We start from the raw sequence: 44,025 nt of genomic DNA, 5'->3' as shown, positions 1-44,025 counted from the left end.
GGACAGTTTGTTTTATCTGAATGAAGATAAGTTTCCAGTGTTAATTGGCGGTGAACATTCGGTCAGTATTGGTGCAATTAAAGCGAGTTTTGACACGTTTGAAAATCTGACTGTATTACAACTTGATGCGCATGCCGATTTGCGTGACAAATATATGGGATCAAAATACAGTCATGCCTGCGTGATGGCTCGCGTGAAGGAAATGGGTCCCTTTATTCAAGTTGGTATTCGCAGCATGAGTCACCAAGAAACGAAAATGATCAATCGCTCGCGTCTCTATTATGCTAATGAAATTGCGGATAAATTAGCATGGATGGATCGTGTTTTAGCACAATTAACAGAGAATGTTTATATTACAATTGATTTAGATGTATTCGATCCGGCAATCATGCCATCAACTGGAACACCTGAACCAGGCGGATTAAATTGGTATACAGTCATGCGATTACTCGAAAAAGTTGCCCATCATAAACGTCTTGTTGGTTTTGACGTTGTTGAATTATGTCCAAATGCACATAACAAAGCGCCAGATTTTTTAGCTGCAAAGTTAATCTATCAACTTTTGTCAAATAATTTTTGTCACGCACAGTTTAGATCGCGTTCACCCGTCAATATGGCACAAGCCGCTTGTCAAATCTAATTAACCTTATTTTAACTGGAAACAACATCAATGACGCACAAAGTTTTATTAAATGAACCCATCGAACATATTGACATCACTACATTTGATTCAACGCCAATTATTAATGCAATGCACAAAATGTCATTTTCATCACGCGATACCGCAACCGCTGCAACAATTTTGCAGCAAATGATTAAAGATAATGATTGCACGAATATCCTCACTTTAGCGGGTAGTACAAGTGCCGCTGGCTGTATGCAAATCTACGTTGACATGGTGAAATGCGGCATGATTGATGTCATTGTGGCAACCGGTGCTGCAATTGTTGATATGGACTTTTTTGAGGCATTGGGATTTAAACATTATCAGGGGACGCCGCATGTTGATGATAAATTACTACGCGATCAGTATATTGACCGTATTTATGATGTGTACATTGATGAAGAAGAGTTACAACACTGCGATCTGACAATTAAACAGATTGCCGATAATTTACCACCCCGCGCCTATTCCTCGCGGGAATTGATTCGTGAAATGGGAAAATACCTCGTCACTCATTCAATTAAAAAGCGTTCACTCATTCAAACTGCTTATGAACATGATGTGCCTATTTTCTGCCCGGCTTTTGTGGATAGCAGTGCCGGCTTTGGTTTAGTGAAACATCAGGTTGATAATCCAACGCAACATATTACTTTAGATGCAATTAAAGATTTCTTTGAACTAACCCAAATAAAAATTGCCGCCAAAAAGACTGGGTTATTTATGATTGGTGGCGGTGTGCCGAAAAATTTTGCGCAAGATACAGTTATTTGTGCCGAAATGCTTGGGTACATTGTGCCGATGCACCAATACGCAGTACAAATCACGGTTGCAGATGTCCGTGATGGCGCTTGTTCTAGTTCTACATTAAAAGAAGCGGCTTCGTGGGGTAAGGTGGATACCATTTATGAGCAAATGGTGTATGCCGAAGCAACTACCGTATTACCGCTTATTGTCAGTCATGCGTATCATCAACTTGACTGGATTAATCGTACCCGCCAAACTTGGAATAGTTATTTAGAATCAGCGCAATTGAAAGCGGCGACATGATAATCATTTCTACGATCAAAACACAAACGGTAAAATGGTTAAGATTTATGGAAAGCACCCCGCTTATATTATTGTTTCTTGGCGGAGTCATCCTAACTATTGGGGATATTGTTATGAAAAAATGGGTATTAGCCAATGATCTAGGCGCCTTCTGGCTGGGATTATTTATTTACCTAACCGCCATGATATTCCTTGCCCATTCATTTAAATATAAAAATATGGCAGTGGCATCAACAATCTTGGTGATTTTTAATGTTGTGACGTTAGCTGCCGTGAGTTATTTGGTATTTGGTGAGAAATTAGTTTGGACGCAAACCTTTGGGATTGCAATTGGGATTGCGGCGGTCGCAATGCTGGAATTGAGCGAAGCCTAGTTTGATGACAGTTTTGCCAAGTCAGACAATTGACTGAGTTATTAAAACGCCCGCGTCTCCTGTTAATCACTAGACGCGGAGGTTAGATTAACCCGTCTATTTTACAACGCACTCACATTTAATCAAGCGCCAACGCCAGTCCACTGGTACGCTGCACCCGCTGCGTTAATGCACTCGCCAATACCGCTTCATCCTGTAATAATAACGTGAATTGCTGACGAGCGCGAGTGATTGCCGTGTATAATAATTCGCAGGTTAAAATAGGATTACTCGCCGGCGGTAATACGAGTGCCACGCGATTAAATTCTGACCCCTGCGCTTTATGAACCGTCGTTGCAAACACAGTTTCCACCGCTTGCAATCGGCTGGGTAATAGCCACCGAATTCGCTGACTGCCGTCATTCGCTGGAAAGGCCACGCGCAATACTTGGCGGTGCGATGCTGTTGTGTCAACAATTGGCAGCGCTAATGTCACGCCAACATCACCATTCATTAAACCGAGGCGATAATCATTGCGCGTGATTAACACTGGCCGTCCAATAAACCAATGATGATCTAATACTTCCGGTGGTAGGTGTGACAAATCAGGTAATAATTTTGCCCGCTGTAAAATGTGAATAACTGTCCGATTTAACCCTTCCACACCCCAATTACCCTGCCGCACCACTGATAATAATTGAAACTGCCCTAACGCATTCAATATCTGCTGCGCCCACTGATCCAATACTGGCGTATGTGGCATTTGAGAATGCAATGAAAGTGCCGGTGGGGTGCGCACCAATTCCAAATAATCACGATAGCCATCAATAATTAACTGCCGCAATGCTGGATCGGTCGTATCCTGTAGTTGAATACGCACAAGTTGGTTAGAATCAATTAAATTGGCCGCCGCTGTTGACGGTTTCGATGATTGATTCACAGCAGTTTTATCAAATAACTGCTGAATATGTTTAAACCGTTCAGTAAATGACTCTGGATTAAACTGATTGACCAACGCTGCAAATAAACCAATCCCGCCCCGTTGATTAAACCGATAACTGGTGCGCAACATCACCACGGCTTGATCTAATGCAGTGCCGGACTGATCTAAATAGGGTTTTTCAATTACAGCGCCCGTAACCTGTTCTAACCAGGCGACTGTTGTCGGCGTATAGTGGGCAGCGTCGGCGCGGCGACATAATTCACCTAACACCGCTCCGGCCTCCACTGAAGCTAATTGATCTTTATCACCCAGCAGAATTAACCGCGTTGTCGAATGCAGGGCATTTAATAGCGCGGCGAATAATTCAACATCTACCATTGAGGCTTCATCTATTACAACCAAATCGGCCGGCAGTAAATGATTAGCGTGGTAATGAAACTGGTGTTTTTCGGCACGAGCGCCTAATAACCGATGAATGGTGGTGACGCTGGTGGGAATGGCGGCACGAATGGATTCATCTACCGGTAATGATTGAATATGTCCGGCAATCGCGGCATTGAGTCGCGCCGCCGCTTTGCCAGTGGGGGCGGCTAAACGAATATGCAGTGGCGGTTGCTGTTGCTTAATAGCGATGCCTTGTAATAACGCTAATAAACGTAATACGGTGGTGGTTTTACCCGTGCCAGGGCCGCCGGTAATAATTGCAAATTGGCGCCGCGCAGCGAGCGCGCAGGCAATGCGTTGCCATTGATCGCCGCCCTGTATTGGCGTAAATAAACTGTCGAGTAACTCGCGCAATTGCGGTGTCGGCAAATCAATAAGCGTTTGCAAGCGCGCATTGATCCCGTGAATAATGCACTGCTCGCTGTGCCAGACGCGGCGTAAATATAAACGCGGGTGGTCAAGGGTGCCGGCTAATACGAAGGGCGTGGCATTCATGCGCACGTCATCCCGCTCAGGTGCCGCGTTCATATAATTAGCGACGGCGGAACTGCGGGTTAATTGTTCAATTAAATCTGGCAGTGTTAATGCCCGCCATTGGGCAAATAATTCCGGTGGTGGCGTATTGACGACGGCGCCATCTTCCACTGGATTATTAAATAACTGTTCGGGATGCGCCAATGCGGCGGTTAATGCCAAACACAAATGCCCGTGACGATGCGCTTCACTGGTCATTAATAACGCAAGTAATACCGCTGGCGCGGTTTCATGGCCGTTGGCGTGAATAAATCGAATTAACGCGACATCCACAGCGCGGACGGCGCCGTTGGTTGCCCAGTGCTGGATATGATTGAACAGTGCGGCGGTGGTGTGAGCAGTCACGCGATTGAACCTGTTTGATAAATGGGCTGTTTGATCGGTGGGCGATTTGATTAATTGGTAATTGACAGCGGCCGATCATCACTTTAGCATAAGCGCGTGTATTATCATCACCCGCTGTCGTTTTTTTTATTAACATCACTGACGCTTGCATAATGACTACCGCAATTGATCCTGCTGCTAACCGTGAATTACACGCGCTCTTGGCATTATTACAAATCCCCGGGTTGGGGCCGCTGCGTATTGACCGTTTAATTACGCACACCGGCAGTGCCGTCGCGGCGCTTGATGCCGATCAAACCGCGTGTCAGGCGTGCGGGCTGTCGGCCGCGATTGGTACGGCGTTACAGCAGCCCGATTGGCACGGCGTCGAGCGCATTGTGCAGTGGGCGACGCGGCCGCAGGCGTGGATTATGACGCGCTATGATGCCCGCTACCCGCCGTTGTTGCGCGAAATTCACGCCCCGCCGCCGGTGCTGTTTGGCGTTGGTGATCCTGACGCGCTGCGCGAGCCGCAATTGGCGATGGTTGGGACGCGCAACCCGACGCCGAGCGCGGTGGAAACAACCTACGCTTTTGCGCGGCATCTCGCCGGTTTGGGCATAGTGATCGCCAGCGGGTTGGCGCAAGGCATTGATACTGCGGCACATCAGGGTGCGCTGCGCGGTGGCAAAACGATTGCAGTCCTCGGCACGGGGCCGGATCGGATTTATCCTAAGTCAAATCATGCACTTGCGCATCAAATTGTTGAACATGGCGGGGCGCTGGTGAGCGAATTTTTACCCGGCACCGGCCCGCAGCGCGAGCATTTTCCGCGCCGTAACCGCTTGATTAGTGGGCTAAGTCTCGGCACTTTTGTCACCGAAGCGGGCGTCCAAAGTGGTGCGTTGATTACCGCCCGTTACGCCGTCGAGCAGGGGCGCGAGGTGTTTGCGCTGCCCGGTTCGATACACAATCCGCTGGCTCGCGGCTGTCACGCGCTGATTCGTGACGGCGCGAAACTCATTGATTGCATTGAACAATTGCTCGACGAACTGTTGCCGCAACTCAATCGCGCCCTGCTGCCAATTGATCTAACGCCGCCGTCGGATGCGCTGGATACTGTAACCGCCACCACCGCGCCGTCACTCATTGAGCTGCCCGCCGCCGAGCGTCAACTGCTTGATTTATTAGACAATTCTCCGACCGCGCCCGATGAATTGATTCAACGTAGCGGCTGGGCAGCGGACGCGGTGATTTCAACCCTGCTATTGCTGGAATTACGCGGACATGTATTATCGCATCCCGGTGGACGTTACAGCCGACGTTGAGATAAAACGCGGCACCGCGCAATATGTTATTAACGCGACGGCTGTTTTGCTGCAATAATACCGTATTAACACTCCCAAGTTCCGAATCATTAGGCGCTCTTATCCGCTATGAATCTGGTCATTGTTGAATCACCCGCCAAAGCCAAAACGATTGAAAAATATCTCGGTGCTGAATTCGCCGTCATTGCCTCCTATGGTCATGTCCGCGATTTAATTCCCAAAGAGGGCGCCGTCATTCCCGACGATCACTTCGCCATGAAATATCAGGTGATTGAACGGAATGAAAAACATGTTCAAGCCATTGCAAAAAAATTGAAAAGCGCGTCGGCGTTGTATCTCGCCACCGACCCCGACCGCGAAGGCGAGGCGATTTCGTGGCATTTATTAGAATTATTAAAACAGCGCCACCAATTAGGCGACCGCCCGGTGCATCGCGTTGTGTTTAATGAAATCACCCGCCGCGCCGTGCAAGAAGCCATTGCGCATCCGCGTGATTTATCCATTGATTTGGTTAATGCGCAACAAGCACGGCGGGCGCTGGATTATCTCGTTGGGTTCAATTTATCACCGCTATTGTGGAAAAAAATCCGACGCGGGTTATCAGCCGGACGAGTGCAGAGTCCGGCATTGCGGTTAATTTGCGAACGCGAAGCCGAGATTAGCGCCTTTATTCAACGTGAGTATTGGTCAATTGAAGCAGACGCGGCTAAATTGCCCGCCGCCGCGCATAAAACTGCACCCGATCAATCCAATTCGCGCCCCTTCACAGCTAAGTTAATTGAATTAGCCGGCGTGAAAATGGAACAATTCAGTTTGACGAATGAAACGGACGCCACCGCCGCGCAGCAATTATTAATCACGGCGGCACAGGGTGAATTAACCGTTGACGCAATTGAACGTAAACAACGGAAAAGAAATCCCGCCCCGCCCTTTACCACTTCGACTTTACAACAAGAAGCGGCGCGTAAATTAGGATTCACGGCGCAGCGCACCATGCGAATTGCGCAGCAATTATACGAGGGTGTCGATGTTGGTCAGGGCGCGGTGGGTTTAATTACTTATATGCGCACCGATTCGGTTAATTTGGCGCAAGAGGCAATAGAAGACATCCGCGTTTATATTCAAGAACGCTATGGTGCTGCGCAATTACCACCTGAGCCGCGTGTCTATAAAACCAAAGCGAAAAATGCGCAGGAGGCACATGAAGCCATTCGCCCAACGGCAATTAGCCGCTCGCCTGATTTATTACGCAGTTATTTGAACGATGAGCAGATGCGGCTATACGATTTGATTTGGAAACGGACGTTGGCGTGTCAAATGCAGCCGGCCGTGTTTAATCAAGTCGGTATTAACTTTACGGCCGGCGCGGGTCATGTATTGCGGGCTACTGGGTCAACCATTGCCGAAGCGGGATTTATGCGGGTGTATTTAGAAGGGCGGGATGATGCCAATAATACGGATGATGATGAAGAGCGCTTGTTGCCCGAATTCATTATTGGCGAGCGCGTCGCGTTATTAGCCATTCGCCCCGAGCAACATTTCACCGAACCACCGCCGCGCTATACCGAAGCATCATTAGTCAAAGCATTAGAAGAATTCGGCATTGGGCGCCCGTCCACCTATGCCGCAATTATTTCCACCCTGCAAGATCGTGAATATGTGTTATTAGACAATAAACGCTTTACGCCAACCGATGTTGGGCAAGTGGTGAATCGGTTTTTAACAGAACATTTCACCGCTTATGTGGATTATGATTTCACAGCGCGATTAGAAGATGAATTAGATGCGGTGGCGCGTGGTGAAACAGATTGGATTCCGGTATTAGAGCAGTTTTGGCAGCCGTTTAAACAATTAGTTGATTATACGGCGACGAATGTTCAACGCAGTGATGTCACGCAGGAAGTGATTGATGAAGCCTGTCCGCAATGCGGGGCTCCATTAGCAAAACGGCTTGGGCGGAATGGTTTATTTATTGGTTGCACCCATTATCCTGAATGCAATTACACTCGCGATTTACGCGATGAGAATAGCCGAGAGGCGCCGGAAGTGATTCCAGATCGGCAATGTCCAACCTGTGGTGCGCCATTAGAAATGAAACGCGGCCGCTATGGCAAGTTCATTGGATGTAGCGCCTATCCGAATTGCAAATATATTGAACCATTAAAAAAACCGCAAGAAACTGGCGTGACCTGTCCACAATGCCAAACTGGCACATTGCAAAAGAAACAATCGCGGCGGGGTAAATTGTTTTATTCCTGTTCAACCTATCCAGAATGTGATTATGCCGTGTGGGATGAACCCATTGCCGAACCCTGCCCGCAATGTCATTGGCCAATTCTCACGCTCAAGGTCACGAAAAGCAAAGGTATTCGCAAGATTTGTCCACAAAAAGATTGCCATTACAGCGCCACCGTTGATGATCCGGCTATTGAAACGGAGTAATTAAACCATGATGCTTATTTTACGCGGCACGACGGTTACTGACCGACAGCGTGAATTACAATCACTGTCACTCGTTGGCATTTATCATTACATTGTCGAATTAAATGCGGCGGCGGAGTTGACAGCGGAACACTCGGCGTTATTACAGCAGATTTTAATCGCCGAGCAATTAACGCCCACCGCTGGTGAATTAACTGCGCCCGCGTTATTGATCGTGCCGCGCCCCGGGACGCAATCGCCCTGGTCATCCAAAGCAATTGAAATCCTGCACTGCTGCGGATTAACTGCAATTCAACGCATTGAACGCGGCATCATTTATCACACGGACCCGCCGGCGGCACTCGATCAATTAAATCCCGCGTTATTGCATGATCGAATGACAGAAGTGGTATTACCCAACTTGGCCGCGGCATTGCAGTTATTTGACCACGCCGCGCCGCGGCCATTAACGGCGATTGCATTAAATGACGACGCGGTGGCGGCATTAAATCAAGCTAATCAAACGCTGGGATTAGCGTTATCTGCCGACGAAATCAATTATTTGGCTGAGAGTTTTATTGCACTCGGGCGCGATCCAACTGATGTCGAGTTAATGATGTTTGCGCAGGCCAATTCGGAACATTGCCGCCATAAGATTTTTAATGCCGAGTGGGTGATTGATGGCGTCGCGCAATCGCAGACGTTATTTAAGATGATTCGCGCCAGTACGGCCGCGTCACCCGCCGGGATTTTATCGGCGTATTCGGATAATGCGGCGGTCATTCAAGGCTGGAATGGTCATTATTGGCACGTCGCACCGCAAACGGCTATTTATCAACGCCACCCTGAACCCATTCACTTTTTAATTAAAGTGGAAACGCATAATCATCCCACCGCGATTGCCCCGGATCCGGGTGCTGCAACCGGTGTAGGTGGTGAAATCCGCGATGAAGGTGCGACAGGCATTGGTGCCAAACCGCGCATTGGTTTATGCGGATTTGCCGTATCTAATTTGCGCATTCCTAATTTTGAAGAACCCTGGGAAATCAATTACGGCCGCCCCGAACGCATTGTCTCGGCATTTAATATCATGCGCGATGGCCCAATTGGTGCCGCCGCGTTTAATAATGAATTCGGCCGTCCAAACTTATTGGGGTATTTCCGCACCTTTGAGCAGTTAATTCCCGCCGTTGATCCACTCAGTAATGAATTAACGCAAGCTGGCGAATTGCGCGGCTATCATAAACCCATTATGTTGGCCGGCGGTTTAGGTGCCATTCGCCCCGGACATGTGATTAAACAATCATTCCCGCCCGGTACGCCGCTGGTGGTATTAGGCGGGCCGGCGATGTTAATTGGATTGGGCGGCGGCGCGGCGTCCAGTATGACCAGCGGCAGCTCGGCGGCTGAATTAGATTTCGCCTCGGTGCAACGCGCTAATCCGCAAATGCAGCGGCGCTGTCAAGAAGTGATTGATCGCTGCTGCGCATTGGGTGAACACAACCCGATTTTATTTATTCACGACGTTGGCGCCGGTGGTTTATCGAATGCACTGCCTGAATTAGTCCACGATGGCGGGCGCGGCGGGTTATTTAATGTGCGCGCCATTCCCAGTGCCGATAGTGAATTATCACCATTAGAAATCTGGTGCAATGAAGCGCAGGAACGCTACGTTTTGGCCATTGCCGCCGAGCAATTAAATCAATTCGCCGCGATCTGCGCCCGCGAGCGCTGTCCATTCGCCGTCGTCGGCACCGCGACGGATGAACCGCAATTGGTGTTAACCGATGAATTGCAGCAGACCACGCCAATTGATTTGCCGCTGTCGGTTTTATTCGGTCATCCGCCGCGCATGACGCGCACCGTCACCCGTATTGCCGCGCCAGCGCAATCATTCAATACCGCGCAATTGCAATTAGAGGACGCGGTTAATCGCCTATTACATTTACCGACCATTGCCGCGAAAACCTTTTTAATTACCATTGGTGATCGCAGCGTGACGGGATTAGTTGCCCGCGATCAATTCGTCGGGCCGTGGCAAGTGCCGGTGGCCGATTGCGCGGCGGTCACGACGGATTTTGACAGCGTGACCGGCGCGGCGATGGCGATGGGCGAGCGGCCGCCGGTGGCGTTGCTCAACGCGCCAGCAGCGGGGCGGCTGGCGGTGGCGGAAGCCGTGACCAATCTCGCCGCTGCGCCGATTGCGCACCTGAGCGACATTCGGCTGTCAGCCAATTGGATGGCGGCGGCGGGGCAGCCGGGCGAGGATGCGCGGTTATTTGATACGGTGCAGGCGGTGGCGTTGGAACTGTGTCCGGCGCTGGGTATCGCCATTCCCGTCGGCAAGGATTCGCTAAGTATGCGCACGGTGTGGGCGCAGGCGACGGCAGACGGTGAACAAACCCCGCGCAGCATGACCGCGCCGCTGTCGCTGGTGATTTCCGCCGTCGCGCCGGTGACGGACGTGCGCGGTATTGTCACGCCGCAACTGCGCACCGATCAGGGCGCGACGGTGCTGCTGCTGATTGATCTGGGTCGCGGGCAGACGCGGCTGGGCGGCTCGTGTTTGGCGCAGGTGTACAACCAACTCGGCAGTGAACCGCCGGATTTGGATGATCCGAAATTGTTGCAACAATTTTTCGCCGCAATTCAACAGCTTAACGCGGAGCAGTTGCTGCTGGCGTATCACGACCGCGCTGACGGCGGGTTATTTGTGACGTTGTGCGAAATGGCATTTGCCGGGCGGACGGGATTGGCGGTGACGCTGGACGCGCTGCCGAGTGCCGATCACCTCGCGGCGTTATTTGCGGAGGAATTGGGCGCGGTGATTCAAGTCCGCCACGTTGACGTGCCGCTGGTGCGCGAGGTGTTGGCGCAGCATCAATTGGATCAGTACACGCACGCGGTGGCGACGTTGGCAATTGATGACCTGATTCGGATCACGGCGAACGGGCAGTTGCTGCTGTCGGTGACGCGGGTGTATTTGCAGCAGCAGTGGACGCTGACCAGTTGGCAAATGCAGCGGCTGCGCGATGATCCCGATTGCGCGGATGAGGAATACGCCCGTATTGCCGATCACGACGCGGGGTTGTCAGCGCAGTTGACCTTTGACCCGCGCAGCAATCCGGTCGCGCCGTTGATTGCCACCGGGGCGCGGCCGCGGGTGGCGATTTTGCGCGAGCAGGGCGTGAATGGTCAGGCGGAAATGGCCGCGGCCTTTGAACGGGCGGGATTTGAATGTCACGACGTGCCGATGGCGGATATTTTGAGCGGTGACAAGCGGTTAGATCAGTTCAGTGTACTGGCGGCGTGCGGTGGATTTTCCTACGGTGACGTGTTGGGGGCGGGGGCGGGTTGGGCGAGCAGTATTCTGTTCAACCCGCGAGCGCGTGACCAGTTTGCGGCATTTTTCCAGCGCACCGATACGCTGGCGCTGGGGGTGTGCAATGGCTGTCAAATGCTGGCGCGGTTGCGGGAGTTGATTCCCGGCACGGCGCATTGGCCGCAATTTGTGCGCAATCGCAGTCAGCAGTTTGAGGCGCGGTTGGTGATGGTGGAGGTGCAGCCGTCGCCGTCGCCCTGGTTCGCCGGCATGGCTGGATCGCGGCTGCCGATCTGCGTGGCACATGGCGAGGGGCGGGCGGAGTTTGGCAGCGCGGCGCAGTTGGCGGCGAGCCAGGCGCTGGTGACGTTGCGGTTGATTGAACATGACGGGGCGGTGGCGATCAATTACCCGGCTAATCCGAATGGTTCACCCGACGGCATCACGGGTTTAGCCAGCAGCGACGGGCGGTTTAACATTTTGATGCCGCACCCGGAGCGGCTGTTTCGCACCGTGCAGTATTCGTGGCATCCGCCCGAGTGGGGCGAGGACGGGCCGTGGCTGCGGCTGTTTCGCAATGCGCGGGCGTGGGTGGGGTGATGACGGGCGCTTGACGGCGGGGGGTTCGCACTTTAGAATGCGGCGCTTGATTCCCCGATAGCTCAGTCGGTAGAGCAATTGACTGTTAATCAATGGGTCGTTGGTTCGAGTCCAACTCGGGGAGCCAAATAATCCAGTTAAATCAACGGCTTAGGTTTTTGACGACCTAAGCCGTTTTTTTGTGCGCGTGAAAAACCGCCGTTTGATGATAGAAATCGCTTGAAGAATTTGGTTTAACTAATGATTAAATCTTGTTTAATCAGTTTTTCAAACGGTATTCAAATGATCTGCTTTAATTAGGGGCGATACATCTGCTTGCGTTGTTTGCACTTGATGAGCGGGATGTTTCATAAGAACAACACCATTGCAACTAGCTAACTGGAGTTTTCGATGTTTTGCTCATGTTATCGCCATCATTTGATGATAATTGTCATTGGCAGTTTAATGACCGGTTGTGTCGCAACTGACCAATACGGCAATGTCCGCCCAGATCACGCACAATTTGCCGGGGCAATTGCAGGTGTTGCTGCCGGGGCGCTTGCTGCATCACCCAACTCCAATGCGGATCGTCAACCGCCCGAACCATACGCGAGTAGTCAACGGTATTCATCCGCGCCGCGTTCAAATCATTCTCAGCGCTCGGGGAATAATCAACAACAGTCTGCTGATAATAATCCAATGAATGCGCTAATGACGGCGGCAATGGGGCAGGCAATGGCGCAGTCAACTAATAAAAAACAATCGAAATCAAAAAACAAACGCATTACGTTGCCGAATGGTCAACACCAACCCACTGGTGGTCAACCGCAACCGCATCAGATTGCCGTTAATGGTCAAAAACCGAATAGACCGACGCCACCGCAAGCGGGTCAACCGCCGCACCGCATCCGCCCGACGGAATGACTGTTTGCCGCGTCGGTCGGGTGGCACGATCATGCCCAGCAGCCCAGCGGTGGCGTGTCAGAGGCAACGCCGCCGTGTATGATGATGCGGTCTTTAACCCAACCGATCAGAGGATTGTGCCGATGCTGTCCACCGCTTCATTTCCACGTTTATTACTCGCTGCCGCCGTCACCACCGCCCTCACCGGCTGCGTGACAATGGATGAATACGGCAACCCGCAACCCATGAGCCAAACCGCGCAGGGGGCGGGCTTGGGTGCGCTGGCGGGCGCGGCCACCGGCGCGGCGCTGGGATCGCTGAGTGCCAATGCCGGCCGCGGCGCCTTAATTGGTGCAATTGGCGGCGCATTAGTCGGGGCGGCGGTCGGCAATTACATGGAACAACAGCGTTTAGATTTTGAACGTGCGCTGGCGAATGAAATCCAACGTGGTGATATTCGGATTGAAAAATTGCCCAACGATCAATTATTAGTCAGCATGACCAGTAATACCGCGTTTGATTTTGATTCGACCCGCATTAAACCCGGGTTTTATAGCACGATGGATAAGATCGCTAACATCGTTAATCAATACGGCAAAACACAATTAACCATTGGCGGTCATACCGATAGCGTCGGCAGCGATCAATACAATTTGGATTTATCCCGCCGCCGTGCGGCCGCCGTGCAATCGTATCTATTAGGCGATCAAGTATTACCCGCCCGCTTGAGTGCTTATGGTTATGGTGAAACTCAGCCAATTGCGTCTAATAACAATGAAGACGGGCGGCAATTAAATCGGCGCGTTGATATTACCATCGTTCCAATTGTCGAAGGTTAACAACCCACTCATTCGTTTGTCCGATAGTTTTTATTCGCATTGATGCGCACTCCCGCGCCGCCGCGTGGGAGTTATCGGACGGGTAATCAATCATTTCAAAGGTCAACCATGCACCTGTTATTATTAGCCATCGCAATGTTTGCGCTGACTTCAATCAGTCATGCCGCCAGTTTTGATTGTGACCAAGCGGCTACATTGGTGGAAAACGCGATCTGTTCTGATGACGACTTATCATCACTTGATGAGCAATTGATGCGCACCTATCAGCAGGCACTGGCGGTGGTCAGTGACCCGAGCGCATTAAAAACTCGGCAACGTACCTGGTTAAAAACTGTGCGCAATCGCTGTCCAGATGCGGCGTGTTTATTCGGCGCGTACCAAAACAGAATTGCCAAATTAGCGAGCGTGGTTCATTCAAATAGCGGCAATGAAACAGCGTCCAGTCGCCGCGCCACTAGCGCAATTGTATTAGGGCGCTGTCACATGGGCGGCTGCTGGTGGTGGCAGGTTGATAAAACCCAACTCATTCGCTCAAATCATAACAACCGCTTAATGCGCGTGGATGTCAAAACCACCGATGCAACTTATTCAGATGCGCACGTTGAACAGCACGGTTATCCCGATGTTCCACCGGCAAATGCGCATTGGCAACGAGCGGAAGACACCTACATCTTTTGCTCTCGTTCATTACCCGCTTATCTTTCTTACGATCAAGAGCGCGGCCAGTTCATTGCCAATGTGCCATTCGATCAGGACGGCCAATCATCTGGCGCAACTGAAGGCGTGGCTAATCTGTATTCGCACATTTGTCATCACGATCAATCCACTGCATTTAATATCCGCCCCGGTTCGGCTAATGTAGAAATCGTGCTTGACAGTACCGAAGCTATTTTTAATTACGTCAACCAGTAGCGTCCCCTTTTTTATTGAATCATCACCGCATCATGCCTGACCGATTTATGCTGCGGTGATTGATTGTTATCGCTCTTATATTAAACCCGCATGTTCACCACGCCCGACCCAGCGCCCCGCCTGCGCGAGATTCCCTATAATTACACTTCATTCTCCGACCGCGAAATTATCATTCGCCTACTCGGTGATTCCTGTTGGCAGTTAATTGAACAATTGCGCGGCACTCGACGCACCGGCCGCTCCGCCCGCATGTTATTTGAAGTGCTGGGTGATTTATGGGTGGTATTGCGCAATCCGTATGTGCAAGATGATTTATTGAATGATCGCCGCCGCCGTCGCGCATTATTACAGGCATTGCAGCATCGCCTCGATCAATTTGAACAGCGCTTAAATGCGAATGAACAAGCGGCGCAGTTATTAGCCGCCGCCCGCGCCGCCGTCGCCCGTTTTAATCATGAATTAACCGCGCAACAGCAATTACGCCGTCAATTACGCCGCGTATTAAAATCCATTACCCGCGCTGACAACGTGGATTTCAGCGGTCTCGCCCGCGTCGCCCACGCCACCGACGCCACCGACTGGCGGGTGGAATTGCCGTTCGTGGTGATTTCTCCCGACAACGAGCGCGAAATTGCCGACATCGTGCGGGTATGTCTCGACTGCGGCTTGAGTTTAATTCCCCGCGGCGGCGGCACCGGTTACACCGGCTCGGCCGTGCCGCTGCACCCGCGCACCGCCGTCATCAACACGGAAAAATTGGATGAATTGGCGGCGGTGGACTGGGCGACGTTGCCGGCCGTGGCGTCACCCGTGCCAACCATTCGCTGCGGCGCGGGCGTGGTGACGCGGCGCGTGGCGGATGTGGCGGCCGCGCAACAGTTGGTGTTTGCGGTTGACCCGACCTCGCAGGACGCCAGTTGTATCGGCGGCAATATCGCCATGAACGCGGGCGGTAAAAAGGCGGTGTTGTGGGGGACGACGCTGGATAATTTGGCGTCATGGCGGATGGTGACGCCCGCGGCCGAGTGGTTGGAGGTCGAGCGGCTCGATCACAATTTGGGCAAAATTCACACGCAGCCGCTGGTGCGTTTTGCAATTCGCCGCTTCAAATCCGACGGGATCACGCCCGCTGCGCCGCCGGAATTGCTCGAAATGCCGGGGGCGATTTTCCGCAAAGCCGGGCTGGGTAAGGATGTCACCGACAAGTTTTTGGCCGGGCTGCCGGGCGTGCAAAAAGAGGGCTGCGACGGCATCATCACTTCGGCGCGGTTTATTTTGCACCGCCTGCCGCCGCACGGCCGCACCATTTGTTTGGAATTTTTCGGCGCTGATCTGGAAATTGCCGCGCCAGCGATTGTCGAATTGCGCGATCTGGTCGCCCAAGTTGCCGAGGTCGCGCTGGCGGGATTGGAACATTTAGATGAGCGCTACGTTCGGGCGGTCGGTTACACCACCAAAGCGGCGCGGCGGGAATTGCCGAAAATGGTGTTGCTGGCGGACGTGGTCAGCGATGACGAGCGCCGCGTTGATGAGATGGCGGCGGCGATTGTTGGCATTGCGCGAGCGCGGGGCGGGGATGGGTTCATTGCCGCGAGTGCCGAAATGCGGGCGCAGTTTTGGGCGGATCGAGCGCGTACTGCCGCCATTTCGCGTCATACCAACGCATTCAAAATCAATGAAGATGTCGTCATTCCATTGGAGCGGTTGGCGGAATACATGCGCGGGATTGAACGCATTAACATCGAGCAATCTATTCGCAATAAGGATGCAATTTTCTCGGCGTTGTTAATTGCATTGGAGCAAGAAATTGCATTGCCGCCGGCCGAGCGGGAGAATGAAGCATTACAGATTTCATTAAATGAAAAATTGACCGCGGCGCGGGGGTTGATTATTCAGGCGCAGACCCGCTGGCAATGGGTGTTGAATCACTTGGATGCGGCGGCGGGGGCGTTTTTTGATAAATCCCCCCAACCCCCCTTTGCCAAAGGGGGGCTATCCTCTTCACCCCCCTTTGCAAAAGGTGACTCTTCACCCCCCTTTGCAAAAGGGGGGGAGGGGGGATTTTCTTCCGCCGAAGAGGGGGGATTTTCTTCTAACCCCACCCTCCTCGACCTGCTCCTCCGCCGCGAGCTGCGCCAATCCTACCGCCGCGAGGTCGGCGAACCGCTGGAGGCACTGTTTGCGGGTCAAGCCTTCGCCGCCGTGCGCGAGCAATTCCGCGCCATCCACCGCCGCATCCGTGACGAACGGCTGTTTGTCGCGCTCCACGCCCACGCCGGCGACGGCAATGTTCATACCAATATTCCGGTGCATTCGTCCAATTACGCCATGTTGCACGAAGCCGAGCGCATCGTCGGGCGAATCATGGCGCTGGCGACCGCGTTGGGCGGCGTGATTTCGGGTGAACACGGTATCGGCATGACCAAGTTGCAATTCGTGCCGCCGGAACAGTTGACCGATTTTCTCCAGTACAAACAACGAGTTGACCCGCTCGGGCGCTTCAATCCGGGGAAATTAATCCCCGGCAACGGTTTGGAAAACGCCTACACGCCGTCGCTGCGACTGGTGGAACAGGAAGCGTTGATTTTGGAGGAAACCGAACTCGGCGCGCTGAATGCCGACATCCGCCACTGTTTGCGCTGCGGCAAATGCAAAGCCAAGTGCATGACGCATGTGCCGCGAGCGAATCTCAACTACGCGCCGCGCAACAAAATTCTCGCCACCGGGCTGATTATCGAGGCGCTGCTGTACGAAGATCAGACGCGGCGCGGGTTGTCGCGGCAGCATTTCGTGGCAATGAACGACCTCGCCGACCACTGCACCATCTGCCACCACTGCCAACCGCCGTGTCCGGTCAACATTGATTTTGGCGACGTGACCATCCGCCTGCGCCGCATTTTGCACGAGCGCCACCAACGCTGGCGGCACCCGGGCGGCTGGGCGGCGTTACAATGGCTCAATATCACCGATCCGCGCCTCGTGCGCGGGCTGCGAACGGTGCTGGTGCGCGGCGGATTTGCGGCAATGAACTTTGGTCATGCGCTGGCGCGGCGATTGCCGCTGTTTAATCAATTGATGACGCGGCAGAATCAATTGCCCGGCGCCACCAGTGCGCCACCGCAATTCACTAATCAATTGCTGCCGTTAATTAGCCGCCCCGTGCCGGTGAATATTCCGCGTCACACGTTGCGCTCACAATTAGCTATTGAACAGCGCAGTCATATTGCGATTGTGCGCGATCCATCAATTAAAAACAGTGATGATGCCGAGGCGGTGTTTTATTTTCCCGGCTGCGGCGCGGAGCGGTTATTTACTGACATTGGATTAGCCACGCTGGCGCTGTTATTAAAACAAAACGTGCAGGTTATTTTGCCGCCGGGGTATTTATGTTGCGGTTATCCACAACGAGCGGCGGGATTGGAAACGCAAGCGCGGCAAATGACAATGGATAATCGTGTGTTATTTCACCGCGTCGCCAATACGTTGAATTATTTAGATATTCGCACCGTGTTGGTGTCGTGCGGCACTTGCCTAGATCAATTATTAGAATACGATTTTGCGCGCATTTTTCCCGGCAGTCGGCTATTGGATATTCACGAATTCTTATTCGAGCGCGGCGTCACATTGCAGCCGTCAGCGCCGGTTCATCATTCACCCGCCGAGGTCGCTTATTTATATCACGATCCCTGTCATTCGCCGATTAAACAGTATTCGCCACTCAAGGTCGCCAGCGGGTTATTAAATCAACCCGTGCAATTATCCGAGCGGTGCTGCGGTGAAGCGGGAACATTAGGCAGTTCGCGGCCGGATATTGCCAATCAGGTGCGCTGGCGGAAGCAATTGGAATTGACGCGGGGAATTGAAAAGTTAATTGGGGAGAAGAAAATCCCCCCTACCCCCCTTTTGCAAAGGGGGGGAAGAGGGGAATTAGAATCGGCGCTTTTGCAAAGGGGGGAATTAGAGACGGCGCTTTTGCAAAGTGAGAGGGAATTGAATCTTGATGAATTGCATGGCGGGAACAAATTAAAAACCAATGGATTAGACAGTAAAAAAACCGTGCGGTTATTAACCACCTGCCCGGCGTGTCAACAGGGATTGGCAAAATATGCCGATGAAACCGGTTTAATCCCAACTTATATCGTGGTGGAATTGGCCAATCAATTATTGGGCGCCAATTGGCAAACCGAATTGGTAGCGCAATTGCGGAATGGTGGGATTGAACGGGTGTTATTGTAAAGGTGATCGTTCTCATGCGGCCGCGTGGAAACGATCAATTATTTATTCACGTTAATTTTAATGTTTATCAACTTGGAGGGAAGTATGCGCAAGGGTTTAATTGCTGGTTCAATGGTGATTTGTATTGCACCGTTTAGCACCGCAAATGCTGACGGGTATTTAGAAATACCACAGGTTAATTCTTTTCAAAGCGGCGTTGGTTTAGTGTCTGGATGGCATTGCAATGCTGGGCGGGTTGACATTCAAATTGATGGTGGGCGTTTTATTTCAACCGCTTATGGCACCGAACGGGCGGATACGCAGAGCGTGTGTGGTGACGCCAATAACGGGTTTTCATTTCTGATTAACTATAGCGGTTTGAGTAATGGCGTGCATACCATTAAAGCCTATGCCGATGGCGATGACGTTCCATTCGGTTCATCCAGCTTTTATACTCAAAATCTTGGGCAGGAATTTGTCCGAGGATTAACCGCATCATTTCCATTAGAAAACTTCCCCGCCGCCGGTCAAACTTCTATTATTACTTGGCAGGAAGCGAATCAAAACTTTATTGTCACGGACGTTGCAGCGACCGCGTCAATTATTCCACAACGCTTTTCAAGGGAATGGTTAAGTGGTCAAACACTTTACAACGTTTGGTATGGTGTCACGAATGACACTGAAGAGGCGCGGGGGCGAGTAGGGAAAACTGTTTTTAATCAAGATGGCATCGCAACCATGACAGGTGTTTATAATCTTGATAATACTCAATCATCTATTGGTTATCAAGTTGACGCGAATGGATTACTGACATTTAATGATTTCGCCGGCTATTATTATATTTGCGAAACTCACCCGCGCTACTTCATAGCTTGTTATGAAAATGAAGAAAACGGCTTTTCCGGCAAAAATGTATTTTTCTTTAATGAAATGGATGCTTTGGATGCGGCAAATTTAGCGGAGCTGTTATACGAATAATACGCTGGATACAAGGGTGGCGGTTGATTAGTATCGCCAACAACGCCGCTGTTTTAATTAAAGAATAGCGGCGATTTCTAATCGCCGCATCATGTCATTACGCTGTTTCTGCCGCCCAATCATTCAACCACTGCCGCGCTGTGGCAATCACAGCTTGACGAGCATTCATTGTTGAAAACGCCTGATCTGCATCGGGAAAATCCACTCGCGTCACCCCCGGACGGTGAATAGCCGCCTGCCATTGCGGTGATCCGGCAACCAATTCATCAAATTCTTTACTCACCAAACTTTGCCCGCTCATCAATAATAAAATGCGCCCATGAAATCGGTTAGCCGAATGACACATGCGCACGGGATACGGCAGGGTTTCATTATTAACATTATGAGTTTGAGACGCCGCCGTGCGGGGCTTTGCTTGGCGCGATTGCCAAATTGTCGTTAATACCGAGACCAATGTTTTCCATACATTGACCCGCAGTTTTAATACCCGCAGCCAAAAACTCTTATCCACGAGGCGTTGCAAATAATAATGCTTCACCACGACTTTTGCATAAGCGGTTTCATCGTGAACGAATGGATTGCCTAATACCATCCCCGTCACTTGCGGTAATGACGGCGCGTGTAATAATGCGGCGGACGCGGCATCACACCCACCCCATAAAATGATTTCTTTAATTGCCGGCACCTGTGCAATCAAGGCATCAATTGCCGCTTGCAAATCGGGGGTAATGGATTCAAATCCTTGATAATAACCGGCGCTATCACCGAGGCCGCGATAATCAAAACTCATCACCGTCGTGCCGTCCGCTGCAATGATGCGGGCTAATTCAACTAAATTACGACAACAACCCGCACGGTATTGCGGCCCGCCCGCCACAACTATTAAAATTGCGCGTTGAGTCGGGCGCTCTGGCACATAAATCATGCCGATTAAATCACTGCCTTGACAAGAAAACACAACGGGTTGTTGGGTGATGTTCATTGTTATGCAAGAACTGCCGTTGGATAATTAACAATTAAACTGCTGGGTGGTGAGCGCTAATAATTGCGGCACTTCGTCGCGTTTATGTAATTGCCAAATCGGCGGGCCGGTGAATGCAATCGGCGTGACCGTACACCGTTGATCGCGCAATTGTGCAATGACTTTGAGACTAGCGGGCGCTACTGGTCTATCGGTGTCGCTAACGTGTTCCAACCAGGTCATTGGCAATGACGTTAATTGCGTACACTCGCGCAGATTGGTGCAATCTAATGCCTGTGCTAATGCCCCGCCTAATAAATAACCCGCAACCTCTAATGTCGCACCGGCGGCTAATTGGGTGCGCATTTGATCGGTGGTCTCGCTTGGTAAATCGCGATGCATTAAAAACGCCACGCGCAAGCGCAGATATTGGGTTAAAAATAACTTGCCATCTAATACCGGTTGCCACCATAACAATTGCTCAAACTGCTGCGGATGTTGATTAACAACACTGGCAGTCAAGAGCGCACCCAAGCGCAGTCCCCATAATGAAATCGGCGTTTGCGTTTGCTCAGTTAACCAGTGCGCCGCTAATAAGACATCGGCTTGCCAAATCTCCCAAGTGGCATTGGATAATTCGCCCGCGCTTTCACCCGTCCCGAATGGATCCATTAATAAACACGCATACCCGAGTGCCGCTAATTGCCGCGCTTGTTGGGCAACAGTGGCACGGCAGCGGTTCATTTCTTCAGCCAATGGCGGACAATAAACAAAAGCACCGCGAGGTTGATTGGCGGGGAAATATAAACAGAAGATGTCGCCCGCCGTGCCGGTGAGAAAAAATGGTTTAGGAGTCATTATTCACGCCATTTTAGTTTCAATAAATTGGGCAAAGCTGCCGAGTGTGCGGAAGATGTCTTCGGTGATTTCTTCATCACTGACTTCACAGCCCAATTGTTCTTCTAAACCGGCAATGAGTCCGACCACCGTCAGTGAATTAAACTCGGGCAGGGCGCCGGCAATTGCCGAGTCGGGTGTTAAACGATCAGCGCGGCTGCCCAATTGCAATGCGGATCGTAATAGATCGCGGGCTAATTCAGTTGAATTCATGGTGTAATAACCGCCGTATTGGCTAGTCAATGATGAGGGATTGAATGATAAAAGCCATGATGCCGTTGCGCAAACTCTGGATACAAGGGCGCCAGCAATTCACCATCATTCGCCGCCCAATATCGCTGTTTTATTAAACTTGGCAAATAACGCGGCAGTGCCTGTTTTAATTCATCACCATTCCAATCTGCCGCATTCGGCGCATACAACGCCCGTTCTAATTGCACAACTGCATCAATAAACTGCGGCGCCACCGCGTTGGATTTTAATTGCGTCAAGTGCGCAATCAATCCCTGCAAATTCATTGGTGACGCAATGATCCACGTCGCCCGCGCCCAATTTAATAACGCTTGACTACAGCCCGCCGCATCGTGACGAGTCGCCGCCGCCAACACCGTCGCTCGCCATTGATTCGCCGTCGGTGTCACCAATTCCGCCGCCCGCCGCGCTCGCCAGCGCCGCCACCCGTACCAGCCGCCCGCCGCGCTCACCAGCAACACAATTACACCAGCAGTCACGGCCAGCCACGGCCAACGTGCTGGTGACGATGGCGCGGGCGCAGTGGTCACGGGTGAGGCGACTGGCGCCGGCGGCGTCACGGGTTTTGGCGCCGCTGCCGCCGTAGAATTTACCCTCAAATCAGACGGTTGCGGCGCCGGCTCGGCAGGCACGACCGCCCCCTGCACCGTCACCGTCACGGCGGGAATCACCACCTCGCGGGCCTGCTGCGCCTGCGTATCCCACCAGGGCAGGCGAATCGCCGGCAACGTCAACTGCCCGCCGCTGGTGGGAATGATGGTCAGGCGCTGCTCACTCGTGCCAAACACGCGAGTGCCGTCAGTGCGGGTTTCGACACGCGGCGTCTCAGGATAAACGCGCACCGCCGGCGGTAACTGCATGTTTAAATGAGGAATTTGGCTACCTTCCAACCCTTTCGCCGTCACCGTCACCGTCCGCGTCGCCGGCTCACCTGCGGTCAAAATCGGCGGCGACTGCGCCCAAGAATCCGTGATCGTCACCGCCTCCGCCGGCAACCAGTGCGCGGTATCCGCATCAGTCGGCCGCGCTAACACATTGATTGTTAAAGCATTACTCTGCGCCTGCGCCGGCTCGCCACGATTGAACAGCGCCCCGCCCGCGCCCGGCTGCACCCCGCGTAACAGGTCATCAAACAACGGATCGTCAAACAGCGGGTGGCCGCGACTGCCGCTGCGCCGCGCCGGCGCTTGCACCTCACCTTTGAACGTCACCGGAGCGAGGCGCAACTGCCCGCTGCGCTCGGGGCTAAAGGTATAACGGCGCTCGACCACCAAATAACTTTTCCCCGCCCGCTGCGTAGTGAATTGATGATCCTTATCCAAACGTTCAATTACCGCGCCGTCCGCATGAGGTTCACTTAAATCACCACCAATTAACGGCCGCGTACTATACAAGCGCACCACCAATGGCACTTGCTGTTGAACGAATAATGACTGCCCGGCCGTGTCTAATTCCACTTCAATAAATAACGCATCACCCGCTTGTCCCGGTATCACGTCCGGCGCTGCGGTCACAGTTAATTCCAACGGCGGCGTCTGTTCATTGCCCACTTTTAATGGCGGAATCTGTAATTGACCAATGCGTTTGGGCGTTAATTCAATTCGCCACACGATGCTGTCACTGCGCTGCCAATTAATAATGCGCGTTTCACTGCCGACGCTCGTGCCATTTAATTCAAAATCCGCCGCGAGCGGCGTTAAATCTGGTTCACCATTCGCGCCGCGGCCAGTGAGTTTAATTGTCAAAGTGACCCGATCACCAAGACTCACTTGTTGGCGATCAAACCGCGCCGTCACCACCGCGTCATCAGTCGGCACATTGCCCCGCGCCGGCGAGATCAAAACCGTGTTGACTAATAACACCGTGATGAATAGCAATTGCCAATACGGGCGAATTGTCATTGGTTGCGGCATCATCGTTGATTTACCAAACAGCGCGGGGTATTAATGAGATGACTAATTAAATGCCCAGTTCATCTAATAAACTGGTATCCAGTGCAGCCGGTATCTTCGCGGCCGCGGGTTTCTTGATTTGTTTATTTTCAGCCAAAATACGGTCAGGATCAATATCTTCACGGTCAAAATCATGCAGTTTAATGAACTCGGTTTTATCCATCGCCAATTCCATGTAAAACATATTCCGCCCAGCGGTTTTAAACGCCACACGGCGCGCTTGAGCGCGATCTAAATTGGTATCAATGCTGACCATGACTTCTTTATTGATCGTCAACATCTTGGGTTGGTTTTGGTTAATAGACACCAATAACTCTTGCCCGACATTACCGGTAAAATCACCGACAATTTGGTTCATCAATTCGCCCAATGTATTACCGACTTCTTCAGACGTGTGCCGCACCGCTAATTCCGATTCTGGTATTCCCATGCTCATCATATAACTGCGATAAATTTCTAATGCAGAAGCGGCAGAAAAGTTAATAATCACCAACCCGGCAAAACCGCCATCAAATAAAACAAAACAGCCAATATCCGGCCGCAAACAGGTGCGTTTAATTTTTTGCACCATTGGCGAATAAGTCACCGGAGTTTTCGTGGCCGCAGTTAATACTTTGCTCACTGAACTACAGAGCATCGCCAGGATGGCATCAGTTGAAATCACCTTATCATTCATTGTTAAAGCAGTTGTTGACATAATTTTACACTATTACGGTTGTGAGTTGAGGGAGTTATCTTGATTAGGATAGCACCAAACCGCCCCGGATGCGCAAGCGGGTTTTAATGCACCAATGTCTTTAGTTTATCAGGCATGGTGACTCAGTGATTCATTGTCATTCATTCCCGTTCATCTGCGGCTTCTCGAAGCATGACCGCAGTGATTAAACAGCGCATTATTATTAACGGCGACGGGGGGATTGTTGTTGGCGTTGTTCATCGGCCAATTCCTTTAATTCTTTTAATCGCGCCTGCAAACGTTCGGCAAGATAAGGCGTAATCGTCGGCTGTTTTAATGCCAATTCTAATTGATTAACCGCCAGTTTTATATCGCCCTGATGATACAGTTGTTCGGCGCGATAACGATAGGTTTGCAATCGCTTCCCCGCCCGCCCGGCCGCATCTGCCATTAAACCATAAACCGCGGTGATGTCAGGACGCAGCCGATTAAACCGCTCCAATGTGATTAACGCCGCGGCGGGTTGATTAGCGGCCATTTGCATTGCCGCATACGCATCGGCTAATGCCCAACTGCGCGGTGCATTGGCGACGGCTGTTTTCAAATCGCGTAATGCTTTTGTTAATGAACCCGTGTGCCGATCTAATTCAGCATTTAAGACAATCAATTCAACTTGATTGGGATTGTCGGCTAATAATTTTGCAACTTCCCGACGGGCGGCAGCGAATTGACCATCGCGGGTTAATGCCAATGCGTAGCCGTAGTGTTCCGCCGTTGCATTGCGATAGCGCCCGGTGGTTAATGTTTGATTAAAATGCTCCACTGCTTCTTGAGCGCGAGCGTATCGTTGCTGCCGCAAGCGAGCTTTTATTAAATGAAATGATACGTTTTCAGATCGCTGATGATGACCAAAATGTTCAGCACGGGCTAACGCATCGGCAATACGATTGGTGGTAACTGGGTGGGTGCGTAATAATTCAGGTGCGCCATTTTCGTAGAATTGATTGGCTTTAGTGAGGCGTTCAAAAAACCCCGGCATGGCATAGGGATCATAGCCGGCTTGGGCGAGAATTGTGATGCCCAAACGATCCGCTTCTTTTTCGTGATCGCGGGTGAAGTTAATTTGTTTTTGTAATGCGGCGGCTTGAATACCCGTCATCGCTGCGGCGCCCATATTGGCATCCACTTGGGCGCCCAATACGACGGCGGCAATTAACAATGCGGTCATGGGAATCGCATTTTGCTGTTGCGATTCAAAGGCGCGTAATAAATGTTTTTGTTCAACGTGGGCGATTTCGTGCGCTAATACGGCGGCGAGTTCATCTTCGGTTTCAGCCGCGAGTATTAAACCGGCGAACACGCCAATATGTCCACCGGGGCCGGCAAACGCATTGATGACACGCTGGTCAATTAAAAAGAAATCATAATGCTTAATCGTGCCGGCGGTGGTTAATGATTGCCCCAGTTGTTGTAAATAATCGCCAACAATAGGATCAGAACTGATTGGTAGGGATTGCCGGACACTCTGCATGAAGGCGCGATCTAATTCGCGTTGTTCGGCGGCAGATAATAGCGTATCAACCGAACTGCCAAAGTCGGGTAATTGGTAAAGATCAGCGGGGGCGATGCCGATTTGTCCGCTGATGATGAGTGTTAATGCCAAAGTTTTGAAATGAAAACGCCCGCTGTTCATGTCGTGTTGAGTAGTGTTGTTAATTAAAAAAGTGTATTGCCGTCATACGCAAATCATGGATAAAAAAACACCGCAGGGTTGGAATGCCAACCGTGCGGTGTGGATGATAACCGATTGACTAGGACAATCGGGATTCATTTAGCTAGTGGGGCTTATTTTTGCCCTTGTGGTGCGGCTTGCGGGGCGGCAGCTGGTGCGCCAGGTGCGCCGTAGGGCATTGGGGCACCATACGGTGCGCCGTAGGGGGCGGCACCGTAACCGTAAGGTGCGCCGTAGCCACCACCATAGGGTGCGCCGTAACCATAGGGTGCGCCGCCGTAGCCGTAAGGTGCGCCACCGTAGTAGTACGGATTCTCGTAGCCGTAGCCACGTCCGTAGCCACGTCCATATCCGTTGCCGCGGCCGCCGCCGCTCATGCTCATGTTGAAGTCGCCGTAGCCGTCACCAAACATGTCATTCATAAAGTCGCCGCTGCCATCACGGTAGCCATTATTGCCACCCGGTCCCCACCAGGCGACGGCGGAGGCGGACGCACCAAGTAACGCAGCGATAGCGGCAGCAGTTGTGATTTTTTTCATGGTTATTCTCTCTTTTAGTAGTCAGTTTGTTTCTGGGTTGGCAAGCAGCTGATGTCAGGGTGTGCATCAACTGGGGATTAGTATATTAGCGACTCCTAATTTTAGGAAATAAAACTTTTCTATTGCTTGTGCTGGGATAAATGTCATTTATCAGTTGTCGCCACACTTGCAGTTGTGCCGCCCCCGCCCGATCAGATGTGGTGCGCGATGACAGCGCTCGGTTACTTTAACAGATCAGGTGCGGCGCGGTTGCGTTTTGTCATGGACACACGTTAGATGCGCGGCAATGACGCAGGTGGAGGCCGCGCAGTCAGTGAGTGATTTGATCGCTACCAGCGTGGGAGCGTGATCTTTCTTAAAAATCAACCCGTTAAACTCTGCACTCCACCGCGCCGCTGGGTGGCAAATTCAACGCATGTGATACGCGGGTAATCAATTCGGCCGGAGTCTGGGCGATAATTTCTGCCGGCACCCCGTGTTTGAGATGCAGCCGCTCGAAGTTTTCAAAGCCGTAGGCGACCATAAACGGGTGCATCACCGCGCCAAGTGCGGCACGAAAATCGCTTGCCTCGTCACCGCAGCTATACGCCCGCGCCGGGTTGATGGCAAATTGGTCGCGCAGACTGCAAAAGGCGGTAACTTTATTATCACTGAGCGGTAAATGGATCAGGAAATCAAAGACATCGGGCGTCAAGCCGTGCCGTTCAAATAGGCGCGTGAGGGTCGCCAGCGGTTCGTTAGTGATGTTGCGCGTCACGATTCCGACTTTGATGTCGGGCGCAGCGGCGAGTTGGCGAATGAGTGATTCAATTCCGGGGAAAATGACCGCCTCTTCGCGGTAGATTTCCGTCAAAGTGGCCACCAAACGCGAGCGTTTGCGCCAGCCCAGTTGGCGGCGGACATTTTGCGGGATTTCTTTAAAACCACCTAGATACTTGAATAAATTGCGGCGTTTTTGAAATCGTTCCAATGTGCCTATGTCCATGCCATGATGCACAAAGGTTTTTTCAATGGCATGAAACGCATCTATCGTGGTGCCGTCGGCATCTAAAATCATTAAGCGATGATGACTGTACATAACATATCCAATTGATCAGCGTGGTATTTGAACAGCGTTTTGAAACTCTTTTAACCGTCTTTAAAATCATTTAGCAATTGATTCGTTAACCTCTTTAATCAACCCCGCCCTCCCGTTTTCTATTTCCCATCCATTCCACGAGGCTGAGTACACCGTGAAAACATCTAGCGTCGGCTTTCGCATCACCCTTGCGACCGCAGCAATTTTAATCATCATTGCGTCTATTTTATTACTGTTGTATGCCACTGATGAGTTTGAAGAAAAAGTTGAAACTGAAGTGCAAACCGCCCGCAATGTGCTGTTGATGTCTGAAGCGGTGCGCGAAAATATGGCGGAAAAATGGCGCTTGGGGTTGTTTTCACCTGACACGGTGCGGGCTTTAACTGGTGCGACTGAGCGCGAGCGGCTGCAAAAGGTGTTTGCCACTATTCCAGTGGTCACGGCGTGGGAATCGGCCAAAGCCAAGGCCGAGCAGGGCGGTTTTGTTCTGCGCACCCCGCGGCGGGATGCGCGCAATTCTGATAATGAACCGGATGCCATTGAACAGCTGGCGCTGGATTATTTTGCCAATCACCGCAATGCCGAAGAATATTACGTTGTGGACGAAAAAACCCAAACCGTGCGCTATTTTCGCCCGGTGCGATTAGCGAATATGTGTCTGTATTGTCACGGTGATCCGGCGCAAAGTAAGACGTTGTGGGGGACAACTGATGGGACGGACGTCACCGGTTATCGTATGGAAAATAAGCGCGTCGGTGATTTGCACGGTGCCTTTGAAATTGTCAAGGATTTGAAACCCGGTTTGGCGGAACGCAGTGAGCGGCTGTGGGGGATGATTGCTGTAATGGCGGGGGTGGTGCTGATTACGATCTTGTTGATTGGCTGGTTGACGCGCCGCTTGGTCTCGCAACCAATTGATGCGGCGGTGTCGGCGATGATTGAAGCGCAGCGCACGGGGGATTTGACCTTCCGCCTGCTGCCGCAGAAGAGTGATGAATTAGGCCGCATGGCGGAGGGGTTTAATCAATTTATTGCCAAAATTCAGAGCCTGGTCAAGGCGGTTGCTAGTTCAGCCGGTGAGTTGTCAAGTGCGACGCAGCAGGTCAGTCAGATTACCGCTGAAACCAATCAAGGGGTGCGCCAGCAGCAGTCTGAGACCGATCAGGTGGCGACGGCGATGAATCAAATGACCGCGACGGTGGAGGCGGTGGCGCAGAATGCTCATGCGGCGGCGCAGGCGGCGCAGCAGGCAGATTCGGCCTCGGCGCAGGGGCAGCGCGTGGTGCAGCAGACGTTGGAGGCGATCAATTTATTGGCGCACGAGGTCGAGCGGGCGTCAACGGTGATCGCTAAGTTGGAGACTAATTCCGAAAGTATCGGTGCGGTGGTGGATGTGATTAAGGGCATTGCCGATCAAACCAATTTGCTGGCATTAAATGCGGCAATTGAAGCGGCGCGGGCGGGTGAACAGGGGCGCGGCTTTGCGGTGGTGGCGGATGAGGTGCGGACCTTGGCCAGTCGCACGCAACAATCTACCCGCGAGATTCAGCAGATGATTGAGCAGTTGCAGGCGGGGGCCAATGAGGCGGTGTCGGCAATGCACTTGGGGCAGCAGCAGGCGCAGGATTCAGTTAATAAAGCCCAAGATGCCGGCGCGGCGCTCGGGGCGATTACCGATTCGGTGGCGACCATTGCCGATATGAATCATCAGATTGCCAGTGCCGCCGAGCAGCAGTCGGCGGTGGCGGAGGAGATCAATCGCAATATTATTAACATTAGTCAGGTGGCGGATCGTACCTCCAGCGGTGCGGAGCAGACGACGCGGGCGACTGAGCGGTTGGCGGAGTTGGCGCGGCGGTTGCGCACTCAACTTGACCAGTTTCATGTGTGAGTGTCAGCAAAGGTCACGTTCTGCAAGAGTTTCGCCGTGATGGGTGGCGCACCCATTATTATGGGATAGGCGTGCTGCAAGTCGGGCGCGATAGTGCCTACCAACAGCCGCCACTTTAAGTTATTCCAACACCCGAAATCGGTACGCGCTCAAGTTGACGCACACATGCAATTACCACATCCCCGCATTTTGATCGTTGATGACGAAATCACCAACATCGAGCTCATTGCCGACCTGTTTGAAGCAGATCACGAAGTTTTATTTGCCACCACCGGGGCGCGAGCGCTGGAGATCGCGGCGACGGCCATGCCGGATTTAATTCTGCTGGACGTGATGCTGCCGGGCATGGACGGTTTTGAAGTCTGCGCCCGCCTCAAATCCGAGCGCTTAACCGTTGATATTCCGGTGATTTTCGTGACTGGCATGGGCGATGTCGTGGCGGAAACTCGCGGTCTGGCGCTCGGGGCGGTGGATTACATCACCAAACCGATCAATCCGCCGGTGGTGCGGGTGCGCGTGACCAATCACATCGAACTAAAAAAAGCGCGGGATCGCCTGACGCAGTTGGCCGTGACTGATGGGTTAACCGGACTAGCCAACCGGCGGCGGTTTGATGAAACGCTGGGGCTGGAATTTGCCCGCCACCTGCGCTCGCACGCTGATTTGACCTTGATTCTGCTCGACATTGACCATTTCAAACTGTTTAACGACACCTACGGTCACTTGCGCGGTGATGATTGTTTGCGGGCAATTGCGCGAGTGATTGAGCGGGCAATGTACCGCGTCACTGACTTGGCGGCGCGCTACGGCGGTGAAGAATTCGGCTGCATTTTGCCCGAAACTGGCCCGCCGTCCGACGTGATCGCGGTGGCCGAGCGCATCCGCCAGGGCGTGATTGCGCTTGAAATTCCGCACCAAACGTCCTCCACTGCCGCCCATGTCACCGTCAGTCTCGGCGTCGCAACGCAGCGCTGCACGAGCGATGATTCACCCGAGCTGCTAATCACTCGCGCAGACGAGCAGTTGTATTTGGCTAAATCGCAGGGGCGTAACCAAATTTGTTTGGCGTCAGTGACGGCAATGTGATCGCTGTCTGTGCGAGCGCGGCTGATTGATTATTCCCACGCGCCAGCGTGGGTAGGATGCAATTAGCGTCACTTGACACAAGTGACTGATCTTTAGCTTATTACCCGGAGCGACGATGCAACGACTGCTCACATTTCTGGAACACCGTACGCTAACTACTAAACTCGTGTTTGGACTGGCATCGTTGCTGATAGTAACGGGCGCTGTCTCAATCAGCGCCTTAATTGGACAACGCAAACTCGGCGAGCAGCTCGAGCAGATGTACACACAGGAATTGTTGGGCGTGTCGGCTTTCAAGGAGGCGCGTTTTGAATACGCACAGATCGGGCGTGATCTGCGAATGGTGATCCTCGCTCGGAATGACGCGGCGCGGGAACAGGCGTTGGATCATCTAAGTGACGGCAAGGCGGCAATGCAGGAAGCCATCGAAGCGAGCCGTAAAACGTCCTTTCGTGCCGATGGTCAGGAGCAATTGGCCGCTTTTGAAGCGACCTACGCCACCTATCAACACAATGTTGATCGGGCGCTGGTGCTGGTGCAACAGGGCAAAATTGGCGCGGCGCGTGACTACATTGCTACACCTGAGTTTCATCAGGCGGACTTGGTTGCCAATGACCACCTCGCCAAAATGACCCGCATCAAGGAATCTGACGCGCATCAAGCCAGTCTAGCGGCACAGGCGACCGTTGAGTACGCGCTCTTCACGACGTTGACTTGGTTGCTAGGTTATCTTGGTTTCAGCATAGTGTTATTACTGCTAGTCGCCGTTTCAGTGCGCCGCCCACTTGGCAGCGTTCGGGCGGCGGTCGCTCAACTGGCCGAGGGTAAGCTCGATGATCCGGTGCCGTGCAGCGATTTCCCCAACGAAATCGGCGCGTTGGCACGCGACATCGAGGTGCTGCGCTGCGAAGCGCAACAAATGGAGCAGCAACGCTGGATCAAGAGTCACATTGCCGAAATCTCCGGCGATCTACAACTGGTTTCCAACTTTACTGACCTATCACATACGTTCCTGTCGCGGATCGCGCCGCTGATCAAACTTGGCCACGGTGTGTTTTACCTTTACGAAGAAGATGCCCGGCACCTCTGCCTGTTGAGCGGCTATGCCTACCGCGAACGCAAGCACCTGAACCAGCATTTCGCCCTCGGCGAGGGGTTGGTGGGGCAATGCGCGCTCGAACGTTCCACGATCATCATTACCGATCCGCCGCCCGATTATGTGCGCATCGGTTCTGGTCTGGGCGAGGCGATACCGCGCACCATTGCCGTGCTACCAGTATTGCGCAACGGTCGCCTGCTGGCCGTGCTTGAACTGGCAAGTTTCAAACCGTTTGACGACAATGCCCAAGCCCTGCTCGAAGGGCTGCTGCCGATTGTGGCGATGAACATTGAGATCATCGAACGCAGTGTGCATACCCATCAACTGCTCGCGGAAACCCAGCGCCAAGCTGAGAATATGGAAAAGCAGGCGGCGCGTCTCGAAGAACAGACGGTCGAATTGGAAGCGCAACAAGCTGAAATTAAAGTGGCAGAAGAGCGCAGTCGGCTGATTCTTGGCTCGATTAAGGAAGGGATCGTCGGCCTTGACAATCACGGCGTGGTGATTTTTGCCAACCCGGCATCCTATGCCATGCTGGGTTTCAGTGAAGAGGAATTTGTCGGCAAGCATATTCACGATGTCGCGCATCATCATCACATCAATGGGCAGCATTTTTCGCTTGAAGAATGCCCAATGCACCAGTCTTCCCTAGACGGCCAGCCGCGTACTGTTGACAACGAGGTGTTGTGGACCAAGGATGTCCGGGCAATTCCGGTCGAATACTCGACCACACCGGTGTTCAAAAATGGGGCACTAGTCGGCACGGTCATTACCTACCGTGACATCACCGAGCGTCAAGAAAGTCAAGAAATGGTCAATGCCTATTTCGAGAGTTCCAGTGACGGCTTGCTCGTCTTGTTACCAAAACAAGGCTTTATCCATGCTAACCGTCGGGCAGCGGAGATTTACGGCTTCGCGCACGTTACCGACCTGCTGCAGCACTGGCCGGCAGAGCTTTCACCACCCACCCAACCCGACGGGCAGGTATCCGGAGAGGCCGCCTTAGCGCACATGAGGGTGGTTATGCAAAGTAGGCAGCCACACCATTTCGACTGGCTGCACAAACGCACTGACGGTTCACTGGTGCCCTGTGAGATCACCCTCAGTCCGATTACCTTGAAAGGCGATGCGGCTCTCATCGTTAGTGTGCGCGACATCACCGAGCGCAAAGCGGCGAGCAAGGCGATGGAGGATCAGCGGGTGGCGATGCAAAACATCCTCGACCACACGCCGGTTGGCACCGCCTTCAGCAGTCAATCGATATTACGTTACACCAATCCGCAATTCCGCAACATGTTCGGCATCGTCGAGGGCGACGCCACCGAGCAGATGTACGAAACCCCCGCCGCTCGCCAGCAACTGATTGCGGAAATGGAGCGCGACGGCGCGGTGTGCAATCGGGAAATACGTCTCAGAAGCGCCAGCGGGGAGGTGCGTGATTACTTGATCACCTATGTGTTCATGGAACACGAGGGGCAGCATGGTGTCATGGCGTTCCTGCTCGACATCACCGAGCGCAAGGTGGCGGAAGCGGCGATCCACCAAGCGCGGGATGCGGCAGAAACGGCGAGTGAACAGGCCAAAGCACTGTTCAACGCCTCCACTAGCGCGCATGTGATCATCAATGCGCAGGCGCAGATCGTTTACTGCAACACGACATTCCTACAGCTGCTGAGTTATCAATCGCTCGATGATGTTGCCGGCAAACACCCCGCCGCGCTGGCCCCCGAGTGTCAGCCAGACGGGCGTCATTCCATTGAGAAAGGCACGGAAATGATCGGCATCGCTATCGAGCGCGGTTACTACACGTTCGACTGGATGTGTCAGGATGCCTGTGGTGTGGCCATTCCGGTCGAAATGACCATTGTGCCGGTGATGTTCGACGGCGCACCTCACCTGATGGGCATTTGGCACGATTTGCGTGCCCGCGTCGCCATGGAGGACGCGCTAAAACAAGCCAAAGCGATGGCTGAGGATGCGACCAAGGCGAAGTCGGATTTCCTCGCCAACATGAGCCACGAAATCAGAACGCCGATGAATGCCATCATCGGCATGTCGCACTTGGCGCTGCAAACTGACCTCAACAAAAAGCAGCGCAATTACATCGAAAAAGTCCACCGCGCTGGTGAAAATCTGCTCGGCATCATCAACGACATCCTTGATTTCTCCAAAATCGAGGCCGGCCGGCTGACCATGGAGCAGATTGATTTCCATCTCGATGACGTGCTGGATCACTTGTCCAATTTGGTGGGTCTCAAGGCTGAGGATAAAAAACTGGAATTGCTGTTTAACATCGCGCCGAACCTGCCGACCGCGCTGATCGGCGACCCGCTGCGCCTCGGCCAGATTTTGATCAATTTGGGCAATAACGCGGTGAAATTCACCGATCAAGGCGAAATCATCATCGGCGGCGAAATGGTGAGCCAAACGCCCGACGAGGTGGAATTGCACTTTTGGGTACACGATTCGGGTATCGGCATGACACCTGAACAAGTGGGGCGGATGTTCGAGAGTTTCAGCCAAGCGGATGCCTCGACCACGCGCAAGTACGGCGGGACGGGACTGGGGCTGGTCATCTCGAAAAATCTCGTCGAAATGATGGGCGGCCGCATCTGGGTGGAGAGCGAAGTTGGCAAAGGCTCGACGTTCCGTTTTCACGCCAAATTCGGTTTGCAACAGAATCCGCAGCCGCGCCGCATGTTCCGCGCCGACGAATTGCTCGGTGTGCGCGTGTTGGTGGTGGACGACAATGCGGCGGCACGCGAAATTCTCGCCGGCATGGCCAAGAATTTTGACCTCGAAGTGGACGTGGCGTGGGATGGGCGACAGGCACTGCACATGTTGGAGGCCGCCGAACAGCGGCAACTGCCCTACGATCTAGTTTTGATGGATTGGCAGATGCCCGGCATGGATGGCATCGAGACGGTGCAGTCGCTGCAACATGAGCAGCTGGCAAAAACGCCCGCGATTATCATGGTGACGGCGTACGGCCGCGAGGAGGCGCTGGGTACTGCTGAACAGCGCGGCGTGGCGCTCAAGTCGGTGCTGACCAAGCCGGTGACGCAATCGTCGCTGCTCGAAGCAATTGGCGACGTGCTCGGCATGGGTGAAATCGTCGAAACCCGCGCTGAATCTCGGGCTGAGAGTTACAAGGAGGCGCTGGCGGCGCTCACGGGTGCGCGGGTGCTGCTGGTCGAGGATAACGATATGAATCAGGAACTGGCACTGGAACTGCTGCACCAAGCGGGGATGCAGGTGGTAGTGGCCGGCAATGGTCAGGAAGCGCTCGACGTGCTGGCGCGGGATGATCGGTTTGACGGTGTGCTGATGGATTGCCAAATGCCGGTGATGGACGGCTACACCGCCACGCGGGAGATTCGCAAGCAGTCCCGGTTTGCAGCACTGCCGATCATCGCCATGACCGCCAACGCCATGGCCGGGGATCGTGAGAAAGTGCTCGCGGCCGGCATGGTGGATCACATCGCCAAACCGCTCAACGTCGTTGAGATGTTCGCTACTATCGCCAAATGGATTAGGCCACAGCAAACCACTGTTCCCACGCCCGCAACTGCGTCGCCGACTCCTTCAGTGGAATCCGTTGGGGAGTGGCCACCCCTGCCCGGCATTGATGTCAAGGCTGGTTTGGCGACCACAATGCACAACGAGGCGTTCTACACCCGGATGCTGCTGAAATTCCGCGCCAGCCAAGGCAATTTTGCTGAGTTGTTCGCTGCCGCCCGGCAGGATGACGATCCCACTGCCGCCAGTCGCTGCGCTCACACGCTCAAGGGGACGGCCGGCAACATCGGCGCCAAAGGTGTGCAAGCCGCTGCCGCTGCACTGGAACGCGCCTGCGACGACCACGCGCCCGACGAACAGATTGACGCATTGCTGGCAAATACGCTCGCTGAATTAGCACCGGTGATAGCGGGGCTGCAAGCCGTCGGTGGCAGTGAACCGGTGGCTGACCAAACCAAACCGGCTGCCGCCCTGCCGGCTGCCGAACTGGAACACGCCCTCGCTAAACTGAAGCGACTGCTGGAGGATAGCGATTCTGAAGCGGGTGATGTTGCCGAGGCGCTCCTCAACAAACTCGCCGGCACGGCGCTAGCCGGGCAGTTGCAACCAGTGGCGGTGGCGATTACTGACTTTGATTACGATGCCGCCTTGGAACTACTTGCCCAAGTTGCTCGCCCATGATGACCGACATGGTGCTGCCTATGCAGTCAGATGATCTGTGCGTCGTCGGCATCGGTGCCTCAGCAGGTGGGCTTGAAGCCATGCTGACGCTGTTCGCATACTTGCCGGCAACCGGCCGCGTCACCTACGTCGTTGCCCAGCACATGGCAAAGGATGGCCATGACACATTGGTGACGCGCCTAATCGGCCGCGAGTCCACTCTGCCTCCTTTTTTCGTGACCACCGTCGCCGCCCTTGATGACACGCCCAGTATCCATATGACCGCCGCCGCAGAGGACCATCTAATGACCGCTAACCTCAATTACATCGAAAGGAAAACTATTTTGGTGGTGGACGACACGCCGGATAATTTGTCGCTGATGAGCGGCCTGCTGCGCAACGACTACAAGGTGCAGGTTGCCAATAACGGTGAGAAAGCGCTGAAAATCGCCGCGGGTGATCCGCCGCTAGATTTGATCCTGCTCGACATTATGATGCCCGTGATGGACGGCTATCAGGTCTGCCAACAACTCAAAAGCAACCCGCATACGGTCAATATTCCAGTGATCTTCCTGACGGCAAAAGTCGAGGTGGAGGACGAGAAAAAGGGACTTGAACTCGGCGCTGTGGATTACATCACCAAACCGATCAGTCCGCCGATCGTACTGGCCCGCGTCAAAAATCATTTGGCGTTAAAGGCACACGCTGACTTCCTGCGCGATAAAAACGACTTCCTCGAAGCGGAGGTCGAAAAACGCACCCGCGAGGTGATGGCGATTCAGGACGTAACCATCCTAGCGATGGCCTCGCTGGCTGAAACCCGCGACAATGAGACTGGTAATCACATCCGACGTACCCAGTATTATGTACGGGCGCTGGCCGAACGGCTGCGTGAACATCCGCGCTTTCGTCACTATTTGACCACGCATCAGATCGCGCTGCTGTTCAAATCGGCACCGCTACATGACATCGGCAAAGTGGGCATTCCCGACCGTATCCTGCTTAAACCGGGGCGCTTCACCCCGGAGGAATTCGAGATTATGAAGACCCACACGACGCTGGGGCGCGACGCGATCCGGCACGCCGAGTCACAACTTGGCTACAGCGTGAATTTTTTGGAGTGCGCCAAAGAGATCGCCTACAGCCATCAAGAAAAATGGAATGGCACCGGCTATCCCGAGGGCATCGGTGGTGAGGACATTCCGATCTCGGCGCGTCTGATGGCAGTGGCCGACGTTTATGACGCGCTCATCAGCCGCCGCGTCTATAAAGCTGGGATGCCGCACGAGGAGGCAGTACGCATCATCTGCGAGGGCCGCGGCAGCCATTTCGATCCCGACATAGTTGATGCCTTTCTCGATATTGCCGACGTATTCCAAGCGATTGCGTGTGACTATAGTGATACGGATTAAGAGATATTGCCGAGACGCCTTGATACCCGCCGGGCTGTTAATTGCTAATTAAAAAATGATCGTTCCTACGCTCTAGCGTGGGAACGCACTCTTCCTTGAAAAAGCAACCAGTTAAAATCTGAACGGCGGCACTTCCAATTCGATCAAACCCGCTTTCATTCATGCCCCGCATTCAACCGCTCCCGCAGCACCTGATTAGCCAAATCGCCGCCGGTGAGGTGGTCGAGCGCCCGGTGTCGGTGATTAAAGAATTAATTGAAAATAGCCTCGATGCCGGCGCTCGATTGCTGGAAATTGACATCACGCACGGCGGGTTGAAACAGCTGCGGGTGCGCGATGACGGTTGCGGGATTGATGCGGCCGATTTACCGCTCGCACTTGCCCGCCACGCCACCAGTAAAATCACCACGGCCGACGATTTGGAAGCACTGCACACGCTCGGCTTTCGCGGCGAGGCGCTGCCGTGCATCGCGGCCGTGTCACGCTTAAAACTCATCTCCCGTCCGCCCGAAGCCGCGCTGGCGTGGTCACTGGTCAGCAACGGCGGTGACGTGACCAGCCCGCAACCGCTGGCACATCCGCCCGGCACCTGCGTCGAAGTCACTGATTTATTTTTCAATTTACCCGCCCGCCGCAAATTTCTGCGCACCGCCGCGACTGAGTTTGGTCACATCGAGCAACTGGTGCGGCAATTGGCGCTGGCGACCCCGAGCGTGGCGGTGCGGCTCAGTCACAACCAGCGGCTGGTGGTCAACTTGCCCGCCGCGCCAGCAGATGCGGCGGCTGACCAAATCCTGACCGCCCGCCACGCCGCGCTACTGGGCGAGGACTTTGCCGCGCAGGCACTCGCGTTGGATGTTCACAGCGCCAATGCGCACCTGCACGGTTGGATTGCCCCCGCCACCCTCAGCCGCGCACAAGGTGATCGGCAATTTTTATTTGTCAACGGGCGGATCGTCACCGACCGGCTGGTCAATCACGCGGTGCGCCTGGCGTATCAGGACGTATTGCCACACGGGCGTTATCCGGCATTCGTGCTGTTTTTAGAATTGCCGCCGCGACTGGTCGATGTCAACGTCCACCCGTCCAAACGTGAGGTGCGCTTTCGTGAAGGACGCCAAGTGCATGATTTAATTGTGCAAACCATCACGCAGCGGCTGGCCAGCGGACGTTTGGCCGGTTACGCACCGCCGCCGTCACCTGCCGCGCTGCCACCTGATCTGCCGCCCGCCGTGTCAAATCAACCCACGCCGTCGCCGCCGAGTTGGTCACGGCAATCAACGCAACCACCGTTACCGCTGCAAGTGCGCGAAACAGCGGCGCGGTACGCGGCTGATTTTTTAATTCAACAACCGTGGTCAAGTTCAGCGCCGCCGCCCGCCGCGCCGGTGGTGAGTGCAACTGATGTGGACGTGACCAATGCCGATCTGCCCGCGCCGTCACCTGAATTACCCGCAACTGACGCGGCTGATCCGCCAATCACCGCCCCGCTCGGCTACGCGCTCGGGCAATTGCACGGCACGTTCATCGTCGCGCAAGCCGCGCAGGGCTTGGTGATTGTGGACATGCACGCCGCGCACGAGCGGATTGGATATGAGCAGTTAAAGCAGGCGTGGCACGCGGCCGCGGTGCCGCGTCAAGCATTGCTGGTGCCGGTGGTGGTGAGTTTGACCGCCGCTGAGTTGGGCGTGATTGATGCGCACGAAGCGACCCTGGCGGAGTTGGGTTTGATCGTCACCGTGTTGAGTGCGCAACAGGCCGCGGTACGCGAGGTGCCGACGCTGTTGCAACACGCTGATCTTGACCAATTGCTGCGCGACGTGCTGGCGGATTTAGCCAACATCGGCCGTAGCGCCCGCGCAACAGTAGCGAGTCACGCGGTGCTGGCGACTTTTGCGTGTCATCACGCCGTGCGCGCTAAACGCCAGTTGACCGTGCCGGAGATGAACGCGCTACTGCGCACGTTAGAACGCACCGACCGAGCGGATCAGTGCAATCACGGCCGCCCGACCTGGGTGTTAATTGACCATCACCAATTAAATCAATGGTTTAAGCGTGGGCAGTGATGATTTAACGATGCCGCAGTCCAATCAAACTCAACCGCTACCGCTCGCCATTTTGCTCATGGGGCCGACGGCGGCTGGCAAAAGTGCGCTTGCGCTGGCATTGGCAGCGCGCTTGCCCGTTGAGTTGATTAGCGTGGACTCGGCGCAGGTGTATCGCGGTTTGGACATCGGCACGGCGAAACCGTCCCCGGCCATCGTGGCGCAAGTGCCGCACCAGTTGATTGACATTTGCGATCCGTCTGAAGCGTACTCGGCGGCGCGGTTTCGTGACGATGCACTGGCGGCGATGAGCGCAAGCGTGGCGGCGGGTAAAATTCCGCTGTTGGTCGGCGGCACGATGCTGTATTTCCGCGCCTTGCAGCAGGGTTTATCACCGTTACCGTCCGCCGCGCCGGCGATTCGGGCGCATTTGACCGCGCAGGCGCAGCAGCGCGGGGCGGCGCAGATGCACCAGTGGTTAGCGACGGTTGATGCGGCCGCGGCGGCGCGCATCCATCCGAATGATCCGCAGCGGGTGCAGCGAGCGTTGGAGGTGTTTTTGTCCACCGGTGAACCGTTGAGTGCGCATTGGCAGCGCAGTCACGCGGCCGCGCTGCCGTATCGGCTGGTCAAATTGGTCTGCGCACCAAAGGATCGTGCCGTGCTGCGAGCGCGGATTGCCGAGCGGTTTGACGCGATGTTGACGGCGGGATTTGAGGCGGAAGTCGCGCAATTGCTGGCGCGGGGCGATTTGTCACCCGACTTACCCGCGCTGCGCTGCGTCGGGTATCGGCAAATGGTGGCGTATTTGCACGATCAAATCAGTGTTGCCCAGATGCGGCAGCAGGCAATAGATGCCACGCGGCAATTAGCAAAACGGCAATTCACTTGGCTGCGGGCGGAAATGAATTGTCAATGGTTACAAGATGAAAAGACTGCATTAAACAGCGCGTTGGAATTGATTAACGCGGCAATAGATACGCGGGGTGTTTAATGAACAAAATTGGATATTGGCAATTGGCAAACAGCAGATTTGCCCAGCATAACCAAATTCGTTAATATTGCCATTGTCCACTGCTTGACGGTGTTCACTATTGCAAGTTTACTCCAAACAACCTGTATTAAATCATCATTTGCCACAATGATCCCCGAACGTATTGCTTTAATGACTGATTTCGGTAATGGCCCCTACGTCGGCCAAGTGCGCCTCCGCCTCGCCGAATTATTACCAACCACGCCGGTATTAGATTTAATTGCCGATCTACCACCTTTTCGCCCCGATTTAGCCGCCTATCTTTTACCCGGGTTAGTACGCGGAATGCCACCCGGCACCCTGTATCTAGGCGTAGTTGATCCCGGCGTCGGCGGTGAACGTGCCGCATTAGCCATTACACTTGATGACAATTGGTTAATTGGGCCGGACAATGGGTTATTTGCACCGTTAATTCGCCAAGCGCATTTGGTATCAGTGCAACGAGTGGATTGGCGGCCGGCGAATTGTTCTGACAGTTTTCATGGGCGGGATTTATTCGCGCCATTAGCCGCCGCACTCATTCACGGCACAATGCCGATGCCCGCCGTGCCATTACCCGCCTCCGCCGTCATTGGCTATCACGGCCCAATGCAATTACCACGAGTGGTTTATGTAGATCATTACGGCAATTTAATGACAGGATTAAGTGCTAATGTGTGCGATCAACGCGGGCGATTACGCATTGGCAGCCACACATTAACCTATGCACGCACCTTTTGCAGCGTCCCCGTCGGGCAAGCATTTTGGTATCACAATGCCTTTGGATTAGTGGAAATTGCCGTGAATCAAGGGCGGGCGGCCACGCTATTCAGCGCCGAGCCGGGCACTGAAGTTCATTGGTTAGGCAGTGAATAAAACGAATAAACCTCAGCGCCAATTTTACCACTTAAACAATAACCATTGCGGAACGGCCAATTCAGAAGTTTCCGCTTGTTGAACATCCAGCACACCATCACCATTGGTATCAACTAAATAATATGGCGCCCCCGCCATTGGCTGGATTTTCACCAAATACACCTGCCCTTTAACGCGATAAGACGTAATGGTTTCACTCGGGGTTTCGGTAATCGTGACCTCGGGTTCTAATTCCTCTTGCACAACTCCATTACCATCCCAACTGGCCGGTGGCGCGGCGATTGTTATTGAACACATCATCGCTAGTGCAAAACTCAAGTGTAATAAATATCGTTGTTTCATAACTACACTGTTAGTCGGTTATTAGATTAAGAACTTGAACGTGTCATACAATGATACAGTAACAGTCAATTTTCAATTGTCAAAGTCATTCATATCCCGTATTGCTTCCGTCACAATACAACCGCCCAAACACACCGCATTTTGATAAAACACCACCGACTGACCTGGCGTAATCGCTCGCTGTGAAATAGCAAATTGGATGTGACAAGTATCATCTTGGTTAATCACAGTTAATGTACAATCCTGTAATGACTGGCGGTGACGCAAACGACATTGACAATTCAATGGCAGTTCAATGGGCGCTTGCCCCGCAATCCAATGCAATTGTTCACCGCGCAACGCATTGGCATATAACAAAGGATGCTCGCCCTGCGCCACCACTAATACATTGCGCTCGGCATCTTTGGCAATGACAAACCAGGGCGCTTCATTCGCTCCAGCAATACCACCAATGCCCAATCCTTGCCGCTGGCCAAGCGTGTAAAACGCCAATCCGTGATGCTGCCCAATCACCTGTCCATTCGGCGTTTCAATTGCTCCCGGCTGCGCAGGTAAATAGCGCGCAAAAAACTCACGGACGCGGCGTTCGCCAATAAAACAAATACCCGTACTATCACGTTTATTCGCGTTAATCAATCCAAGTGAATGCGCAATTGACCGCACCTGTGTTTTTGTTAAATCCGCCAAAGGAAATAATGCTTTGCTTAATTGTTGTTGATTTAACAAATACAAAAAATACGTTTGATCCTTATCAAGGTCGGCAGCTAATTCCAATTGACAACCTGCTGCCGTTTGCCGCACTCGCGCATAATGACCAGTCGCTATCCAATGCGCGCCGCGTGCCAGTGCGTATTCCAAAAACACCTGAAATTTAATTTCACGATTACACAATACATCCGGATTCGGAGTGCGCAATAATTGATAATCAGTTAATACCGGTGTAAAGACCCGTTCCCAATATTCGGTCGCAAAGTTCACTGCGTGTAATTGAATGTTTAATTGTTGTGCAACCGCTTTTGCATCCGCCAAATCTGCCGCAGCAGCACAATAACTTGGCGTATCATCTTCTTCCCAATTTTTCATAAACACGGCTTCAACAGCATAGCCGGCTATAAGTAAACAATGCGCCGCTACTGCTGAATCAACGCCGCCTGATAAGCCAATGATGACTCGCTGCCTCATCGTGTTTTATTCAATTGGTTCATCTGTCAAATGCGCTAAATCTGAATGCGCTTCACTTACGGAAGTAAAATAAAGCTGCCCTAATATTTCAGGCGTGACGGCAAGATCATCAGGCAATGGAATGTCAGGCTGCTCGAATGCATCCAGAATATCTATAACAATAGCAAGTGGACCATTTCGATCTAACAATGCCTCCCTAATTTCACTAGTTAACCGCATTTTACGCACAATTTCTACAATTGGAATCCCAAATAAACGGTCAATTGTAGATAACAATCCTAATGTGAAAAACCGCTCGGCTTCATCCGCACGGTTTAAAATAGGTGCCAAGTGTGCTGCCATGCGCGCCCGAATGAGTGTCTGTTCCATACTCATTGGTCCGGTTGCTAAATTACGCAGCGACAATAATAATGTCAACCGCCGAATTTCACTACGCCCTAATAATAAAACCGCCTGACGAACCGATTCAATCGGTTGCGGACGGCGAAACCGTGGGCTATTGATGAGCTTCAACATTTCTAAACTCAGTGCCGCATCGCTACTAACTAAGCGGGTCATTTCTTCTGTCGTACTCTGCGGTTGCTGTAATAAATCTAGCAGTTTAATAAGTGCGAGTTTATTGCCCTCAAGGCGCTGCCCGGCAATGACATTAGGAAATGATAAATAAAATCCTTGAAAGTAATTGAATCCGAGGCCTTGACACAAGTGATAGGTGTCAGCAGTTTCTACTTTAGTTGCAATTAACGCATGGTTGCATTTAGGCATTTTTTCGATCAATTGACCGCGTAATTGCGCTGGATCATCATGCAGCACATCTACCTTAATAAAATCAGCAATGCGCACCGCATAATCTGGTTGAGTTAAGACGTGCCGACTATCCAATGCAATGCAAAAACCTTCTTGCTTATGTGTTTGTAAGAATGCAAAGAGTTCAGCGTCAATCACAATGTCTGGGGAGAGTTCAAGTGTACATTGGTTGGCGGGCAATGTACTCAGAATTGGATTATG

30 protein-coding genes and 1 tRNA gene are annotated in these 44,025 nt (G+C 53.0%); 19 read left to right on the top strand and 12 right to left on the bottom strand.

Annotation, left to right across the window (positions count from 1 at the left end; all coding sequences use genetic code 11):
• From speB to HUK38_RS11920, 3 genes are all read left to right on the top strand, one after another.
• Positions 1-640 (top strand): agmatinase (gene speB / locus HUK38_RS11930; protein WP_182584553.1); only part of this gene is annotated, 640 nt, incomplete at its 5' end.
• 30 nt (positions 641-670) lie between these two features.
• The gene (locus HUK38_RS11925) at positions 671-1,711 is read left to right on the top strand and encodes a 1,9-bis(guanidino)-5-aza-nonane synthase (RefSeq protein ID WP_182584552.1); all 1,041 of its coding nucleotides are present in this window, start codon (positions 671-673) and stop codon (positions 1,709-1,711) included.
• Entirely contained in the window at positions 1,708-2,085 is a 378-nt protein-coding gene (locus HUK38_RS11920) for a DMT family transporter (protein ID WP_182584551.1), read from the top strand. The genes HUK38_RS11925 and HUK38_RS11920 overlap by 4 nt, the downstream gene beginning before the upstream one ends.
• A gap of 118 nt (positions 2,086-2,203) precedes the next feature.
• Here the strand turns inward: HUK38_RS11920 and recD are convergent, their stop codons facing one another.
• On the bottom strand, positions 2,204-4,330 hold the full coding sequence (recD, locus tag HUK38_RS11915) for an exodeoxyribonuclease V subunit alpha (RefSeq protein WP_338065415.1): 2,127 nt from the start codon (positions 4,328-4,330) through the stop codon (positions 2,204-2,206).
• A 152-nt stretch (positions 4,331-4,482) separates the two neighbouring features.
• Between recD and dprA the strand changes: the two genes are divergently transcribed.
• The 9 genes from dprA (at position 4,483) to HUK38_RS11870 (ending at position 19,806) form a co-directional block, all read left to right on the top strand.
• Positions 4,483-5,637 carry a DNA-processing protein DprA gene (gene dprA / locus HUK38_RS11910; RefSeq protein WP_182584550.1) on the top strand — a complete coding sequence of 385 codons (1,155 nt, stop codon included), beginning with the start codon at positions 4,483-4,485 and terminating at the stop codon, positions 5,635-5,637.
• A 108-nt stretch (positions 5,638-5,745) separates the two neighbouring features.
• A complete protein-coding gene (gene topA, locus HUK38_RS11905) occupies positions 5,746-8,079 on the top strand; it encodes a type I DNA topoisomerase (protein ID WP_182584549.1) in 2,334 nt (777 codons plus the stop codon).
• A 10-nt stretch (positions 8,080-8,089) separates the two neighbouring features.
• A complete protein-coding gene (purL, locus tag HUK38_RS11900) occupies positions 8,090-11,980 on the top strand; it encodes a phosphoribosylformylglycinamidine synthase (RefSeq protein WP_182584556.1) in 3,891 nt (1,296 codons plus the stop codon).
• Between the two features lie 51 nt (positions 11,981-12,031).
• Positions 12,032-12,107: transfer RNA gene (locus HUK38_RS11895), tRNA-Asn, on the top strand.
• A 263-nt stretch (positions 12,108-12,370) separates the two neighbouring features.
• Complete coding sequence (locus HUK38_RS11890) at positions 12,371-12,883, top strand: hypothetical protein (RefSeq protein WP_182584548.1); 513 nt, start codon at positions 12,371-12,373, stop codon at positions 12,881-12,883.
• A gap of 122 nt (positions 12,884-13,005) precedes the next feature.
• A complete protein-coding gene (locus HUK38_RS11885) occupies positions 13,006-13,701 on the top strand; it encodes a YiaD family glycine zipper/OmpA-like lipoprotein (protein WP_182584555.1) in 696 nt (231 codons plus the stop codon).
• A gap of 42 nt (positions 13,702-13,743) precedes the next feature.
• A complete protein-coding gene (locus HUK38_RS11880; RefSeq protein ID WP_238787630.1) occupies positions 13,744-14,613 on the top strand; it encodes a lysozyme inhibitor LprI family protein in 870 nt (289 codons plus the stop codon).
• A 90-nt stretch (positions 14,614-14,703) separates the two neighbouring features.
• Positions 14,704-18,849: a DUF3683 domain-containing protein gene (locus HUK38_RS11875; RefSeq protein ID WP_182584546.1), complete on the top strand. Its 4,146-nt coding sequence runs from the start codon at positions 14,704-14,706 to the stop codon at positions 18,847-18,849.
• Between the two features lie 84 nt (positions 18,850-18,933).
• A complete protein-coding gene (locus tag HUK38_RS11870; RefSeq protein WP_238787627.1) occupies positions 18,934-19,806 on the top strand; it encodes a hypothetical protein in 873 nt (290 codons plus the stop codon).
• Between the two features lie 97 nt (positions 19,807-19,903).
• Here HUK38_RS11870 and HUK38_RS11865 read toward each other — a convergent pair whose 3' ends face one another.
• From HUK38_RS11865 to HUK38_RS11830, 8 genes are all read right to left on the bottom strand, one after another.
• Positions 19,904-20,788, bottom strand: coding sequence for a hydrolase 1, exosortase A system-associated (locus tag HUK38_RS11865; protein ID WP_182584544.1), 885 nt, complete (start codon positions 20,786-20,788; stop codon positions 19,904-19,906).
• 27 nt (positions 20,789-20,815) lie between these two features.
• A complete protein-coding gene (locus HUK38_RS11860) occupies positions 20,816-21,625 on the bottom strand; it encodes a hydrolase 2, exosortase A system-associated (RefSeq protein ID WP_182584543.1) in 810 nt (269 codons plus the stop codon).
• Positions 21,626-21,628: 3 nt separating this feature from the next.
• The gene (locus HUK38_RS11855) at positions 21,629-21,877 is read right to left on the bottom strand and encodes an acyl carrier protein (protein ID WP_182584542.1); all 249 of its coding nucleotides are present in this window, start codon (positions 21,875-21,877) and stop codon (positions 21,629-21,631) included.
• A 26-nt stretch (positions 21,878-21,903) separates the two neighbouring features.
• Complete coding sequence (locus tag HUK38_RS11850; RefSeq protein ID WP_182584541.1) at positions 21,904-23,832, bottom strand: BatD family protein; 1,929 nt, start codon at positions 23,830-23,832, stop codon at positions 21,904-21,906.
• A 43-nt stretch (positions 23,833-23,875) separates the two neighbouring features.
• Positions 23,876-24,565 carry a DUF3334 family protein gene (locus tag HUK38_RS11845; protein ID WP_238787626.1) on the bottom strand — a complete coding sequence of 230 codons (690 nt, stop codon included), beginning with the start codon at positions 24,563-24,565 and terminating at the stop codon, positions 23,876-23,878.
• A gap of 202 nt (positions 24,566-24,767) precedes the next feature.
• Positions 24,768-26,237, bottom strand: coding sequence for a M48 family metalloprotease (locus HUK38_RS11840; RefSeq protein ID WP_182584540.1), 1,470 nt, complete (start codon positions 26,235-26,237; stop codon positions 24,768-24,770).
• 152 nt (positions 26,238-26,389) lie between these two features.
• A complete protein-coding gene (locus HUK38_RS11835) occupies positions 26,390-26,815 on the bottom strand; it encodes a sulfur globule family protein (RefSeq protein ID WP_182584539.1) in 426 nt (141 codons plus the stop codon).
• A 370-nt stretch (positions 26,816-27,185) separates the two neighbouring features.
• Complete coding sequence (locus HUK38_RS11830) at positions 27,186-27,893, bottom strand: HAD family hydrolase (RefSeq protein WP_182584538.1); 708 nt, start codon at positions 27,891-27,893, stop codon at positions 27,186-27,188.
• Between the two features lie 154 nt (positions 27,894-28,047).
• On the opposite strand from HUK38_RS11830, the gene HUK38_RS11825 reads away from it, so the two are divergent.
• From HUK38_RS11825 to HUK38_RS11795, 7 genes are all read left to right on the top strand, one after another.
• Entirely contained in the window at positions 28,048-29,784 is a 1,737-nt protein-coding gene (locus HUK38_RS11825) for a methyl-accepting chemotaxis protein (RefSeq protein WP_182584537.1), read from the top strand.
• 165 nt (positions 29,785-29,949) lie between these two features.
• Positions 29,950-30,870, top strand: a complete 921-nt coding sequence (locus tag HUK38_RS11820; RefSeq protein WP_182584536.1) for a diguanylate cyclase — start codon at positions 29,950-29,952, stop codon at positions 30,868-30,870.
• Positions 30,871-30,985: 115 nt separating this feature from the next.
• Positions 30,986-36,169: a response regulator gene (locus tag HUK38_RS11815; protein ID WP_182584535.1), complete on the top strand. Its 5,184-nt coding sequence runs from the start codon at positions 30,986-30,988 to the stop codon at positions 36,167-36,169.
• Positions 36,166-37,560, top strand: coding sequence for an HD domain-containing phosphohydrolase (locus HUK38_RS11810; protein WP_182584534.1), 1,395 nt, complete (start codon positions 36,166-36,168; stop codon positions 37,558-37,560). Before HUK38_RS11815 ends, HUK38_RS11810 begins: the two co-directional genes overlap by 4 nt.
• Before the next feature lie 161 nt (positions 37,561-37,721).
• A complete protein-coding gene (gene mutL / locus HUK38_RS11805) occupies positions 37,722-39,626 on the top strand; it encodes a DNA mismatch repair endonuclease MutL (protein WP_182584533.1) in 1,905 nt (634 codons plus the stop codon).
• A 10-nt stretch (positions 39,627-39,636) separates the two neighbouring features.
• The gene (miaA, locus tag HUK38_RS11800; RefSeq protein ID WP_182584532.1) at positions 39,637-40,599 is read left to right on the top strand and encodes a tRNA (adenosine(37)-N6)-dimethylallyltransferase MiaA; all 963 of its coding nucleotides are present in this window, start codon (positions 39,637-39,639) and stop codon (positions 40,597-40,599) included.
• Between the two features lie 147 nt (positions 40,600-40,746).
• Complete coding sequence (locus HUK38_RS11795) at positions 40,747-41,493, top strand: SAM hydrolase/SAM-dependent halogenase family protein (protein WP_182584531.1); 747 nt, start codon at positions 40,747-40,749, stop codon at positions 41,491-41,493.
• 24 nt (positions 41,494-41,517) lie between these two features.
• Here the strand turns inward: HUK38_RS11795 and HUK38_RS11790 are convergent, their stop codons facing one another.
• From HUK38_RS11790 to HUK38_RS11780, 3 genes are all read right to left on the bottom strand, one after another.
• The gene (locus HUK38_RS11790; protein ID WP_182584530.1) at positions 41,518-41,835 is read right to left on the bottom strand and encodes a DUF2782 domain-containing protein; all 318 of its coding nucleotides are present in this window, start codon (positions 41,833-41,835) and stop codon (positions 41,518-41,520) included.
• Positions 41,836-41,907: 72 nt separating this feature from the next.
• Positions 41,908-43,017, bottom strand: coding sequence for a tRNA 2-thiouridine(34) synthase MnmA (gene mnmA / locus HUK38_RS11785; RefSeq protein WP_182584529.1), 1,110 nt, complete (start codon positions 43,015-43,017; stop codon positions 41,908-41,910).
• Between the two features lie 6 nt (positions 43,018-43,023).
• The coding region (locus tag HUK38_RS11780) for an EAL and HDOD domain-containing protein (RefSeq protein WP_182584528.1) at positions 43,024-44,025 on the bottom strand (1,002 nt) is incomplete at its 5' end.

Origin of the sequence: Thiospirillum jenense (genome assembly GCF_014145225.1) — a bacterium.
Taxonomy (GTDB): Bacteria; Pseudomonadota; Gammaproteobacteria; order Chromatiales; family Chromatiaceae; genus Thiospirillum; species Thiospirillum jenense.
Note: the sequence above shows the minus strand (reverse complement) of the source record. Positions and strands in the feature narration are given on the sequence as shown.

Excerpts from the sequence above, each read along its gene's own strand:
- HUK38_RS11855 (WP_182584542.1), bottom strand. The coding sequence starts at position 21,877 with ATGAATTCAACTGAATTAGCCCGCGATCTATTACGATCCGCATTGCAA.
- mutL (WP_182584533.1), top strand. The coding sequence starts at position 37,722 with ATGCCCCGCATTCAACCGCTCCCGCAGCACCTGATTAGCCAAATCGCC.
- HUK38_RS11925 (WP_182584552.1), top strand. The coding sequence starts at position 671 with ATGACGCACAAAGTTTTATTAAATGAACCCATCGAACATATTGACATC.
- HUK38_RS11815 (WP_182584535.1), top strand. The coding sequence starts at position 30,986 with ATGCAACGACTGCTCACATTTCTGGAACACCGTACGCTAACTACTAAA.
- HUK38_RS11860 (WP_182584543.1), bottom strand. The coding sequence starts at position 21,625 with ATGACTCCTAAACCATTTTTTCTCACCGGCACGGCGGGCGACATCTTC.
- HUK38_RS11865 (WP_182584544.1), bottom strand. The coding sequence starts at position 20,788 with ATGAACATCACCCAACAACCCGTTGTGTTTTCTTGTCAAGGCAGTGAT.
- HUK38_RS11885 (WP_182584555.1), top strand. The coding sequence starts at position 13,006 with ATGCTGTCCACCGCTTCATTTCCACGTTTATTACTCGCTGCCGCCGTC.
- HUK38_RS11920 (WP_182584551.1), top strand. The coding sequence starts at position 1,708 with ATGATAATCATTTCTACGATCAAAACACAAACGGTAAAATGGTTAAGA.
- dprA (WP_182584550.1), top strand. The coding sequence starts at position 4,483 with ATGACTACCGCAATTGATCCTGCTGCTAACCGTGAATTACACGCGCTC.
- HUK38_RS11790 (WP_182584530.1), bottom strand. The coding sequence starts at position 41,835 with ATGAAACAACGATATTTATTACACTTGAGTTTTGCACTAGCGATGATG.
- HUK38_RS11850 (WP_182584541.1), bottom strand. The coding sequence starts at position 23,832 with ATGATGCCGCAACCAATGACAATTCGCCCGTATTGGCAATTGCTATTC.
- miaA (WP_182584532.1), top strand. The coding sequence starts at position 39,637 with ATGCCGCAGTCCAATCAAACTCAACCGCTACCGCTCGCCATTTTGCTC.
- HUK38_RS11870 (WP_238787627.1), top strand. The coding sequence starts at position 18,934 with ATGCGCAAGGGTTTAATTGCTGGTTCAATGGTGATTTGTATTGCACCG.
- HUK38_RS11890 (WP_182584548.1), top strand. The coding sequence starts at position 12,371 with ATGTTTTGCTCATGTTATCGCCATCATTTGATGATAATTGTCATTGGC.
- HUK38_RS11880 (WP_238787630.1), top strand. The coding sequence starts at position 13,744 with ATGCGCACTCCCGCGCCGCCGCGTGGGAGTTATCGGACGGGTAATCAA.
- topA (WP_182584549.1), top strand. The coding sequence starts at position 5,746 with ATGAATCTGGTCATTGTTGAATCACCCGCCAAAGCCAAAACGATTGAA.
- HUK38_RS11840 (WP_182584540.1), bottom strand. The coding sequence starts at position 26,237 with ATGAACAGCGGGCGTTTTCATTTCAAAACTTTGGCATTAACACTCATC.
- HUK38_RS11835 (WP_182584539.1), bottom strand. The coding sequence starts at position 26,815 with ATGAAAAAAATCACAACTGCTGCCGCTATCGCTGCGTTACTTGGTGCG.
- purL (WP_182584556.1), top strand. The coding sequence starts at position 8,090 with ATGCTTATTTTACGCGGCACGACGGTTACTGACCGACAGCGTGAATTA.
- mnmA (WP_182584529.1), bottom strand. The coding sequence starts at position 43,017 with ATGAGGCAGCGAGTCATCATTGGCTTATCAGGCGGCGTTGATTCAGCA.
- HUK38_RS11875 (WP_182584546.1), top strand. The coding sequence starts at position 14,704 with ATGTTCACCACGCCCGACCCAGCGCCCCGCCTGCGCGAGATTCCCTAT.
- HUK38_RS11820 (WP_182584536.1), top strand. The coding sequence starts at position 29,950 with ATGCAATTACCACATCCCCGCATTTTGATCGTTGATGACGAAATCACC.
- HUK38_RS11830 (WP_182584538.1), bottom strand. The coding sequence starts at position 27,893 with ATGTACAGTCATCATCGCTTAATGATTTTAGATGCCGACGGCACCACG.
- HUK38_RS11845 (WP_238787626.1), bottom strand. The coding sequence starts at position 24,565 with ATGTCAACAACTGCTTTAACAATGAATGATAAGGTGATTTCAACTGAT.
- HUK38_RS11795 (WP_182584531.1), top strand. The coding sequence starts at position 40,747 with ATGATCCCCGAACGTATTGCTTTAATGACTGATTTCGGTAATGGCCCC.
- HUK38_RS11810 (WP_182584534.1), top strand. The coding sequence starts at position 36,166 with ATGATGACCGACATGGTGCTGCCTATGCAGTCAGATGATCTGTGCGTC.